The 56,786-nt window shown below is 69.1% G+C and carries 56 protein-coding genes and 1 riboswitch (2 of these 57 only partly in view); of the genes, 39 read left to right on the forward strand and 17 right to left on the reverse strand.

Features of this window, described 5'->3' with window-relative positions:
• Together H074_RS10205 and H074_RS40950 are read right to left on the reverse strand one after the other, a co-directional pair.
• Positions 1–435 carry the 5' portion of an acyl-CoA dehydrogenase family protein gene (locus H074_RS10205; protein WP_007029945.1) on the reverse strand. The gene continues 738 nt to the left of window position 1, outside the view, so 435 of the gene's 1,173 nt are visible here — the first part of the coding sequence; the start codon lies at positions 433–435; its stop codon lies beyond the left edge, outside the window.
• Positions 436–519: 84 nt separating this feature from the next.
• Positions 520–687, reverse strand: a complete 168-nt coding sequence (locus H074_RS40950; RefSeq protein ID WP_007029946.1) for a hypothetical protein — start codon at positions 685–687, stop codon at positions 520–522.
• Positions 688–822: 135 nt separating this feature from the next.
• Here H074_RS40950 and hisH point away from each other — a divergent pair, with 135 nt between their 5' ends.
• The 3 genes from hisH (at position 823) to H074_RS10220 (ending at position 2,621) form a co-directional block, all read left to right on the forward strand.
• Positions 823–1,446, forward strand: coding sequence for an imidazole glycerol phosphate synthase subunit HisH (gene hisH, locus H074_RS10210; RefSeq protein ID WP_039922027.1), 624 nt, complete (start codon positions 823–825; stop codon positions 1,444–1,446).
• Positions 1,447–1,455: 9 nt separating this feature from the next.
• The gene (priA, locus tag H074_RS10215) at positions 1,456–2,193 is read left to right on the forward strand and encodes a bifunctional 1-(5-phosphoribosyl)-5-((5-phosphoribosylamino)methylideneamino)imidazole-4-carboxamide isomerase/phosphoribosylanthranilate isomerase PriA (RefSeq protein WP_007029948.1); all 738 of its coding nucleotides are present in this window, start codon (positions 1,456–1,458) and stop codon (positions 2,191–2,193) included.
• A gap of 80 nt (positions 2,194–2,273) precedes the next feature.
• Positions 2,274–2,621 (forward strand): DUF1330 domain-containing protein, encoded by a 348-nt coding sequence (locus H074_RS10220; protein ID WP_007029949.1) that lies wholly within the window; start codon positions 2,274–2,276, stop codon positions 2,619–2,621.
• 46 nt (positions 2,622–2,667) lie between these two features.
• Here H074_RS10220 and H074_RS10225 read toward each other — a convergent pair whose 3' ends face one another.
• From H074_RS10225 to H074_RS39165, 6 genes are all read right to left on the reverse strand, one after another.
• Complete coding sequence (locus H074_RS10225; RefSeq protein WP_007029950.1) at positions 2,668–3,054, reverse strand: PPOX class F420-dependent oxidoreductase; 387 nt, start codon at positions 3,052–3,054, stop codon at positions 2,668–2,670.
• A 63-nt stretch (positions 3,055–3,117) separates the two neighbouring features.
• Complete coding sequence (locus tag H074_RS42015) at positions 3,118–3,252, reverse strand: hypothetical protein (RefSeq protein WP_268744759.1); 135 nt, start codon at positions 3,250–3,252, stop codon at positions 3,118–3,120.
• Between the two features lie 209 nt (positions 3,253–3,461).
• Positions 3,462–4,463: a hypothetical protein gene (locus H074_RS10230; RefSeq protein WP_007029951.1), complete on the reverse strand. Its 1,002-nt coding sequence runs from the start codon at positions 4,461–4,463 to the stop codon at positions 3,462–3,464.
• Positions 4,460–4,969: an RNA polymerase sigma factor gene (locus H074_RS10235; RefSeq protein ID WP_007029952.1), complete on the reverse strand. Its 510-nt coding sequence runs from the start codon at positions 4,967–4,969 to the stop codon at positions 4,460–4,462. The genes H074_RS10230 and H074_RS10235 overlap by 4 nt, the downstream gene beginning before the upstream one ends.
• Before the next feature lie 27 nt (positions 4,970–4,996).
• The gene (locus H074_RS41465; RefSeq protein WP_007029953.1) at positions 4,997–5,254 is read right to left on the reverse strand and encodes a hypothetical protein; all 258 of its coding nucleotides are present in this window, start codon (positions 5,252–5,254) and stop codon (positions 4,997–4,999) included.
• Positions 5,211–5,396 (reverse strand): TetR family transcriptional regulator, encoded by a 186-nt coding sequence (locus tag H074_RS39165; protein ID WP_235096719.1) that lies wholly within the window; start codon positions 5,394–5,396, stop codon positions 5,211–5,213. The genes H074_RS41465 and H074_RS39165 overlap by 44 nt, the downstream gene beginning before the upstream one ends.
• A 38-nt stretch (positions 5,397–5,434) precedes the next feature.
• On the opposite strand from H074_RS39165, the gene hisF reads away from it, so the two are divergent.
• The 4 genes from hisF to H074_RS10260 are packed head-to-tail and all read left to right on the forward strand — an operon-like array spanning position 5,435 to position 7,305.
• Complete coding sequence (gene hisF, locus H074_RS10245; protein ID WP_007029954.1) at positions 5,435–6,208, forward strand: imidazole glycerol phosphate synthase subunit HisF; 774 nt, start codon at positions 5,435–5,437, stop codon at positions 6,206–6,208.
• Positions 6,205–6,594 carry a hypothetical protein gene (locus H074_RS10250; protein WP_007029955.1) on the forward strand — a complete coding sequence of 130 codons (390 nt, stop codon included), beginning with the start codon at positions 6,205–6,207 and terminating at the stop codon, positions 6,592–6,594. The genes hisF and H074_RS10250 overlap by 4 nt, the downstream gene beginning before the upstream one ends.
• The gene (gene hisI, locus H074_RS10255) at positions 6,584–6,946 is read left to right on the forward strand and encodes a phosphoribosyl-AMP cyclohydrolase (RefSeq protein WP_007029956.1); all 363 of its coding nucleotides are present in this window, start codon (positions 6,584–6,586) and stop codon (positions 6,944–6,946) included. The genes H074_RS10250 and hisI overlap by 11 nt, the downstream gene beginning before the upstream one ends.
• The gene (locus tag H074_RS10260; protein ID WP_007029957.1) at positions 6,943–7,305 is read left to right on the forward strand and encodes a DUF1304 domain-containing protein; all 363 of its coding nucleotides are present in this window, start codon (positions 6,943–6,945) and stop codon (positions 7,303–7,305) included. The genes hisI and H074_RS10260 overlap by 4 nt, the downstream gene beginning before the upstream one ends.
• 636 nt (positions 7,306–7,941) lie before the next feature.
• Here the strand turns inward: H074_RS10260 and H074_RS10265 are convergent.
• Positions 7,942–8,547 (reverse strand): TetR/AcrR family transcriptional regulator, encoded by a 606-nt coding sequence (locus H074_RS10265; RefSeq protein WP_007029958.1) that lies wholly within the window; start codon positions 8,545–8,547, stop codon positions 7,942–7,944.
• Between the two features lie 94 nt (positions 8,548–8,641).
• On the opposite strand from H074_RS10265, the gene H074_RS10270 reads away from it, so the two are divergent.
• The 5 genes from H074_RS10270 to trpA all read left to right on the forward strand — a co-directional run bounded on the left by H074_RS10270 (position 8,642) and on the right by trpA (position 13,788).
• A complete protein-coding gene (locus H074_RS10270; protein WP_007029959.1) occupies positions 8,642–10,204 on the forward strand; it encodes an anthranilate synthase component I in 1,563 nt (520 codons plus the stop codon).
• Positions 10,197–10,772, forward strand: a complete 576-nt coding sequence (locus tag H074_RS10275; protein ID WP_007029960.1) for a Trp biosynthesis-associated membrane protein — start codon at positions 10,197–10,199, stop codon at positions 10,770–10,772. Before H074_RS10270 ends, H074_RS10275 begins: the two co-directional genes overlap by 8 nt.
• 192 nt (positions 10,773–10,964) lie before the next feature.
• A complete protein-coding gene (trpC, locus tag H074_RS10280) occupies positions 10,965–11,774 on the forward strand; it encodes an indole-3-glycerol phosphate synthase TrpC (RefSeq protein WP_005155232.1) in 810 nt (269 codons plus the stop codon).
• The gene (trpB, locus tag H074_RS10285) at positions 11,771–13,000 is read left to right on the forward strand and encodes a tryptophan synthase subunit beta (protein WP_085940923.1); all 1,230 of its coding nucleotides are present in this window, start codon (positions 11,771–11,773) and stop codon (positions 12,998–13,000) included. Before trpC ends, trpB begins: the two co-directional genes overlap by 4 nt.
• Positions 12,997–13,788: a tryptophan synthase subunit alpha gene (gene trpA / locus H074_RS10290; protein ID WP_007029962.1), complete on the forward strand. Its 792-nt coding sequence runs from the start codon at positions 12,997–12,999 to the stop codon at positions 13,786–13,788. Before trpB ends, trpA begins: the two co-directional genes overlap by 4 nt.
• Before the next feature lie 96 nt (positions 13,789–13,884).
• Here trpA and H074_RS10295 read toward each other — a convergent pair whose 3' ends face one another.
• Positions 13,885–15,258, reverse strand: coding sequence for a glutamine synthetase family protein (locus H074_RS10295; RefSeq protein ID WP_007029963.1), 1,374 nt, complete (start codon positions 15,256–15,258; stop codon positions 13,885–13,887).
• A 96-nt stretch (positions 15,259–15,354) separates the two neighbouring features.
• On the opposite strand from H074_RS10295, the gene H074_RS10300 reads away from it, so the two are divergent.
• Genes H074_RS10300 through lgt form a run of 3 tightly spaced genes read left to right on the forward strand, consistent with a single transcriptional unit; the run spans position 15,355 to position 18,742 of the window.
• The gene (locus H074_RS10300) at positions 15,355–16,497 is read left to right on the forward strand and encodes an amidohydrolase family protein (protein ID WP_007029964.1); all 1,143 of its coding nucleotides are present in this window, start codon (positions 15,355–15,357) and stop codon (positions 16,495–16,497) included.
• Positions 16,494–17,663: a M20 metallopeptidase family protein gene (locus tag H074_RS10305; RefSeq protein ID WP_007029965.1), complete on the forward strand. Its 1,170-nt coding sequence runs from the start codon at positions 16,494–16,496 to the stop codon at positions 17,661–17,663. The genes H074_RS10300 and H074_RS10305 overlap by 4 nt, the downstream gene beginning before the upstream one ends.
• A 29-nt stretch (positions 17,664–17,692) precedes the next feature.
• The gene (gene lgt, locus H074_RS10310) at positions 17,693–18,742 is read left to right on the forward strand and encodes a prolipoprotein diacylglyceryl transferase (protein ID WP_007029966.1); all 1,050 of its coding nucleotides are present in this window, start codon (positions 17,693–17,695) and stop codon (positions 18,740–18,742) included.
• A 195-nt stretch (positions 18,743–18,937) separates the two neighbouring features.
• On the opposite strand, the gene H074_RS10315 is transcribed toward lgt, so the two are convergent.
• Both H074_RS10315 and H074_RS10320 read right to left on the reverse strand, forming a co-directional pair.
• Positions 18,938–20,002 carry an NAD(P)H-dependent amine dehydrogenase family protein gene (locus H074_RS10315; RefSeq protein ID WP_007029967.1) on the reverse strand — a complete coding sequence of 355 codons (1,065 nt, stop codon included), beginning with the start codon at positions 20,000–20,002 and terminating at the stop codon, positions 18,938–18,940.
• A gap of 12 nt (positions 20,003–20,014) precedes the next feature.
• Positions 20,015–20,800 carry an SDR family oxidoreductase gene (locus tag H074_RS10320; RefSeq protein WP_007029968.1) on the reverse strand — a complete coding sequence of 262 codons (786 nt, stop codon included), beginning with the start codon at positions 20,798–20,800 and terminating at the stop codon, positions 20,015–20,017.
• A gap of 324 nt (positions 20,801–21,124) precedes the next feature.
• On the opposite strand from H074_RS10320, the gene gltB reads away from it, so the two are divergent.
• From gltB to H074_RS10340, 4 genes are all read left to right on the forward strand, one after another.
• On the forward strand, positions 21,125–25,693 hold the full coding sequence (gene gltB, locus H074_RS10325) for a glutamate synthase large subunit (protein ID WP_007029969.1): 4,569 nt from the start codon (positions 21,125–21,127) through the stop codon (positions 25,691–25,693).
• Positions 25,686–27,194, forward strand: a complete 1,509-nt coding sequence (locus H074_RS10330) for a glutamate synthase subunit beta (RefSeq protein ID WP_007029970.1) — start codon at positions 25,686–25,688, stop codon at positions 27,192–27,194. The genes gltB and H074_RS10330 overlap by 8 nt, the downstream gene beginning before the upstream one ends.
• Positions 27,195–27,563: 369 nt before the next feature.
• Positions 27,564–28,496, forward strand: coding sequence for a trypsin-like serine peptidase (locus H074_RS10335; RefSeq protein ID WP_007029971.1), 933 nt, complete (start codon positions 27,564–27,566; stop codon positions 28,494–28,496).
• 80 nt (positions 28,497–28,576) lie between these two features.
• Entirely contained in the window at positions 28,577–29,968 is a 1,392-nt protein-coding gene (locus H074_RS10340) for a class II 3-deoxy-7-phosphoheptulonate synthase (RefSeq protein ID WP_007029972.1), read from the forward strand.
• A gap of 369 nt (positions 29,969–30,337) precedes the next feature.
• On the opposite strand, the gene H074_RS10345 is transcribed toward H074_RS10340, so the two are convergent.
• Positions 30,338–31,657: a wax ester/triacylglycerol synthase family O-acyltransferase gene (locus H074_RS10345; protein WP_007029973.1), complete on the reverse strand. Its 1,320-nt coding sequence runs from the start codon at positions 31,655–31,657 to the stop codon at positions 30,338–30,340.
• A 218-nt stretch (positions 31,658–31,875) separates the two neighbouring features.
• Between H074_RS10345 and H074_RS10350 the strand changes: the two genes are divergently transcribed.
• A complete protein-coding gene (locus H074_RS10350; protein WP_007029974.1) occupies positions 31,876–32,385 on the forward strand; it encodes a DinB family protein in 510 nt (169 codons plus the stop codon).
• Here the strand turns inward: H074_RS10350 and H074_RS10355 are convergent.
• A complete protein-coding gene (locus H074_RS10355; RefSeq protein WP_007029975.1) occupies positions 32,372–33,157 on the reverse strand; it encodes a DUF1295 domain-containing protein in 786 nt (261 codons plus the stop codon). The genes H074_RS10350 and H074_RS10355 overlap by 14 nt on opposite strands.
• Entirely contained in the window at positions 33,157–34,428 is a 1,272-nt protein-coding gene (locus tag H074_RS10360) for an SAM-dependent methyltransferase (RefSeq protein WP_039922032.1), read from the reverse strand. Before H074_RS10360 ends, H074_RS10355 begins: the two co-directional genes overlap by 1 nt.
• An 87-nt stretch (positions 34,429–34,515) precedes the next feature.
• Here H074_RS10360 and H074_RS10365 point away from each other — a divergent pair, with 87 nt between their 5' ends.
• From H074_RS10365 to H074_RS10415, 11 genes are all read left to right on the forward strand, one after another.
• A complete protein-coding gene (locus H074_RS10365) occupies positions 34,516–35,793 on the forward strand; it encodes an NAD(P)/FAD-dependent oxidoreductase (RefSeq protein ID WP_039922123.1) in 1,278 nt (425 codons plus the stop codon).
• Positions 35,787–36,527, forward strand: coding sequence for a DUF1365 domain-containing protein (locus H074_RS10370; protein WP_007029978.1), 741 nt, complete (start codon positions 35,787–35,789; stop codon positions 36,525–36,527). The genes H074_RS10365 and H074_RS10370 overlap by 7 nt, the downstream gene beginning before the upstream one ends.
• 19 nt (positions 36,528–36,546) lie before the next feature.
• Entirely contained in the window at positions 36,547–37,131 is a 585-nt protein-coding gene (sigK, locus tag H074_RS10375; protein WP_007029979.1) for an ECF RNA polymerase sigma factor SigK, read from the forward strand.
• Entirely contained in the window at positions 37,128–37,898 is a 771-nt protein-coding gene (locus tag H074_RS10380; RefSeq protein WP_007029980.1) for an anti-sigma factor, read from the forward strand. Before sigK ends, H074_RS10380 begins: the two co-directional genes overlap by 4 nt.
• Positions 37,899–38,148: 250 nt before the next feature.
• On the forward strand, positions 38,149–39,471 hold the full coding sequence (gene ftsZ / locus H074_RS10385; RefSeq protein ID WP_007029981.1) for a cell division protein FtsZ: 1,323 nt from the start codon (positions 38,149–38,151) through the stop codon (positions 39,469–39,471).
• Positions 39,472–39,545: 74 nt separating this feature from the next.
• Positions 39,546–40,253 (forward strand): peptidoglycan editing factor PgeF, encoded by a 708-nt coding sequence (gene pgeF, locus H074_RS10390; protein ID WP_007029982.1) that lies wholly within the window; start codon positions 39,546–39,548, stop codon positions 40,251–40,253.
• Between the two features lie 34 nt (positions 40,254–40,287).
• Positions 40,288–41,019, forward strand: coding sequence for a YggS family pyridoxal phosphate-dependent enzyme (locus tag H074_RS10395; protein WP_007029983.1), 732 nt, complete (start codon positions 40,288–40,290; stop codon positions 41,017–41,019).
• 82 nt (positions 41,020–41,101) lie between these two features.
• Positions 41,102–41,701 carry a cell division protein SepF gene (locus H074_RS10400; protein ID WP_007029984.1) on the forward strand — a complete coding sequence of 200 codons (600 nt, stop codon included), beginning with the start codon at positions 41,102–41,104 and terminating at the stop codon, positions 41,699–41,701.
• A gap of 114 nt (positions 41,702–41,815) precedes the next feature.
• Positions 41,816–42,091 carry a YggT family protein gene (locus tag H074_RS10405; RefSeq protein WP_005155180.1) on the forward strand — a complete coding sequence of 92 codons (276 nt, stop codon included), beginning with the start codon at positions 41,816–41,818 and terminating at the stop codon, positions 42,089–42,091.
• 54 nt (positions 42,092–42,145) lie between these two features.
• Positions 42,146–43,003, forward strand: a complete 858-nt coding sequence (wag31, locus tag H074_RS10410; RefSeq protein ID WP_007029985.1) for a DivIVA-like cell division protein Wag31 — start codon at positions 42,146–42,148, stop codon at positions 43,001–43,003.
• A gap of 94 nt (positions 43,004–43,097) precedes the next feature.
• Entirely contained in the window at positions 43,098–43,679 is a 582-nt protein-coding gene (locus H074_RS10415) for a hypothetical protein (RefSeq protein WP_007029986.1), read from the forward strand.
• On the opposite strand, the gene H074_RS10420 is transcribed toward H074_RS10415, so the two are convergent.
• Positions 43,676–45,493, reverse strand: a complete 1,818-nt coding sequence (locus H074_RS10420; RefSeq protein ID WP_007029987.1) for an FUSC family protein — start codon at positions 45,491–45,493, stop codon at positions 43,676–43,678. The two genes, H074_RS10415 and H074_RS10420, sit on opposite strands and share 4 nt — an antisense overlap.
• A gap of 210 nt (positions 45,494–45,703) precedes the next feature.
• Between H074_RS10420 and H074_RS39170 the strand changes: the two genes are divergently transcribed.
• Entirely contained in the window at positions 45,704–46,102 is a 399-nt protein-coding gene (locus H074_RS39170; RefSeq protein ID WP_007029988.1) for a hypothetical protein, read from the forward strand.
• Positions 46,103–46,370: 268 nt separating this feature from the next.
• A complete protein-coding gene (locus H074_RS39175; RefSeq protein ID WP_083920398.1) occupies positions 46,371–46,574 on the forward strand; it encodes an HNH endonuclease in 204 nt (67 codons plus the stop codon).
• Between the two features lie 41 nt (positions 46,575–46,615).
• Here H074_RS39175 and H074_RS41260 read toward each other — a convergent pair whose 3' ends face one another.
• On the reverse strand, positions 46,616–46,804 hold the full coding sequence (locus H074_RS41260) for a hypothetical protein (protein WP_200865761.1): 189 nt from the start codon (positions 46,802–46,804) through the stop codon (positions 46,616–46,618).
• A gap of 747 nt (positions 46,805–47,551) precedes the next feature.
• Between H074_RS41260 and ileS the strand changes: the two genes are divergently transcribed.
• The 6 genes from ileS to H074_RS10460 all read left to right on the forward strand — a co-directional run.
• Entirely contained in the window at positions 47,552–50,713 is a 3,162-nt protein-coding gene (ileS, locus tag H074_RS10435) for an isoleucine--tRNA ligase (protein WP_007029990.1), read from the forward strand.
• A 210-nt stretch (positions 50,714–50,923) separates the two neighbouring features.
• Positions 50,924–52,531 (forward strand): penicillin-binding transpeptidase domain-containing protein, encoded by a 1,608-nt coding sequence (locus H074_RS10440; RefSeq protein WP_039922127.1) that lies wholly within the window; start codon positions 50,924–50,926, stop codon positions 52,529–52,531.
• A gap of 44 nt (positions 52,532–52,575) precedes the next feature.
• Positions 52,576–53,259 carry an ArsR/SmtB family transcription factor gene (locus H074_RS10445; RefSeq protein WP_039922128.1) on the forward strand — a complete coding sequence of 228 codons (684 nt, stop codon included), beginning with the start codon at positions 52,576–52,578 and terminating at the stop codon, positions 53,257–53,259.
• A gap of 112 nt (positions 53,260–53,371) precedes the next feature.
• Positions 53,372–54,850, forward strand: coding sequence for a potassium/proton antiporter (locus H074_RS10450; protein ID WP_007029993.1), 1,479 nt, complete (start codon positions 53,372–53,374; stop codon positions 54,848–54,850).
• 132 nt (positions 54,851–54,982) lie between these two features.
• Positions 54,983–55,666, forward strand: coding sequence for a M23 family metallopeptidase (locus tag H074_RS10455; RefSeq protein ID WP_007029994.1), 684 nt, complete (start codon positions 54,983–54,985; stop codon positions 55,664–55,666).
• A 128-nt stretch (positions 55,667–55,794) separates the two neighbouring features.
• A riboswitch (SAM riboswitch) is annotated at positions 55,795–55,909 on the forward strand.
• A 32-nt stretch (positions 55,910–55,941) separates the two neighbouring features.
• Positions 55,942–56,786, forward strand: the 5' portion of a protein-coding gene (locus H074_RS10460; protein WP_007029995.1) for an aminotransferase class V-fold PLP-dependent enzyme. 520 nt of this gene lie beyond the right edge of the window; 845 of the gene's 1,365 nt are visible here — the first part of the coding sequence; its start codon is at positions 55,942–55,944; its stop codon lies beyond the right edge, outside the window.

The raw sequence follows: 56,786 nt of genomic DNA on the forward strand, positions 1-56,786 counted from the left end.
GTCACTGCCGGCGTCCGGTTCGGTCAGGCCGAAGCAGCCGAGCGCCTCACCGGCGGCCATCCGCGGCAGCCACTCCTGCTTCTGCTCCTCGGTGCCCCATTCGTGGATCGCGTACATCGCCAGCGAGCCCTGCACCGAGACGAAGCTGCGCAGCCCGGAGTCGACGGCCTCCAGTTCACGGCAGGCGATGCCGTAGGCGACGGCGCTGGTCCCGGCGCAGCCGTAGCCCTCCAGATGCATGCCGAGGAGTCCGAGCTGCCCGAAGCCCTTGGCGAGCTCGGCGGCGGGCAGGGCGCCCGTTTCGTACCATTCGGCGACGTTCGGCAGGAGCTGGTCGTGCGCGTAGGAGCGCACGGCGTCACGCATGGCCCGGTCCTCGGCGGAGAGCTCGGCGTCGAGATCGAGGAAGTCGCGCGGATCCGGGCTGCTGCTCATGCGGTCACTCCTGGTCGGCTAGGTGGGGCACCTTCCCAAGAAGAAAACCACACACACGACCGGAGTCGGGTGTCAGCGATCGCGTCATCCGGTGGTCTTCGTCACCTGAACCGATGCCGTGGCCGTTTGCGCGGGGGCGGACCGCCGCTTCTGCGCCGGGATCAGCAGCTCCGTGAAAGTAGGGAAAGGCACGCTTTCGATGTCTTCGCGCCAGGCGCTGAGCAGGCGGGTCAGGTCGTCGGCGTCCTGCATCGTTCCTCCATAAGTGCAGGGCGGTCCTGCGCCGGCCTTTCACTCGGAGTCGTTATTACCCAGACGAGTGAAGGACGAAACAGGGAATCCGCGGAAAATCCGGTCCGCTAACCTGGGCGCGTGGCTACTCCTCGCGTGGTGATCCTGGACTACGGGTCCGGCAACCTCCGGTCCGCCGAACGCGCTGTTCAGCGTGTCGGCGCCGACGTCGAGGTCACGGCCGACCCGCATGCCGCGCTCGAGGCCGACGGCCTGGTCGTCCCCGGTGTCGGTGCCTTCTCCGCCTGCATGGAGGGCCTGCGGTCGGTGTCGGGGGAGAAGATCATCGGCAAGCGCCTCGCCGGCGGCCGTCCCGTGCTCGGCATCTGCGTCGGCATGCAGATCCTGTTCGAACGCGGTGTCGAGCACGGCGTGGAGACCGAGGGCACCGGTGAGTGGCCGGGCACGGTCGACAGGCTGGAGGCCGACGTCCTGCCCCACATGGGCTGGAACACCGTCCGCGCCCCGGAGGACTCGCGGCTGTTCGCCGGGCTCGACGCGGACACGCGGTTCTACTTCGTGCACTCCTACGCCGTGCGGACCTGGGAACTGGACTCCGGCCTCGCCGGGCAGCAGCCCAAGGTGACCTGGGCGAATCACGGCCAGGACTTCGTCGCCGCCGTCGAGAACGGGCCGCTGTGGGCGACCCAGTTCCACCCGGAGAAGTCCGGTGACGCGGGGGCGCACCTGCTGCGCAACTGGCTCCAGACCCTCGCCTAGAGTGGGCGCGTGACTTTCACGCTCCTTCCCGCCGTTGATGTGGCCGATGGCCAGGCCGTGCGACTCGTCCAGGGCGAGGCCGGCACCGAAACCTCCTATGGCAGCCCGCTGGAGGCGGCACTCGCCTGGCAGCGTGACGGGGCGGAGTGGATCCATCTGGTGGACCTCGACGCCGCGTTCGGCAAGGGCTCCAACCGTGAACTGCTGGCCGACGTCGTGGCGAAGCTGGACGTCCAGGTGGAGCTGTCCGGTGGCATCCGCGACGACGCCTCACTGGAGGCCGCGCTGGCCACCGGTGCCCGCCGGGTCAACCTCGGCACCGCGGCGCTGGAGGACCCGGAGTGGACCGCGAAGGTCGTCTCCTCCTACGGCGACCGCGTCGCCATCGGGCTGGACGTGCGGATCACCGAAGCCGGGCACCGGCTGTCCGCCCGGGGCTGGACGCAGGACGGCGGTGACCTCTGGGAGGTCCTCGACCGGCTCGACCGCGACGGCGCGCAGCGCTACGTCGTCACCGATGTGAGCAAGGACGGCACCCTCCAGGGCCCGAACATCGACCTGCTCCGCGAGGTCGCCGCCCGCACCGACGCGCCGGTCATCGCCTCCGGCGGCGTGTCCAGTGTGGACGATCTCCGCGCGCTGGCCGCGCTGGCCCGCGACGGTGTGGAGGGCTCCATCGTCGGTAAGGCGCTCTACGCCGGCGCGTTCACCCTGCCCGAGGCTCTCGCCGCCGTCGCGGAGTTCTGAGCTTTACCTCCCGGGTAATCGACGCCACTCGCCGGTTCGGTCAGGATCCCTTCCAGGACAACGAAACCTGGAGGGACACCATGACCGCCTACGGGCTCGCCCACCTTCGCCCCGCCGCCGTGCTGGCGGAAGAGGTCTTCGAGTACATGGAACGGATCCAGGCCACGCTCGATCCCTTCGGCGGCAGGTTCCTCGTGCACGGAGCCGGGGTTCAGGTCGTCGAGGGGGAGTGGCCGGGGGCGCTGGTGCTCATCGAGTTCCCGAGCCTCGATGCCGCGCGGGAGTGGTACGACTCGCCCGCGTACCAGGAGATCCTGCACCTGCGGGCGGACCACATCCCCGGCGACCTGATCCTGGTGGAGGGATGCGGGCCGGACCACGACTCGGCGGCGCTGGCGGCCGGGCTGCGGGCACTTCAGGCCTCGTGAGCGGTGAGGACGGTTAGAACCGTCCTCACCGCTCACGAGACCGAGGTCATTCCGCCAGCTTGATCGCGATTCCCACCGTCCGGTCCTTCGGCCCCCGCAGCCTGCTGAAGAACATCGTGACCCGCCCGGTGATCCCGTACTTCCGCGCGATCACCTTGCGCACGCGTTCGGTTCCGTCGAGGTCCAGCAGCCGCGCCTCACCCGCGACGACGTCGCCATGGGTCTTGCCGCCGCGGAAGTCGCAGGCCTGGACCTCGACCCGGCCGCTGTTGCGGATGCGCTTGACCTTGCCCGCCTTCCGCTCGGACCAGAGCACCAGTTCGCCGCCGTCGCCCGCCGCCCAGACCGGCGTCGGCACCGGGGTGCCGTTCTTGCGGAAGGTGGTCAGGACGACATACTTCTCGGCGGCGATCCGCTCGAACTCCGATCCCATGTGGAGAGTCTAGGGCGTCCGGCGCCGCAACGTCGCCGCGCCGAGGACCAGCGCGGCCAGGGCTCAGGCTTCGACGGCGCAGGAAAGCGGCATCACGTGCGAAAGCCAGTTCAGGAGCCGGCTCATCTCCCCGCGCGGCACGAACAGTCCGTGATCGGCGAGCCCGACCTCGCCGATCACGCTGTCCACATCGGACACCGGCGCGTGATCCGGCCGCGCGGCGTCTCGAACCCGATGTCCCCGACGACTTCGCGGCCGCCGCGGACGACCCGCGGGCCCGTCACGGAGATCGCCGAATTAGCCATACGTTCAATTCTGTGCCCGTTGAGAAGCGCGAGCCAAGAGGACATGTTCCAGGACAGCCGGACGGCGATGCCCGGGTAGCGGTGACGAGCAAGCGCCCGTCACTATTCCGGCGGCTTCCCGAACCAGCTGTAGTCGCCGGGGACGATCTGCAGGCCTTCGGCGATGCCGAGCAAGGTGGCCTGGTCACGTTTGCCCGACACGGTGAGCCATCGGCCGCCTTCGAGCTGGACGGAGACCGCTCCGTACTGATGGCCGAACCGCCCATCCCGTTCGGGGAGGTAGCTGCCGTCGAGGCCCCTGACCTTGAGGGACACCGGTTCCGCGCCGTCCGCTTCCGGCCGGTCGCCACCGAGCGACGCCGTGACGGCCGCTGCCGCGGCGGGTTGCCCGGGCTGAGTGGCCTCCAGCTCGGTCACGCCCCCGCTGACCTTCATGAACGTCCGCACCCCCGACGACTCCAGATCCGCGGGCAGCTGTCCGAACCGCAGTTCACCCGAGACCCGGGCGCGGTTGTCCGGAACCATCTCTCCGGCGATCCGCTCGCCGACCGCGCGCGGGTCCTTGACGTCGACCAGCCGCATGGTCAGCAGGTAGACGTCATCGGGGGACCAGGTCAGCATCATCCCCTGGCCGGAGACCTCGACGGCCATGCCGACCTTGCCGTGCACGATGATCTGGTTCGGCGCCGGCGCGATCGTCCACGGCCCGGAGCGTTCGTCGCTCAGCGGTGTGCTGGTCAGCTGGATCTGGCCGAGCTCGCCACCGCTCCACTCCCTCGTTTGCGGTGCGGGGTAGGGCTTCGCGCTCCGGGCCGTTTCCCGGAAACCGTCGGGCAGCCAGCCGGGCTTGTACGGCAGCACCGCCCAGTCGGCGTTGCGCTGCGAAGCCGGTGGAACCGCGGTGAAGGCCCGCAGACCCAGCGGGACGCCGAGCACGATGATCGCGACCGCCGCCGCGACCAGCGCCAAAGCCATCTTCGGACGGCTACGCGACCGTTGGACCAGCGCGTCACGGATCTCGGCCCCGTCGGGCGCCCGCGTCGCCAGGTGTTCGAGGCTTTCCCGGATCAGGTCCTCGGTGCGATCTTCACTCAGTCGGGTCATGTGCGGGCTCCCGTGGGCTGAACTGACGGGGACGGCCCGGTTTCCCGCAGCGTCGCGAGCGCACGCGAGATCTGACTGCGCACGGTCGACGTCGCGCAGCGGAGCACCGCGCCGATCTCCTCGTCGGAGTAGTTCTCGTAGTAGCGGAGCACGATCGCGGCGCGTTGTTTGCGCGGGAGCTTCGCGAGCCGGTCCAGCATCGCGTCGCGTTCGTCGTACTCGATGGCGTGATCGGAGACCGGCGGGCTCACCAGGTCGAGTACTTCCGGCGACGACGGCGTCACCCGGCGGACCGCCAGGCGCCTTCGCCACGAGAGGTACTCGTTGGTCACCATCCGGCGGACGTACGTCGGTGGCGAGTCGATCTTCGGCCAGCGTTGCTGAGCGCGCAGCAGCACCTCCTGCACGATGTCCTGCGCCAGGTACGGGTCGTCGGTCAGGACGGTCGCGTAGCGCAGGAGCCCGTCCAGGCGATCCGCGACGAACTCGTCGAAGGTCGCAGGCACGTGTCCCCCTCAGCCGGTGGTCTCGCTCTAGTGACGCGCGAGACCGCCCGGCTGATGCATCGGGAACGGAACTTTCTCAGTGAACGCGGTCACCGCACGGCCGTCTCCTGCGCGGCGCCCGGCGTCGAGCACGGAACCTTCCAGCCGCGGCCGCTCGTCCGGTTTGTCGACAAGTCGCGAGAGCGCCATCCGGGTCTCGTGCCGGCGGGTCACCGCGACCCAGCGCGCGCCGGTGCGCGGATCACGCCCGGTGGTGAGACCGGACGCCGTCCGCTGTTCGTCCACTTCGTCGGCGTTCGCCGGGGTCGGCCGCGATGCCGCGCACGGTCGCCCCGTCGTAGCCCGGTTCGGCGAACCTGCGGCTCGCCGCGTCGAGGATCCCCTCCCGCGTCTCGGTCTGCCCCGGCCGCCGCCCCGCCTGTGCCATTCCGCGAGCTTGGAACGCCCTTGACTACGCTTGTCCCCATGTCAGTCGCAGTCAGGGTCATCCCGTGTCTCGACGTCGACGCGGGCCGTGTGGTGAAGGGCGTGAACTTCGCCGACCTGCGCGACGCCGGCGACCCCGTCGAACTCGCCCGCCTGTACGACGCAGAGGGCGCGGACGAGCTCACGTTCCTCGACGTCACAGCGTCCTCCGGGGACCGTGAGACCACCTTCGACGTCGTCCGCCGGACCGCGGAGCAGGTGTTCATCCCGCTCACCGTCGGTGGCGGCGTGCGCACGAACGATGACGTCAACCGGTTGCTGCGCACCGGCGCGGACAAGGTGAGCATCAACACCGCCGCCATCGCGCGGCCGGAGTTCCTTCGCGAGGCGTCCCGCCGGTTCGGCGCGCAGTGCGTCGTGCTGTCGGTGGACGCGCGCCGGGTCCCCGAGGGGACCGAACCGACACCGTCCGGGTTCGAGGTGACCACGCACGGCGGGCGCCGCGGCACCGGGATCGACGCCGTCGAGTGGGCCGCGCGCGGTGAGGAACTCGGCGTCGGTGAGATCCTGCTCAACTCGATGGACGCCGACGGCACCAAGAACGGGTTCGACCTCGAACTCCTCACCCAGGTCCGCCGGGCGGTCCGCGTCCCGGTGATCGCCAGCGGCGGCGCCGGCGCGCTCGAGCACTTCCTGCCCGCCGTCGAGGCGGGCGCGGACGCGGTGCTCGCGGCCAGCGTGTTCCACTTCGGACAGTTGAAGATCGGCGAGGTCAAGAGCGCCCTGCGCGCCGGGGGAGTCGTGGTCCGGTGATCCCGAACAAGTGGAAGGCCGCCACCGAGGTCAAGGTCGTCTGCGCGCTGCTGCTCGGGCTCGCCCTCGCCTATGTCGCGATGGCCGGGGTCCTCATGTTCGCGCCGTACGCCTCGGCGCGGACGTTCCTGCTGCCGGGGACGTCGCTGGTCCTCGGCGGTCTCGTCGTGGCGGGACTGGTCTTGAGGATGTCGTCCGCGCGGTTCGCCGGGTTCGGCGTCAGCTTCCTGTTCGCGTTGCTGCACGCGCTGTCCATGCTGGCGGCGGAACTCTTCTGGGTGAAGATCGTCTCCGGGCTCCTCTTCGCCGGATATATCTACACGGCGGTCCTGCTCAACTCGATGCCGGTGAAACGACACCTTCTCGGAGCCACGAATGACGCTTGACCCCGCGTGGGCGGATCGCTTGAAGCGCAACGCCGACGGGCTGATCGCCGCCGTCGTCGTCGAACACTCCACATCGGACGTCCTGATGATGGCGTGGATGGACGACGAGGCCCTCGAACGCACCCTCACGACGCGGCGCGGCACCTACTACTCGCGCAGCCGCAAGGAACTGTGGGTCAAGGGCGAGACCTCCGGCCATGTCCAGCACGTGCGCGAGGTGCGGATCGACTGCGACGGCGATACCGTCCTGCTGCGCGTCGACCAGACCGGCCCGGCCTGTCACACCGGCACGCACACCTGTTTCGACACCGACGAACGGCTGCTGCTGGCCGACGAGAGCGAGAACCCGTGAATGTCGTCGCCAACGTGCTGGTCGGCATCGTCGCCCTGATCCACCTGTACATCGTCGTGCTCGAGATGTTCCTGTGGACGACCCCGCGCGCCCGCGCCTCCTTCGGCACCACCGAGGAGTTCGCGAAGGAGAGCTCCGCGCTCGCGGCGAATCAGGGGCTGTACAACGGTTTCCTCGCCGCCGCGCTGATCTGGGGCCTGATCGCGACCGGCGGCACCGCTTGGCAGTTCAAGATCTTCGGCCTCGCCTGCGTGATCGTGGCCGGGCTCTACGGGACGGCGACGGCGAGCAAGAAGATCTTCTTCGTGCAGGTGGTCCCTGGCACGCTGGCGCTGATCGCGGTGTTGCTGGCGGGCTGACGCCCCGTGAGTGGTGAGGACGGTTGGAACTCGAGATGGGCGCTGGTGCGCCCGCTCGCGGGTGGATGAGGATCGTTGTGGTGGGGCTGAAGGACGCTTTCGCCGCATGCGATGTGGGGAAAGTGTCCTTCGCCGCGTAAGGGGAGGGTCCCTTTCAGGAGAGCGGAGTTGCGGGAGGCGGACATCACCAGCCTCCGCGGGCACACCGGCCTCTGACGCAACGAGTCGTGAGTGATTTGGGTCGTTCCATTGAGGGGTAAGGCAAACATGGCGTGATCGAACCCCTGCCACACAGGCCGTCCTCACCGGCTCGCGATGAGATGGCCGTCCGGACAGCAGGATTCGGACTGACTCGCGGGGATGATCCCGGCGCAAAGTGTCCACGAGGGACACCTCGCGCCCATTGCGCGCCCGATTGATGTCATTATGTCCGATTCTCGCGGGGGTCGTGAGTGGTAAAGAGGGTTAGAGCGATCATTGCCACTCACGACCCCCGCAAGAAACAGGCAAAGCGGACATGTGGGGGAGTTTGGTGTCCCTTGTGGACGGTGAGATCGCGATCAGCCGGCCCCGGCACACAACACGCCATCTTTGCCCTACCCCTCAATAACAACCCTTATCACTCACGACAGCGAGTCAGTCGATGTCGCCGGTCAGATAACGCTGCACGGTCGGCGCGATCGCGGTCACCAGCGGCTCGATCTCGCTCGAAGCCATCGGTTCGAATTGGGCGACGTACCGGACCATCCCCATCCCGACGAGCTGGGAGGCGCACAGCGAGGTCCGCAGTTCGACCCGGTCCGAGCCGATGCCGCCGATCACCTTGGTGAAGAAGCTCTGGAAGAAGCTACGCAGGACCTGGGCCGCCTGCTCGTGCCCGGCGACACTGCGGACGAGTGCCTGGAACACGTGGCCGCCCGCGCCGTCCCACCGGGTCAGGAAGGTTCGCACGATCCGCTCGCCGAACTCGTCGTCGGGGCCGTCGGTCAGTTCGGCGAGGAGTTCGTGCGGTTCGAACGGCAGTTTCAGCACGGCTTGGGCGAACAGCCCTTCCTTGCTGCCGAACCAATGGTTGACCATCGCCGCGTCGACCCCGGCACGCGTCGCGATCGCGCGCACCGTCGCGCCGTCGAAGCCGCTCTCGCCGAACACGGCGCGTGCCGCTTCGATCAGAGCGGTGCGGGTGTCCTGTCCGCCTGGCCGCCGTCCCCGGCGCCGCGCGGTAGTGTCTTCACCAGCCATGGCGTCATCATGAACGGACGCGGCCCGAAATTCAACAACCTTTGAATTCATCCCCCGTCCCCGCCCGTCCGGCCGTTGCAGCACAATGAGCGACATGGTCAGCGCCGCAAACGCCAGCCCGTCGGGGCTCGGCTCGGTCAGCCCTTCGCGCGACGAGTTCCGCGCGCTCGCCGAGGGCCGTCGCGTCATCCCCGTTGTCCGTCGTGTGCTCGCCGACGGTGAGACCCCCATCGGGGTCTACCGCAAGCTCGCCGCCGACCGGCCGGGGACGTTCCTGTTCGAATCGGCGGAGAACGGCGCTTCCTGGAGCCGATGGTCGTTCATCGGCGTCGACAGCCCCGCCGCGTTGACCGTGCGTGACGGCGAGGCCGTGTGGACCGGCACCCCGCCGGTCGGCCTGCCGACCGAAGGCGACCCGCTCACCGTGCTGCGCGAGACCGTCGCCGCGCTCCACACCGAGCAGCTGCCCGGCATGCCACCGCTCACCGGCGGCATGGTCGGCTACATCGGCTACGACGCCGTCCGCTGGCTCGAGCGGCTCCCCGAACTCGCCGAGCGTGACCTCGACATCCCCGAGCTCACCATGCTCCTGGCGACCGACCTGGCCGCCTTCGACCACCACGAGGGCACCGTCACGCTGATCGCCAACGCGGTCAACTGGGACGACTCGGCCGAGCGTGTCGACGCCGCGTACGACGACGCCGTCGCGCGCCTGAACGCGATGACCAAGCAGCTGCACGTCGCGGCCCCGGCCACGGCGGCCGTCTTCGACCGTCCGGCGCCCGAATTCACCCGCCGCCGCTCCAAGCCGGACTTCCACGCGGCCGTCGAGAAGGCCGTCGAGGCGATCAAGGCGGGCGAAGCGTTCCAGATCGTGCCGTCGCAACGATTCGAGATCGAGACTCAGGCCGACGCGCTGGACGTCTATCGCGTGCTGCGCACCTCCAATCCGAGCCCGTACATGTACCTGCTGCGCCTGGACGGCTTCGACATCGTCGGGTCCAGCCCGGAGTCGCTGGTCACCGTGCGGGACGGCCGCGCGACCACGCATCCGATCGCGGGCACCCGCTGGCGCGGCGCCGATCCGGAAGAGGACGCGCAGCTGGCCAAGGACCTGCTCGCGGACGAGAAGGAGCGTGCCGAGCACCTGATGCTCGTCGACCTCGGCCGCAACGACCTCGGCAAGGTCTGCAAGCCCGGCACCGTGCGCGTCGTCGACTTCTTCGACGTCGAGCGCTACAGCCACGTCATGCACATCGTCTCCACGGTCACCGGCGAACTCCTCGACGACAAGACGGCCTTCGACGCTGTCGCCGCGTGTTTCCCGGCCGGGACGCTCTCGGGTGCGCCGAAGGTCCGCGCGATGCAGTTGATCGAGGAGCTGGAGCCGACCCGAAGGGCGCTCTACGGCGGCGTTGTCGGCTATCTCGACTTCGCCGGGGACGCCGACACGGCGATCGCGATCCGCACCGCGCTGATGAAGGACGGCGTCGCGTACGTCCAGGCGGGCGGGGGAGTCGTCGCGGACTCGGTGGCCGACTACGAGGACAACGAGTCGCTCAACAAGGCCCGCACCGTGCTGTCCGCCGTCGCGGCGGCGCAGACGATGATCGCGGCGGACGAACTCGACCCGGCGGGTGACAGCGCTCATGTCTGAGGCCCCGGAAGGCGCCGCCCCCTCGGCGAAGAAGGCCAAGCGTCCACTGTGGATCGCGGTGGGGGGCCTGTTGCTGGGTGCGGTCGCGCTGTGGGGCTCCTCGCAGCTGGTGTGGTTCGCGGAGTTCCGCGACGGCGGCGTGCGCGGCACCGTGCTGTACACGGAAACCGGTTCACAGCGTGCGGTCGCGTTGGTTCCCCTCGCGTTGCTGGCGCTCGCCGGCACGGCGGGGCTGATCGCCACCGGCGGCTGGCCACGCCGGGTGCTCGGGGTGGTACTCGCCGTGGCCGGTCTCGCCGCGGTGTGGATCGGCGTGGCGGGCGGCTCGCTCGGCGGATTCGCCGACGGCTTGCCCATCGCCCAGATGCTGGGAGCCCGCGGCCTCGCCATCCTCGGGGGAATTCTCGTGACCGCGGGTGGGTTGGCAGCCATCAAGGGCGCGGGCCGGATGCCGCGCCTCGGCGCGAAGTACTCGGCGCCGGCGGCGAAGAAGAAGGCCGCGAAGGATCCGGAGACCGAGCTGTGGGAGGCGCTTTCCGAAGGCGAAGATCCCACCGCCACCCGGTGACGACAACGGAATTCGCGGGTTTCGGGGATCTTTCGCGGCAAAGATGACACGGTTGGCATTCGGAGTAACGGACATACCCGGAACCAGGCCGGATCCGTGCGGGGGTTAGCATCGTTTCGGCGGGAAGGGGAAGGTTTTTGTGAGCGACCTTGCGAAGGAATCCGTGAGTACGACGGCCGGTGAGGGACTCCGGTGAGCGTGCTCGAAGACATCGTCGCCGGCGTCCGCGCCGATCTCGCCGAGCGCGAGGCGGCTCTGCCGTTCGACGAACTGAAGAAGCGCGCGACCCAGGTCGCGCCCCCTCGAGACGTGCTCGCGGCTCTGCGTGAGTCCGGTATCGGCGTCATCGCCGAGGTGAAGCGGCGCAGCCCCTCCAAGGGCGATCTGGCCGAGATCCCGGATCCGGCCGCGCTGGCGAAGGACTACGCCGACGGCGGCGCCAGGGTGATCAGCGTGCTGACCGAGCAGCGGCGGTTCGGCGGTTCGCTCGCCGACCTCGACGCGGTCCGCGCGGCGGTCGACATCCCGGTGCTGCGCAAGGACTTCATCGTCAGCCCGTACCAGGTCCACGAGGCGAGGCTGCACGGCGCGGACATGGTCCTGCTGATCGTGGCGGCGCTGGAGCAGAACGCCCTGATCGCGTTGCTGGACCGGGTCGAATCCCTCGGGATGACCGCGCTGGTCGAGATCCACAACGCCGAAGAGGCCGACAAGGCCCTCGAAGCCGGCGCGAAGGTGATCGGCGTCAACGCCCGCAACCTGCACACCCTCGAGGTCGACCGGGACGTCTTCTCGCGGCTGGCCCCCGGCCTGCCGATGGACGTCTTCAAGATCGCCGAGTCCGGTGTCCGCGGTCCCGGCGACCTGATGTCGTACGCGGGTCACGGCGCCGACGCCGTCCTCGTGGGCGAAGGGCTCGTCGCTTCGGGCGACCCGAAGGGCGCGCTGGTCAAGCTGGTCACCGCCGGTTCGCACCCCGCGTGCCCGAGGCCGTCCCGATGAGCGTCGAGTACACCGAAACACCGCACGGCGAGCACGACCCGGACGGCCGGGGCTACTACGGCCCGTACGGCGGCCGGTTCATGCCCGAGGCCCTGATCGGCGTCGTCGACGAGGTCGCGGCGGAATACGACAAGGCGAGGACCGACCCGGACTTCGTCAACGAGTTCCGGCGCCTGCTGCGTGAGTACGCGGGCCGTCCGTCACTGCTCACGGAGGCCAAGCGCTTCGGTGAGCACGCGGGCGGCGCCCGGATCTTCCTCAAGCGCGAGGATCTGAACCACACCGGTTCGCACAAGATCAACAACGTGCTCGGCCAGGCACTGCTCACCAAGCGGATGGGCAAGAAGCGGGTCATCGCCGAGACCGGGGCCGGGCAGCACGGCGTGGCCACCGCCACCGCCTGCGCGCTGCTGGACCTGGAATGCATCGTCTACATGGGCGAGGTCGACACCGAGCGGCAGGCGCTGAACGTCGCCCGCATGAAGCTGCTCGGCGCCGAAGTCGTGCCGGTGAAGACCGGTTCGCGCACGCTCAAGGACGCGATCAACGAGGCGCTGCGCGACTGGGTCACCAACGCCGAAACCACGCACTACCTGTTCGGCACCGCGGCGGGCCCGTACCCGTTCCCGATGATGGTGCGGAACTTCCACAAGATCATCGGCGAGGAGGCCCGCGCCCAGATCCTGGAGCAGGCCGGACGACTGCCGGACGCCGTCGCGGCCTGCGTCGGCGGCGGATCCAACGCGATCGGGATCTTCCACGGCTTCATCGACGATCCGGAAGTCCGCCTGGTCGGTCTCGAGCCGGGCGGCGAGGGCATCGAGGGCAACCGCCACGGTGCCACGCTGACCAAGGGCACCCCGGGCAACCTGCACGGCGCGATGACGTACCTGCTGCAGGACGAGGACGGCCAGACCGTCGAATCGCATTCGATCTCGGCGGGCCTCGACTACCCGGGCGTCGGCCCGGAGCACTCGTGGCTCAAGGACAGCGGCCGCGCCGAGTACCGGCCGGTGACCGACGCCGAAGCGATGGACGCGTTCAAGCTGCTTTCGCGCACCGAGGGCATCATCCCGGCGATCGAGTCGGCGCACGCGCTGGCCGGCGCGCTGGTGCTCGGCCGCGAACTCGGTCCCGAGGGGCTGATCATCGTGAACCTGTCCGGTCGTGGCGACAAGGACATGGACACCGCCGCGAAGTACTTCGGCCTGGTGGAGAACGCATGAGCGCGGTGGACGAGATCTTCGCGAAGACCCGCGCCGAGGGACGCGGAGCGCTGATCGGTTACCTCCCGGCGGGCTTCCCGACGGTCGACGGGTCCAAGGACCTGCTGGCCGCGGTGGTCGACGGCGGCGCCGACCTGGTCGAGGTGGGCGTGCCCTACTCGGACCCGGTCATGGACGGTCCGACCATCCAGGCCGCTTCGGTGAGCGCGCTGTCCGGCGGCTTCAAGCTCAAGAACCTGTTCGAGGTCGTCGAGTCGGTGTCGGCGCGTGGCGGCAAGGCCGTCGTGATGACGTACTGGAACCCGGTGCACCGCTACGGTGTCGACCGCTTCGCGCGGGACCTCGCCGCCGCGGGCGGGCTCGGCATGATCACCCCCGACCTGATCCCGGACGAGGCCGACGAGTGGATGGCCGCCTCCGAACAGCATGGTCTGGACCGGATCTTCCTGGTCGCGCCATCCTCCTCGGAGGAGCGGATCGCGAAGACCGTCGCGGCCGCTTCGGGTTTCGTGTACGCCACCGCCGTGATGGGCGTGACAGGAGCTCGTGACCAGGTCGGCGTGCACGCCGAGGATCTGGTCGAGCGGACTCGCGCGCACACGGAGCTGCCGATCGGCGTCGGCATCGGCGTCCGGTCCGGCGAGCAGGCGGCGCAGGTCGCCTCTTTCGCGGACGGCGTCATCGTCGGCTCGGCGCTGGTGACGGCCGCCGCGAGCGGCGTCGACGCGGTCCGCGAGCTGTCGGCCGAACTGGCCGCGGGGGTGCGGAAGACCGTCGCTCCCGCCTGATCTGACGTGGGCTGAAGGGGCCCTTCGCCGCATCGCATGCGGCGAAGGGCCCTTTCGTCGCGTCTGATGCGGGGAAAGTTCCCTTCAGCCCACGCGTCAGTGCCGCCACCGCTGCGCTTCGGTGATCTCCTCCGGGCTCGCGTGCGCGAACCGCTCGATCTCCGCCCGCCGCACGTCCACGATCGTCGTCGCCAGCGGCGCGCCGAACGCGGCCACCAGGTCCTTGTCCGCTTCGAACGCGACGACGGAGTCCGCCAGCGTCCTCGGCAGCCGCTCGATCCCGCGGGCGGCACGCACCTCGTCGGTCAAGGTCCCGGGGTCGACGTCCACCGGCTCCGGCAGTGACGCCTCCTCGTCGACGCCGGCCATCCCGGCGAGCAGCAGGGCGGCCGCCAGCAGGTACGGATTCGCGGTCAGGTCGAAGCATTTGACCTCGAGGTTCGCCGCCGAGTCACGATTCCCGGCGACACCGCGCACCAGCCGCAGTGGCGTCTCCCGGTTCTCCAGCCCCCACGCGGTGTACACCCCCGCCCAGTGGTGCGGCTCCAGCCGCAGATAGCTGACGACCGACGGCGCCCCGATCGCGAGCAGCGCGGGCAGCCGCTTCAGGATGCCCGCGCTGAACGACTCCGCGACCGGCGTCAGCCCGAAAGTCCTTTCCCCGCCGGAGAAAAGGTTCCGTGCGCCGTCCCAGACGCTCAGATGCACGTGTCCGCCGTTGCCGACGCCTGCCGGTGCGAACTTCGGGGTGAAGGACGCCTTGAGCCCGTGCCGGTGGCTGAGCGCGCGGATCGTTTCCTTCGTCAGCACGGCGACGTCGGCCGCGCGCACCGGATCGGCCGCGGCGACGGACAGTTCGAACTGGCCGTCGGCGTACTCGGGGTGGATCTGCTCCACCCCGGCCCCCTGCTGGTCCAAAGTGGACACCAGGGCGCGGAGATAGTCCGCGCGCTCGGAAAGCCTCGCGTAGCCGTATGCCGGGCCCGCGGTGGCCGACGTCGCATCGTCCGGGGCGTCGGCGCCGGTGATCACCCATTCGATTTCGAAGCTCATCCGCGCCCGGTGACCGCGGGCGGCGAGCCGGTCCACCGCCTTCGCCAGCAGGGCGCGCGGATCCTGCGGATGCGGCTCGCCCTCCTGGTCGAGTTTCGTCACCGGCGCCCAGGCCCAGCCGGGCTGCCCGGCGAGCACGGTCAGTGCGTCGAGGTCCGGATGCAGCCGCAGGTCACCGACCGGCCCGAGGGAATGCTCGCCATCGGTGATGGCGTCATCGGAGCCGAAGAAGTCGAAGGATTTCGAAGCACCGACACCCCACGCGGCCGCCGACGGCAGTTTCCGCAGCGGGACCGCCTTCACCCGCGCGATCCCGGCGTTGTCCACGAAGGTCAGCGCCACGAGTTCGACACCCCGTGACCGGAGCTCCCCGGTGAGGGCGGTCGCGCGGGCGGTCAGTGCTTCCCGGTTCACCATGGTTCCTCATCCTGGCCTCTTCCGAGGCACCTTGCCACGCCCGGATCCGGCCATAGGGTGAGGCCGCACTCGTCGATCACGAGAAGGGACGCGCTCATGCCGGGAACCCCGATCCTGCCGTTCGTGGCCCGGATGCGGCTGGTGGATCACCACTGCCACGGCGTCGTCACCGGCGACCTCGGCCGGATCGAGTTCGAGCAGATGCTCACCGAGGCCGACACCGTCTCGTCACTGGGCACGACCTTGTTCGACTCCCTGATCGGGCTCGCGGTCCGTGCCCGCTGCGCGCCGATGCTCGACCTGCCGCCGCACGTCCCGGCCGAGGTCTATCTGGCCCGTCGCGCCGAACTGGGAGCCACCGAGGTCAACGCGCGGTTCCTCCGCGCCACCGGCACGACCGAGTTCCTGCTCGACGGAGGCTTCCTGCCGGACACGCTGACCACGACCGGGCAGTTCGCGGCTTTGTCCGGCGCCCGAGCGCGGGACATCGTCCGGCTCGAACAGGTCGCCGAAGCGGTGATCGGATCGACCACCGCGGCCGGATTCGCCTCGGCCTTCGCCGGGGAACTGGCGAAACGCGCCACGACGGCGGTCGGCTTCAAGTCGATCGCCGCCTACCGGGTCGGCCTCGACCTGGCGGGGGAGCGGCCGACGGACGCCGAAGTCACCGAAGCGGCGGGCCGCTGGCTGGCGCGGATCGAGGCGGGCGAACCGGTCCGGCTCGCGGACCAGGTGCTGCACCGGTTCCTGATCTGGACCGGGATCGACCTGGCCCTGCCGATCCAGTTCCACGTCGGCTTCGGCGATTCCGACGTCGACCTGCACCGCTGCGATCCACTGCTGCTCACCGGGCTGCTGCGGGCCACCCGGTCACACGGAGTGCCGATCATGCTGCTGCACAACTATCCCTTCCACCGGAACGCCGCGTATCTGGCGCAGGTCTTCGAGCATGTGTTCATCGACGTGGGACTCGCGACGCACAACGCCGGTCATCGTGCGCCCGCGATCATCGCGGAGACAATGGAGATCGTGCCGTTCGGGAAGCTGCTGTTCTCCACGGACGCGTTCGGGCTGGCGGAGCTGTACCACCTCGGCACCGCGCTGTTCCGGCAGGGACTGTCGGATTTCCTGTACGCGGGGCTCACCTCGGACGTACTGTCCGAAGTGGACGCGCATCGGATAGCGGCGCTGGTGGGGCACCGCAACGCCGAACGGGTGTACGGGCTGGAGGGGACATGACGGAACTGGACGAACTGCAGGACCGGTGGGAGGCCGCCGTCGAGGCGGAGCTGCCGTTCGCGATCGAACTGCGGCACCGGGTGCACGCCGATCCCCGCGCGTCGGGGGACGAGGAGGACACCGCGCGGGTCGTCGTCGAGGCGCTGGGCGCGGACGAAGGGGTCCGGGTCGCCAAGACCGGGCGCGCCGTGCTGCTCCCCGGCACCGGGCCGGGACCGGCGGTGGCGCTGCGCACCGAACTGGACGCGCTGCCGGTCACCGAGCGCACCGGGGTGCCGTGGGCTTCGGAGACGCCGCTGATGCACGCGTGCGGGCACGACGTGCACATGGCCGCGCTCGTCGCCACCTGCCGCGCGGCGGCCGTCGTCGGGGTGCCGCGGCCGCTCCTCGCGCTCTTGCAGCCGCGTGAGGAGACGTCGCCGTCCGGCGCGCTGGACATCGTCGAGTCCGGCGTGCTCGCCGAGTACGGGGTCGAGGCGGTCATCGGCGCGCACGTCCAGCCCCGGCTCGCGGCGGGCGTGGTGTCGGCGGTGCCGGGACCGGTCAACGCCTCCACCGACGAGTTCGACGTCGTCGTCCGCGGTCAGGGCGGGCACGCCGGCTACCCGCATCTGTTGCGGGATCCGATCCTCGCGCTCAGCCAGATCGTGGTGAGCCTGCAGCAGCTCGCGAGCCGCCGGGTCGACCCGGTGTTCGGCGCGGTCTGCTCGGTCGGCCGGATCGAAGCCGGGACGACGGCGAACGTCGTGCCGAACGAGGCCCGCCTGTCCGGCTCGCTGCGGCTGATGCGCGCCGAGGACCGTGATCTCGCGCTGGAGGGGCTCGCCGAGGTCGTCCACGGCACCGCGAAGGCGCACGGCTGCCGGGCGCAACTGGAGATCAGCCCGTGTGAACCGGTGCTGCACAACGACGCCGGGCTCACCCAGCGCGCGCACCGGCGGCTCGTGCGGGCGGGGGCGGGCGTGGACACCGATTTCCGGTCGTTCGGCGCCGACGACTTCGCGCACTACTGCGGGATGGCGCGCGGGCTGATGATGTTCGTCGGCCTCGGCGACACCGCGGGCGCGCCGAGCCTGCACGACGAACTGTTCCTGCCGCCCGACACCGCCGTCGGGCACGTCGCGTCCGCGCTGATCGCGGGCTATTTGGCCGCCGTCGAGGGCTGACGGCCCCCAGAAGTGGATGAAGCGCTACGGTGGCCGACGTGAATACCGCCTCGGCAGCGTTCCTCGCGACCATCCCCAGTCCCGACCAGGGCGTCTGGCATATCGGGCCGGTCCCGATCCGCGCCTACGCGCTCTGCATCATCGCCGGCATCATCGTGGCGATCTGGCTGGGCGAGCGGCGCTGGGTGAACCGCGGCGGCACGAAGGGCACCGTCATCGACGTCGCCGTCTTCGCGGTGCCGTTCGGCCTGGTCGGCGGGCGGTTGTACCACGTCATCACCGACAATCAGCTGTACTTCGGCGAGGGCAAGAATCCGCTCAACGCGCTGAAGATCTGGGACGGCGGCCTCGGGATCTGGGGCGCCATCGCGCTCGGCGCCGTCGGCGCGCTGATCGCCTGCCGCCGCAGGGGGATCCCGCTGCCCGCGATGGCGGACGCGCTCGCGCCGGGGATCGTGATCGCGCAGGCGATCGGGCGGCTCGGCAACTACTTCAACCAGGAGCTCTACGGCGCGCACACCGACCTGCCGTGGGGGCTGGAGATCTACCAGCGCTACAACCCGACCAACCCGGACGACTTCCTGAACGGCGTCGCGATCGGGCACGTCCCGCTGCCGGACAGCCCGGTGCACCCGACGTTCCTCTACGAGCTGATCTGGAACCTCGGTGTCGCGTTGCTGGTCATCTGGGCGGACAAGAAGTTCCGCCTCGGCCACGGCCGCGTGTTCGCGCTGTACGTCGCCGGGTACACCGCGGGCCGGTTCTGGATCGAGTTGATGCGGACCGACACCGCGAACCACATCCTCGGCCTCCGGGTCAACGTGTGGACCTCGATCCTGTTGTTCGCCGCCGCGATCGCCTACTTCGTCCTGGCCGCCAAGCGGGGGCCGCGGGAAGCGCCGGAAACGCTGTGGAGCAAGGACGTGCCGCGGGAAGACGACGCCTCATCCGCCGAGCCTGCCGAGTCCGCTGAGTCCGCGGGCGAGACTCACGCGGAGGTCGCCGCGGCTCCGGACACCGTCCGGGACTCGGCCGCGGACAAGGCGACCGAGGACCCGAAGCCAGACTCCGAAAAGTAGCGCTCCGCTTCCCCCTCCGCTCGTGCACAGGCACGGATCTCGCGTGATCAGAGACGGAACTCGCGTGATCAGGCACGGAACATCCGAGTGCGGCGTCCAGTCACGTGAGTTCCGGCTTCAGTCACGCGTGTCCGGTCTCCAGTCACGCGTGTTCGCCGCTGGAGCACGCTCGACCCGACCCCGGCGCCCGGCACTTCAGGGAGCGACCAGACCCCGCCCCGTCACCAAAGGCAGGTCCAGCGCCGTCAGCAGCCCCGGCGGAGCCGCCACCACCGCCGGGATCGCGTTCACCAGCCGCATCGCGGTCGCCTTCAGCCCGGCCGTGTTGTGGTCGCCGTCGGTCCCGACGAGGCGCAGATCCAGCTCGTAGTCGGGCTCCCCGGTCACCTTGACGCGGTAGCAGCCCTGCCCGGTCGGCTGCGGCCAGTCCGGGCCGAGGTCGCCCCGCAGGCGCGTGATGTGCTCCAGCACGCACACCGCCCGTCCGCCGCGCATGCCGCGCACCTCGAACCGCAGCGCCGCCGCCGTGCCCTCTTTGATCGTTCCCGAGGCGATCTCGAACGTCTCAGGCGCCGAAAGCCGTTCGTAAACCTCCTCGACGGCATCGAGTTCGACGGCCAGGCCGGCCGCGAGCTGCCGCACGACGCTGCCCCAGGCCAGCGACAGCACACCGGGCTGCAGCAACAGCGGCAGGTCGTCCATCTCCCGGCCGAAGCCCATGATGTCGAACAGGACCTTGCCGTTGTCGTACGTGGAGTAATCGAGGATCTCCAGGCAGCGCACCTCGTCGATCCGTTCGCACACGCCGGTGAGCACCAGCGGCAGCCAGTCGTTGGCGAAGCCGGGGTCGACACCGTTGACCCACAGCGAAGCGCCGCCTTCGCGAGCCGCCTCCCGGATCGGCTCGATCATCTCAGGCGGGACGACACCTTCGGGGTACTGGAGGAACACCGGGCTGCTGGACACCACGTTGATCCCCGCGCGCAGGAAGCGTTTCAGGTCCTCGACGGCTTCGGGCAGCCGGTCGTCGGCCATCGCCGTGTAGAGCACGCAATCCGGCTGCAACGCGATGAGCGCGTCCGCGTCGGTCGTCGCGGACACCCCGAGCGGTCGCCCCAGCCCGGCCAACTCCCCGGCGTCCACGCCCGACTTGGCCTCGCTCGAGACCCACACCCCGGCGAGTTCGAGGTCGGGGCGCGCGGTTATCCCGGCCAGCGCGTGGCGGCCGACGTTCCCGGTACTCCACTGGACCACGCGCACGGCGTTCGCCTCCTACAGATCGGGCAGGCCCAGTTCGAGATTCGGGGCCTGCAGTCCACCGTCGACTTCGATGATCTTGCCGGTGACGTACCGGCCCGCGCCCGACGCGAGGAACACGACGGTGGCCGCGATGTCCTCGGCCTCGCCGATCCGGCGCAGGGGAGTGGCGGCCTCCATGCGGCCGCGCAGCTCGTCGTTGCCCACCACCACTTCGAGCGCGGACGTCGCCACGGAGCCGACCGAGATCGCGTTCACCCGCACCTTCGGCGCGAGGTCGGCCGCCGCGAGCCGGGTGTAGTGCGCCAGCGCGGCCTTCGCAGTCCCGTAAGCGGCGAAACCCCGCCCGGTGACGCGGCCCATGACCGACGAGATGTTGACGACCGACCCGCCAGACTCCAGTAAGGACGGTGCCGCCGCGACGGTCAGCGCGTGCGCGGTGGAGACGTTGAAGCGAAAGGCTTCTTCGAGGAAGTCGGCGGTGGTTTCCAGCAGCGGCCGGGGATAGGTGCCGCCGACGTTGTTGACCACCAGGTCCAGCCGCCCGAACTCCGCCTTCGCGATCCGCGCCAGCTCGCCCGCGGCGGCCGGGTCGCTCAGATCGGCGGGGACCACGTGGGCGCGCCTGCCGGTGGCGGCGACCTGGGCCGCCACCTCGGTGAGCTGGGTTTCGGTGCGGGATGAGATCACCACGTCGGCGCCGGCCTCGGCGAGCGCCACGGCCGTCGCCGCGCCGATCCCGCGTCCGGCGCCGGTGACCACGGCGACCTTGTCGGTGAGCCGGAAACGGTCCAGGATCATGCACGGAACTGTAACACGTTCTACTTGTGGGCCCCAGGATGTGAAGCGGGCCCGGAGTGACTAGAGTCGCCTTGCCGTGTCTCGTGACGTCCCGGAACAGGACATATACTTAGCGGAACGAACTACCGCGACCCCATCAGGAACTAAGTCGTTCCGGGCATCCAGATCGTTACCCATCGGCGGGCTTTCGCGCCCTCCGAACTGATGCCGACGTGTTTCACAGGTGTTAAAGTCGCGCTAACGAACGGGCCATCGTCGTCCCGTGCGCATTCCCCCGGCCGGCCCGTCCGGTCGCTGAGCACAGACGACGAAGGAGGTCCCTTCATGATCTTCTCCGCCATTCCAGGCAAACAGGGTCTTTACGATCCCGAATCCGAACAGGACTCCTGCGGTGTGGCCATGGTGGCCGACGTCCGCGGGCGGCGCTCGCACGGCATCGTCACCGACGGCCTGGCCGCGCTGACGAACCTCGACCATCGCGGTGCCGCCGGCGCGGAGCCGACCAGCGGTGACGGCGCGGGCATCCTGCTGCAGCTCCCCGACGAGCTGCTGCGTGCGGAAGTGGACTTCACTCTGCCCGAGGCGGACGCCGACGGCCACCAGACCTACGCGACCGGTATCGGTTTCCTGCCCTCGGACGTCGAGGAGCGGAACACGGCCATCGCCCTGATCGAGCGGATCGCCGGCGAAGAGGGCCTGGACGTCCTCGGCTGGCGTGAGGTCCCGGTCGACGCCGATCGCGCCGACATCGGCCCGACGGCGCGTTCGGTGATGCCGCATTTCGCGATGCTGTTCGTCGCGGGCGCCGAGACCGACGGGCGATGTCCCGCCGGGCTCGAATTGGACCGCCTGGCCTTCTGCTTGCGCAAGCGCGTCGAGAACGAGAGCGTGATCGCGGGCTGCGGCACCTACTTCCCGTCGCTGTCCTCGCGGACCATCGTCTACAAGGGAATGCTGACCCCCGAGCAGCTCCCGCTCTTCTTCGCCGACCTGACCGACACCCGGCTCACCAGCGCCATCGCGCTCGTGCACTCCCGGTTCTCCACCAACACCTTCCCGTCGTGGCCGCTGGCGCATCCGTTCCGGTTCGTCGCGCACAACGGCGAGATCAACACCATCCGGGGCAACCGCAACCGCATGCGCGCCCGTGAGGCGCTGCTCGAATCGGACCTCATCCCCGGCGACCTGACCCGGCTGTACCCGATCTGCTCGGCCGATGCGTCGGACTCCGCTTCCTTCGACGAGGTGCTGGAGCTGCTGCACCTCGGCGGGCGGTCGCTGCCGCACGCGGTGCTGATGATGATCCCCGAAGCGTGGGAGAACCACGCCGGGATGGACGCACAGCGTCGTGCGTTCTACCGGTTCCATGCCAGCCTCATGGAGCCGTGGGACGGCCCGGCCTGTGTCACCTTCACCGACGGCACGCTCGTCGGCGCGGTGCTGGACCGCAATGGTCTGCGTCCCGCCCGCTGGTGGCGTACCGCGGACGACCGTGTCGTGCTGGCCAGTGAAGCGGGCGTCCTCGACGTCGCCCCCGCGGACGTCGTGGCGAAGGGCCGCCTCAAGCCCGGCCGCATGTTCCTGGTGGACACCGAAGCGGGCCGGATCGTCGACGACGAAGAGGTCAAGTCGGCGCTGGCCAAGGAACTCCCGTACGAGGGCTGGCTGCACGCCGGTCTCCTGCAGATCGCGGACCTTCCCGACCGCGACCACATCGTGCAGAGCCACGATTCCGTGCTGCGGCGCCAGCTTTCCTTCGGCTACACCGAAGAAGAGCTGAAGATCCTCCTCGCGCCGATGGCGGTCAAGGCGGCAGAGCCGATCGGCTCGATGGGTTCCGACACCCCGCCCGCGGTGCTGTCGCAGCGTTCCCGGCTGCTCTACGACTACTTCAAGCAGAACTTCGCGCAGGTCACCAACCCGCCGCTGGACGCGATCCGCGAAGAGCTCGTCACGTCGATGAGCCGGATCATGGGACCCGAGCGGAACCTGCTCGCCCCCGGCCCGGCCTCCTGCCGCCACGTGCAGCTGCCGTATCCGGTGATCGACAACGACGAACTCGCCAAGCTGATCCACATCAACGACGACGGAGACCTTCCCGGCTTCGCGTGCAGTGTCCTTTCCGGACTGTACGAAGTGGACGGTGGCGCCGAAGCGCTGGCGTCCGCGATCGAGCGGGTCCGGCGTGAGGCCTCCGAGGCGATCGCGGCGGGCGCGCGCACGCTCGTGCTGTCCGATCGCGACTCCGACCACCGCATGGCGCCGATCCCGTCGCTGCTGCTGGTGTCCGCGGTGCACCACCATCTGGTGCGCACCAAGGAGCGGCTCCGCGTCGCGCTGGTCGTCGAGACCGGCGACGCCCGCGAGGTCCACCACATCGCGCTGCTGCTCGGCTACGGCGCCGCGGCGGTGAACCCGTACCTAGCCTTCGAGACCATCGAGGACATGATCTCGACCGGTGCGGTCACCGGCATCGAGCCCGTCACGGCGGTCCGCAACTACGTCAAGGCGCTCGTGAAGGGCGTCCTGAAGATCATGTCGAAGATGGGCATCTCGACCGTCGGCGCGTACACCGCGGCGCAGGTCTTCGAGTCCTTCGGGTTGAGCCAGGACCTGCTCGACGAGTACTTCACCGGGACGTCGTCGAAACTCGGCGGAGTCGGGCTGAGCGTGCTCGCCGAGGAGGTCGCCACGCGCCACCGCCGTGCGTACCCGGACAACCCGACCGATCGCGTCCACCGTGGACTCGAGACCGGCGGCGAGTACGCGTACCGCCGTGAGGGCGAACTGCACCTGTTCACCCCCGAGACCGTCTTCCTGTTGCAGCACGCGACGAAGACCGGCCGGGAAGAGGTGTACAGGAAGTACTCCGACGAGGTGCACCGCCTGTACCGCCAGGGCGGCGCGCTCCGCGGGCTGTTCTCCTTCCGCGAGGGCACTCGCGAGCCCGTCCCGCTGGACGAGGTCGAGCCCGTCGAGGCGATCTTCAAACGCTTCAACACCGGCGCGATGTCCTACGGTTCGATTTCGGCCGAGGCGCACGAAACGCTCGCCATCGCGATGAACCGCATCGGCGGCCGGTCCAACACCGGTGAGGGCGGGGAAGACCCCGAGCGGCTCTACGACCCGGCACGGCGCAGCGCGATCAAGCAGGTCGCCAGCGGACGGTTCGGTGTCACGAGCGAGTACCTGGTCAACGCCGACGACATCCAGATCAAGATGGCGCAGGGCGCGAAGCCGGGCGAGGGCGGGCAGTTGCCGCCGAACAAGGTCTACCCGTGGATCGCGCGCACGCGGCACTCCACACCGGGTGTCGGGCTCATCTCGCCGCCGCCGCACCACGACATCTACTCGATCGAGGATCTCGCCCAGCTGATCCACGACCTCAAGAACGCCAACGAGAACGCCCGCATCCACGTGAAGCTGGTGTCCTCGCTCGGCGTCGGTACGGTCGCGGCCGGCGTGTCCAAGGCGCACGCGGACGTCGTGCTGATCTCCGGCCACGACGGCGGCACCGGCGCCTCCCCGATGAACTCGCTCAAGCACGCGGGCACACCGTGGGAGATCGGGCTCGCCGAGACACAGCAGACGTTGCTGCTCAACGGTTTGCGCGACCGGATCACCGTGCAGGTCGACGGCGCGATGAAGACCGGCAAGGACGTCGTCATCGCCGCGCTGCTCGGCGCGGAGGAGTACGGGTTCGCGACGGCGCCGCTCATCGTCGAGGGCTGCGTCATGATGCGCGTCTGCCACCTCGACACCTGCCCGGTCGGCGTCGCGACCCAGAGCCCGGACCTGCGCAAGCGGTACACCGGCCAGGCCGACCACGTCGTCAACTACTTCCGGTTCGTCGCCGAAGAGGTCCGGGAAACGTTGGCGGCACTCGGTTTCCGCACCCTCGACGAGGCCATCGGGCACGCCGAGGTGCTGAACACCGACGAGGCGATCGAGCACTGGAAGGCCTCCGGCCTCGACCTCGCGCCGATCTTCGAGATGCCGGCCGACACCCCGTACGGCGGGGCGAAGCGACGCACGCGGACACAGGACCACGGCCTGGAGCACGCGCTCGACCGGACGCTGATCCAGCTCGCCGAGGCGGCGCTGGAAGACGCGCACCCGGTTCGGCTGGAACTGCCGGTGCGGAACGTGAACCGGACCGTCGGCACGCTGCTCGGTTCCGAGATCACCCGCCGCTACGGCGGCGAGGGGTTGCCCGAGGACACGATCCACGTGCTGCTGACCGGTTCCGCCGGGCAGTCGCTCGGGGCGTTCCTGCCGCGCGGCATCACGCTCGACATGGTCGGCGACGCGAACGACTACGTCGGCAAGGGCCTCTCGGGCGGGCGGATCATCGTGCGCCCGCATCCGGACGCGAAGTTCGCCGCGGAAGGCCAGACCATCGCCGGGAACACGCTCGCCTATGGCGCCACCGGCGGCGAGATGTTCCTGCGCGGCCAGGTCGGTGAACGGTTCTGCGTGCGCAACTCCGGCGCGGTGGTCGTCGCCGAGGGCGTCGGCGATCACGCCTTCGAGTACATGACCGGCGGGCAGGCCGTGGTGCTGGGCCCGACCGGGCGCAACCTCGCGGCGGGTATGTCCGGCGGCGAGGCCTATGTGCTCGACCTCGATCCCGAGCTGGTCAACGAGGAGATGGTGAACCTCCAGACTCCGTCGGCCGAGGACCTGGCCTGGCTCAAGAAGACCGTGCAGAAGCACTACGACCTCACACGTTCGGCCGTGGCCGCGTCGCTGCTCGGCGACTGGCCGCGTCGCTCGGCGGCGTTCACCAAGGTGATGCCCCGCGACTACCAGCGTGTCCTTGACGCGGCGAAGGCGGCGCGTGCCGCGGGCCGCGACGTCGACGAAGCGATCATGGAGGCCGCTCGTGGCTGATCCGACGGGTTTCCTGAAGTACGACCGTGAAGAGCCGAAGAAGAAGTCCAAAGAGGAACGTCTCGCCACCTGGGGCGAGGTCTACGCCGACGTGGAACCCGGCGAGCGCGACGAACAGGTGCGCAAGCAGGCGTCGCGGTGCATGGACTGCGGCATCCCGTTCTGTCATTCCAGTGGTTCCGGCTGCCCGCTGGGCAACCTGATCCCGGAGTGGAACGACCTGGTGCGCCGCGGCGACTGGGCCGCGGCGAGCGACCGGCTCCACGCGACCAACAACTTCCCCGAGTTCACCGGGAAGCTGTGCCCCGCGCCGTGCGAGGCGGGCTGTGTCCTGTCGGTCTCGCCGCTGTCCGGCGGCCCGGTGGCGATCAAGCGGGTCGAGCAGACGATCGCCGACCAGTCCTGGGAAGCGGGCTACGTACAGCCGCAGGTCTCGGCGGTTTCGTCAGGGCAGCGGGTCGCGGTCGTCGGCTCCGGCCCCGCCGGGCTCGCCGCCGCGCAGCAGCTGACCCGCGCCGGCCACGAAGTCACCGTCTACGAGCGGGACGACCGGCTCGGCGGCCTGCTGCGGTACGGCATCCCCGAGTTCAAAATGGAGAAGAAGGTCCTCGACCGGCGGCTCGCGCAACTCCGCAAGGAGGGCACGAAGTTCGTCACCGGCTGCGAGGTCGGCGTCGACCTGACCGTCGAGGAACTGCGGGAAGGCTACGACGCGGTGGTCCTCGCCGTGGGCGCGCTGCGCGGCCGTGACGACAAGACCACGCCCGGACGTGAGCTGTCCGGGATCCACCTGGCGATGGAACATCTGGTCCCGGCCAACAAGTACGTCGAGGGCGACGGCCCGTCGCCGATCGACGCGGCGGGCAAGCACGTCGTCATCATCGGCGGCGGTGACACCGGGGCCGACTCCTACGGCACCGCGACCCGGCAGGGCGCGCTTTCGGTGACACAGCTGGACCAGTACCCGACGCCACCGTCCACAAGGGACGACGAGCGGTCGCCGTGGCCCACCTGGCCGTACATCCTGCGCACCTACCCGGCGCACGAGGAGGCGGGCGAGCGCAAGTTCGCCGTCGCGGTCACCCGGTTCATCGGTGACGACGAGGGCGACGTGCGCGCCGTCGAACTCCGTCAGGTCCGCGTGGTCAAGGACCCCGAGACCGGCCAGCGCATGGTGACCCCGGTCAACGACGAGGTCGAGGAACTGCCCGCCGACCTCGTGCTGCTCGCGATCGGGTTCGAGGGCGTCGAGCACATGCCGTTGCTGGACGGGCTCGGGCTCTCGCTGACCAAGCGCGGCACGCTCTCGTGCGGCTCTGACTGGCAGACCTCTTCGCCCGGCGTGTTCGTCTGCGGTGACGCGCACCGCGGTGCCTCGCTGGTCGTGTGGGCGATCGCCGAGGGACGCTCGGTGGCGAGCGCGGTGGACGCCTACCTCACCGGTGCTTCGGATCTGCCCGCTCCGGTGCACCCGACGGCGCTGCCGCTCGCGGTCGTCTAGGTCCGGACAGCGTTGGGTCTCGTGAGTGGTTAGGACGGTTCTAACCGTCCTAACCACTCACGAGACCCAAGCCGGGCACATCACTCCCTGCGCGTTCTGACCGGTCGAGCGCCGTGAGCCGCCTGTGCGGATCCCCGACCGCGGACCGTCGACCATCCTGCTGGTGCAGATCTCCGCGACCAGGCGACGCCACGGCCTGCTCTCACCGCGCGTAAGGCAAGCGGGATCACTCGACGGCTGGGCCGAACGGACCATACACCGCCACGGATGCGGCCGAACGGTCGCTTGTACGCCTGGTAGCAGGACAAATACTTTCGAAATGTAGTGCGAGTAATACGGCAATTCACCGGTGGCGAAAGGTGGTACGCCATGAAGAGGACGGCTTCCCGGACGGGGATCCTGGCGGCGCTCGTGGGGTTGGCGGTGACGGCGCTGACGGCGGTCGCGAATCCGGCTCACGCCGGCCCCGTCCACCATGAGGCGGCGGTCGACGCGCAGGCGGTGGCGGCCTACTGGACGCCCGAGCGGATGCGGTCGGCGGTGCCGATCGAACAGCTGGTCCAGGCGCCCGCCTTCACCCCGAAGGATGTCGCGAAGGGTGAGAGCACGATCATCCAGAGCGTCACCAACGGCGGGGGCGTGTGGACGGGGGCGGGCAAGGTCGGGCAGACCGCCGGCCGGGTGTTCTTCACCATGGGCGGGCGGAACGCTTCGTGCTCCGGTGACGCGGTCACCAGCGCGAACGGCAGCGTCGTGATCACCGCCGGGCACTGCGTGAAGTACCAGGGTGCCTGGCACACCAACTGGACCTTCGCGCCCGGCTACAACAACGGCAACACGCCTTATGGCACCTGGGCCGCGAAGAGCACGCTGACCACTCCGCAGTGGGAAGCGAGCGAGGACATGAACTACGACATCGGCGCGGCCGTGGTCAACCCGCTCAACGGGCAGAAGCTGACCGACGTCGTCGGCGCGCAGGGGATCGCGTTCAACCAGGCGCGCAACCAGTCGATGTACACGTTCGGGTATCCGGCGGCGGCACCGTATGACGGCACGAAGCTGATCTACTGCAGCGGGAGCACCTTCACCGACTTCCTGCTCACCCAGGACCACGGGATGAACTGCGACATGACCGGCGGTTCGAGCGGTGGCCCCTGGTTCCTCGGCTTCAGCGAGGCGACCGGCGCGGGCGTCCAGGCCTCGGTGAACAGCTTCGGCTACAACTTCCTGCCCGGCTACATGTTCGGTCCGTACTTCGGCACGGACGCGCAGAACCTCTACAACAAGGCGCAGGCCGCCTGATCTCCTCCGCCGCCCGTCCACGATTTGGGACTTTCGTCCCGGTGGGCGGGCGGCTTTCGGCGCGGCATATCCTGGTGCGTGTGAACTGGACAGTGGACGTTCCCGTCGACACGCTCCCCGAACTGCCACCCCTGCCTCCCGAGCTGCGTGACAGGCTCGACGACGCGCTTTCCCGGCCCGCCGCGCAGCAGCCCGAGTGGCCGGACGCCGAGCTGACGAAACGCGTCCGCGGCGTGCTGGAGAGCGTGCCGCCGATCACCGTCCCCGCCGAGATCGACCGGCTTTCCGATCGGCTCGCCATGGTCGCCCGCGGCGAGGCGTTCCTGCTGCAGGGCGGTGACTGCGCGGAGACGTTCGAGTCGAACACCGAGCCGCACATCCGCGCCAACCTGCGCACCCTGTTGCAGATGGCCGTCGTCCTCACCTACGGCGCGAGCCTGCCGGTGGTGAAGGTCGGCCGGATCGCGGGCCAGTACGCGAAGCCGCGTTCGGCGTCCACCGACGCGCTCGGCCTGCCGGTGTACCGCGGCGACATCATCAACTCGCTCGTCGCCAAGCCCGAGCTTCGCGTGCCCGACCCGGGCCGGATGATCCGCGCCTACGCCAACGCGGGCGCCGCGATGAACCTCGTCCGCGCGCTCACCGGCGCCGGCATGGCGGACCTGCACCAGGTGCACGACTGGAACAAGGACTTCGTGAAGTCCTCGCCCGCCAGCGAGCGCTACGAGGCGCTGGCCTCGGAGATCGACCGCGGCCTGCGGTTCATGTCGGCCTGCGGCGTCACCGACACCTCGCTCCAGTCCACCGAGATCTTCGCCAGCCACGAGGCCCTGCTGCTCGACTACGAGCGCTCCATGCTGCGGATGGACCGCGCGGACGCGGCGAACCCCAAGCTGTACAACCTGTCCTCGCACTTCCTGTGGGTGGGCGAGCGGACCAGGCAGCTCGACGGCGCGCACATCGCCTTCGCCGAACTGCTGGCCAACCCGATCGGCCTCAAGATCGGTCCGACGACCACGCCCGAGCAGGCCGTCGAGTACGTCCGGCGGCTCGACCCGCGCAACGAGCCCGGCCGTCTGACGCTGATCGCCCGGATGGGCAACGCCAAGGTCCGCGAGGTGCTGCCCGCGATCGTCGAGAAGGTCGAGGCGTCCGGGCACAAGGTCATCTGGCAGTGCGACCCGATGCACGGCAACACGCACGAGTCGTCGACGGGCTACAAGACCCGGCACTTCGACCGCATCGTGGACGAGGTGCAGGGGTTCTTCGAGGTGCACCGCAAGCTCGGCACCTACCCCGGCGGCATCCACGTCGAACTGACCGGCGAGGACGTCACCGAATGCCTCGGCGGCGCGCAGGAGATCTCGGACCTGGATCTTTCAGGCCGGTACGAGACCGCGTGCGACCCGCGCCTGAACACGCAGCAGTCACTGGAGCTGGCGTTCCTGGTCGCGGAGATGCTGCGCGGCTGATCGTCCTCGTGAGTGGTAAGGACGGTTCTGGTGAACCGGTATTCGCTTACCTGCTGGTCCTGACCTCGTCTTGGTGCAGCGGTGGGGCTGGTGCGGGTGGGCGGGGTGTCGGCCGCCGGGTTTGGGTGGCACAGCCTTGATCAACGGAGGGTTGGGGACGTTGAGTGTCCCGGATCTTCCGTTGATCGTGGTCCGGGACGGGGTCACCTCGTGTCTATGAAGGAATCGGGACGTTGAGTGTCCTGATTCCTTCATAGACGGTCTCGATACCCGCTGGGGCCTGCACGTACTGGCCGACCTGAGCGGCGGAACGTGGTGGCCTCGTGAGTGGTAAGGACGGTTCTAACCGTCCTTACCACTCACGAGGCTCTAAGCGGTGTCGAGCAACCGGGCCGCGGACTTGAGCACGCCGTCCCGCAGCGAACCCACGTCCGAGACCGCCGCCCCGTTCGCCTGCAGTCCGATGTGGACCGAGTCGCGGTAGGTCGCCACCGCGATCCCGACCGCCTGCCGCGGCGCCAGCGGCACGAACGGGTACACACCGGCGACTTTCGTCCCGTCCAGGGTGAGCCGGCTGGGTGGCACCGGCACCGTCGTCACCACGAGGTCGAACAGCAGCGGCGCGGCCAGCCCGGCGGCCTTGCTGCCGAGCCGGTGCAGCACCGGCGGCATCCGGTCGGCGAGCAGCGGGAACGCGCCCGCGCCCCGGGCCGGGCCCGCGGCCTTGTTCCGGCTCATCTCGCGCTGGACGGCCGAGAGCCGCGCATGCGGATCATCGAGGCCGACCGGCAGATCGCAGAGATAGCCGGACAGCTTGTTCCCGCCGAGTTGCTCGGCGGACCGCCCGCGCACGCTGACCGGGATGAGCGCCCGCAGTGTCCGGTCGTCGGCGCGCTGGCCGCGGTTGATCATCCATTCGCGCAGCGCGCCGCTGAGGATCGCCAGCACGACGTCGTTGGCGGTCCCGCCGTGCGCCCGGCGGATCCGCCGGATCTCGGCGGTGTCCAGCCGGACGAGGCCGAGGCGTCGTTCGGTCGAGGGCGGCGCGCTGATCGGGGAGAGTGGCGAACGCGCCGCGCGGACGACCGACGAGGCGATCCCGGCCGATTCCCCGGCCTGGGCCAGCGTGGAGCCGAGGGCGTACTTGACAGCGTCCACAGGGGACCGAGGCGGGGGCGGCACGGCGCCGCCGTGCGCACGCCGGGCGGGGCGAGGGAACTCGTCGAGCAGGCCCGCGGCGACGGCGTACGCGCCGGCGCCGTCGGTGAGCGCGTGGTGCAGTTTCAGCAGCAACGCGAACTCGCCGTCCGGCAGGCCGGTGACGAGATGCAAGTCCCACAAGGGTTTTCCGGTGTCGAGTGGCCGTCCCATCCAGCGCGACGCGTAGGCGGAGAGCGGGTCCGGTTCGTACAGCGAGCTCAGGTGGTGATGTGAAATATGTTCACTGGCAACGAAATCCGGGTCCTCGGCCCAGATGGCGGCGCCGGGCGGGAACAGCGCGGTGCGAGGGCGCTGACGCAACTTGGGGAGCCGTGCCGCCCGCTCGGCGAGCAGCGTGGTCAGCTTGCGCGCGTGCACCTGCCCGTGCGGACGGAAGGTGACCACCGCGCCCATGTGCATGGGCGTCGTTTCGCTTTCCAGGCAAAGGAAAGCGACATCGAGTGCGCTCAGCTGCAGGCCTGACATCATCCGCCTTTCGTTGACGCTCCGGCTAGGGCACAACTGCACCAGCCTGACATGACGGGCGGGTGGTCGTCATGTTTCCTCGGCGCTAACTACCGCCGGTTTCACTCGAACGATGGGATCGCGTTCGGACATGGACCACGGCTCTGCGACAGATGGTCGACAGTGCGCGCGGGGATAACTCGTTAGCGGATCATCGGAGGAAACCGGCAGACTGCACCACCATGACCGACGAACCGAAGCGCCCCGAACCGCCGCTCACCGGCGACGAGCGCACCCAGCTGAACGGCTTCCTCGACTTCCTCCGCGCCACCGTCGTGTGGAAGTGCTCCGGCCTCACCGACGAGCAGGCCCGGCGGCCGCTCGTCCCCAGCGAACTGACCACCGTCGCCGGTCTGCTCGGGCACCTGACCCTCGTCGAGCAGTACTGGTTCAACGTGGTGCTCAACGGACAGGAGGACGTCTGGAAGGAGGCGCTGGAGGTCGATCCGGACGCCGAGTTCCGGGTCGCCATGAAAACCCCGATCGAGCAGCTGATCGCCGCCTACGAGGCCGAGTGCGAGCGGAGCCGCAAGATCGTCGCCGGCATGGGCCTGGACGACGAGGTCCCCTTCCGCGGCGACCGCAAGGTCAACGTCCGGTTCGTGATCGCGCACATGATCGAGGAGACCGGCAGGCACGCCGGCCACCTCGACCTGTTGCGCGAGCTGACCGACGGTCTCACCGGGGAGTGAGGCGGCGAGGGGGCAGCGGGAAGAACCCGCTGGTCCGCTCGACGTACGTCGCGTATCCCGGCCGGGAACGCTGCAAACCCTTCTCCAGCAAAGGTTTTCCGGTTCCCTTCGCCAGCGTGTACGTCATCGCGATCGGCGACAGCACGGTCGCCGCCCCCACCCAGCTCGAACACGCCAGCAGGTACAGGCCCCACCACACGCACGCGTCCCCGAAGTAGTTCGGATGCCGGGTGTAGCGCCACAGCCCGCTGTCGAGCACCTTCCCCTTGTTGCCCGGGTCGGCCTTGAAACGGCGCAGCTGCTCGTCGCCGACCGTCTCGAACCCGAAGCCGACCAGCCACACCGCGACACCGAGCCACGCCGTCACGCCGAAGGAGTCGCCGTACATCGCGAACTGGACCGGCAGCGAGACGAACCAGAGCACCACGGCCTGGAGCAGGTACACACGGACGAAGAGCTTGAGTGCCGGATTCTCCCCGGCGCTCTCCGCCATCCGCACGTAGCGCGGGTCCTCGGGCAGCTTGTGGTTGCGCAGGTGGAGGTGGACGCCGAGGCGCACACCCCAGACCGCGGTCAGCAGCGCGGTGACCACGCGCAGCGCCACCGACCCGTCCCCGAGCGGGGCCGCGACCAGCGCGACGAGTGCGAAGCCCGGCCCCCACAGCGTGTCGACGGTGTCGTAGCGCTTGCGCCACCGCGCGATCCCGAAGGTGACGACGAAGGCCACGAGGGTCGCGCCCGCCGTGACCGCGAGTGTCCAGCCAAGGGGCATCAGGACCACTCCCGGGTGGCGGGCAGCGCGCTCAAGCCCTCGTCCGACGAACGGACCGCGAGGATCTGGTCCACACCCATCCGGTTCTCCTCGAACGCGAGCGCCCCGCCGACCAGGTAAAGTCGCCAGACCCGCGCGCCGGGTTCACCGATGAGCGCCACGACGTCGTCCCAGTTGTCCTCGAGCGTTTTCTCCCATGCCCGGACCGTACGCACGTAGTGCTCGCGCAGCGCGTGGACGTCTCGGATCTCGAACCCGGCGGTCTCCAGATGCCCGAGCGTGCGGCTCAGCGGCCGCATCGTCATGTCGGGTGCGATGTAGCGCTCGATGAACGCGCCGCCACCGGGGGCCACCGCGCCGCGGGACATCTGCTGCAGGACCAGCCGTCCGGTGGGCTTGAGCATCCGGTACAGCGTCCGCGTGTACTCGGGGTAGTTCTCCTCGCCGACGTGTTCGCCCATCTCGATGGAGGCGACCGCGTCGAACGGCTCGTCGGTCAGCTCGCGATAGTCCTGGCGGCGGACCTCGACGCGATCCTCCAGGTCGTGCTGGGCGAGACGGCCGCGGATGTGCTGCAGCTGTTCCGCCGAGAGCGTGATGCCGACGGCCTGGACGCCGTGGTGCTTCGCCGCGTGCACCAGGAGCGAACCCCAGCCGCAGCCGACGTCGAGCAGCCGCATCCCGGGCCGGAGACCGAGCTTGCGGCAGATCAGTTCGAGTTTGTCCCACTGGGCCTGTTCGAGGTCGTAGCCGTCTTCTTCGGACGTCCAGTACGCCGACGAGTAGGCCATCGATTCGTCCATCAACAGCTGGTAGAACGCGTTGCTGAGGTCGTAGTGATGCGCGATCGCCGACTTGTCGCGAAGCAGGGTGTGCAGTTTCCCGGACAGCCGGGCCTCCTCGGCGGGCGGTTCGGGCGGCGGCCCGACGATGCCCAGGCGCACCGCGATCCGCAGCGTCTCGGCCCATTCGCGCGGGCCGAGCTTCGCCCGGCGCAGGGCGCCCGACCGGGTCAGCGCCCAGATCCGGCGGAATCCGTCGGCGAGGTCGCCTTCGACATCGAGGTCACCGGATACATAGGCCCTGGCCAGGCCCAATTCGCCGGGTGCGTAAAGGAGACGGCGCAGGGCACGCCGGTTGTGGAGGACCACGGTCGGGGCATCCGGCGGACCGGCGCGGACGCCATCCCAGGTACGGAGACCGACCGGGAGGGAGCCACCGAGGAGCCGCTCTACGAACGGGACTAGGCGAGACGCTGGACTGTTCGGCATAGCCGTCATTCGCTCCCGGGCCGGAAAGGGATGGGTCGGATGCCGCACCGGTTCACGCGATCCAATCCTCGCTCGATCCGGCTCCGAATGCCTCACGTGCACACCAAGGGTCAACGCATCGGAGTCATCGGCAGCGGTGTGGCCGGCCTCACGGCCGCCTACCTGCTGCAACGCCGCCACGAAGTACTGCTGTTCGAAGCCGACGACAGGCTGGGCGGCCACGCGCACACGCACGACGTCCCGAGCGCGCACGGCGGCACCGTCGGCGTCGACTCCGGGTTCATCGTGCACAACGAACGCACCTACCCGAACCTGCTCCGCCTGTTCGCCGAACTGGGCGTCGCCACCCGCGACACCGAGATGTCGATGAGCATCCGCTGCGACGGCTGCGGTCTCCAGTACGCCGGCGCCAAGGGCCTGAAGGGCCTGTTCGCCCAGCCGCGCAACGTCACCCGCGGGCGCTACCTGCGGATGCTCGCCGACATCAAGCGCTTCCATCGGCACGCGAAGCGCGTCCTCGACGCGCCCGAGGCCGGAGACGTCACCCTCGGCGCGTTCCTCGCGATCGGCGGGTACACGAAGTACTTCGTCGACCACTTCATGCTCCCGGTCGTCTCGACGGTCTGGTCCGCCGACCGGACCGACACGCTCAGGTACCCCGCGCGCTACCTGTTCGAGTTCCTGCGCAACCACGGGATGCTGTCGGTCGGCGGGTCCCCGAAGTGGCGCACCGTCGTCGGCGGCTCCCGCGAGTACGTCGAACGCGCCGCCAAGCAGCTGACGGCCGTGCACCTGTCGACGCCGGTCCGCTCGGTCGAGCGCACCGCGCGAGGGGTCGAGATCCGCGACGACGCCGACACCCGGCACAGGCTCGACAAGGTCGTCCTGGCCACGCACGCGGACCAGGCCCTGAAGCTGCTCGCGTCGCCGACCCAGGCCGAGCGCGACGTCCTCGGCTCGTTCCGGTACTCCAGCAACGAGGCGTGGCTGCACACCGACACCGGTGTCCTCCCGACGGCGGAATCGGCGCGGGCGGGCTGGAACTACGCCACCCCGTTCTGCGGCGCGCACCAGGGCGCGGTCCAGGTGTCCTACGACATGAACCGCCTGATGCGGCTCGACGAGCCGACCGGTTACGTCGTCACGCTGAACCCTGGCGCCGCGCCCGACGACGCTTCCGTGCTGGCCAAGATGACCTACGAACACCCCGTCTACACGCCGGAATCCGTCGCCGCCCAGCGCCGTCTGCCCGAGCTCGACGACGACGTGGTCGCTTTCGCGGGCGCGTACCACGGTTGGGGGTTCCACGAGGACGGCTGCGCGTCCGGGGTCCGCGCGGCCGAGAACTTCGGAGTGCGATGGTGACCGTCATGGCCGTGCTCTACGACGCCACGGTGGCGCATGTCCGGCGCAACGATCCGCCGATCTCGTTCGCCCACCGCGTCTATCTGTGGTTCATCGATCTCGACAGGCCGCCGAAACCGCCGTGGTGGCTGCGCCCCTTCGCCCGCTTCGACCCGCGAGACCACTTCGCGCCCGACGACACCTCCAGCATCCGGTCCAAATTGGATCGCTGGCTCGCGGCTCGCGGCGTCGACCTCCGGGGTGGCCGGGTGCTGATGCTGGCCGGCGCGCGGATGCTGGGCCACAACTTCAACCCGATCACGCTCTACTGGTGCCACCGGCCCGACGGCGCGCTCGAATGCGTCGTCGCCGAGGTCCACAACACCTACGGCGGCAGGCACGCGTACCTCCTGCGGCCCGACGCGGACGGGAACGCCTTCGCAGACAAGGAGTTCTACGTCTCGCCGTTCCAAACGATGGACGGCGGGTACCGGATGGAAGTGCCGAGGCCGGAGTCGCTGCTCTCGGTCAAGATCGCCCTCCGCCAGGACGGGAAGACACCGCTGACCGCGTCGCTGCGCGGCGTGCGACGGCCGGCCACCGCCAAGTGGCTGGCGCATATGCTGCTCACCCGTCCGCTCATGCCACACCGGGTCTCCGCGCTGATCCGGCGGCATGGGGTCAGACTGTGGTTGAAGAAGGCGCCGATGACCACGCGGACGCCGCAGACGGCCGGAGGCAGACTTGATCGATGAAACGGCACGTCCGCGCCACATGGCGCCGGTTCCCGAAGGTGACGGCGAACCGGCCGGTCCGACGGCCGAGGACCTGCTCGTCCGGGTCGCGAAGGGTGACGAGCGCGCCTTCGACGCCTTGTACGACCGGCTCGCCGGTCCGATCTTCGGCCTCGTGCGGCGGATCCTCCGTGACGCCGCGCAATCCGAAGAAGTCACTCAGGAGGTCATGGTGGAGTTGTGGCGCACGGCCTCGCGCTACTCCCCGGAGCGGGGGAGCGCGCTGAACTGGGCCATGACGCTCGCGCACCGCCGTGCCGTCGACCGTGTCCGCTCGGCGCGGGCCAGTTCGGACCGTGAGGTCAAGGCGACCTTCGAGGCCGCCCGTGCCCGCCCCTTCGACGAGGTGGCCGAGGCCGTCGCGGCCCGCTGGGAGCGTTCGCAGGTGCGCCGCTGCCTGACCACTCTCACCGAGCTGCAACGGGAATCCGTACTGCTCGCCTATTACCAGGGCTATACCTATCGCGAGGTCTCAGAGGTGCTGCAGACCCCGCACGGAACGATCAAGACACGGCTCCGGGACGGCCTGATCAGGCTCCGGGACTGTTTGGGGGTGACGTCATGACCATGCCCGAAATGCACACGCTCACCGGGGCCTACGCCGTCGACGCGCTGTCCGAAGTGGAGCGTGCCCAGTTCCAGCGGCACCTCGCCGAGTGCGCTTCGTGCGCTCAAGAGGTCCTCGAACTGCAGATGACCGCGACCCGCCTCGGTGCGGCTCTGGCCGAAGACCCGCCGCCCGAGCTCAAGCACCGCGTGCTCGCCGAGGCGATGGCGACCAGGCAGCAGCCGCCGAAGACGCGCTTCGGCACCGGGGAGCGCGTCAAGGATCGACGCCGTGCCCCGCGCTGGGCGATCGCCGCGGTCGCGGCGGCGGTCGTCGGACTGGCGGGCACCGCCGTGTTCGGCGGAATCGCCTACGACAACCACTCGCAGCTGACCGCCGCGCGGGAGCGCGCGGCGGTGTACGCGGACCGGTACGCCCCGGTCGCCGACGTCCTTGCGGCCGCCGACCTCCGGACCGGGCACGCCGAGACCTCCGCCGGGGGCGGCGGGACCGTGATGATGTCGCGAGCGAAGGACCGGCTCGTCTTCATGGCGGCGCAGCTGCCGAAGAACGAGCCGGGCCGGACGTACCAGGCTTGGCTGATGTACCCGGGGACCGCACCCAAGCCCGCCGGGCTCATTTCCGGTGGTCAGGACGGTGCGCTGCTGGTCGCCGACGGACTCGGCGGTGCCGAGAAGTTCGCGCTCAGCGTCGAACAGGCCGGCGGATCACCGACCGGATCGCCTTCGAAGGATGTCGTCATGGTCATGTCCATGCCCACCTGATCTCCGCCCTTACCAGGCCGCCGTTCGCCGCCGCGACCGGGTCTCGCTCTTGCGCCCGCGAACATGTTGTGGCAAAACACCTTTGCGACACACGGCGTGGCTACTGGATTCGAGCCTGCCTGGTGCATACCGTCCTGCTTCAACGTCGGCAGTTGACATAACTCTCAATCTGAACTTCAGCTCGAGGGTTCGGCACAGGCTCAGCGACCGGCGGGCAGCACGAGCACACACGATCAGGAAGGCGGCTCCGATGACGCCCCCGCACAACTACCTTGCGGTGATCAAGGTCGTCGGTATCGGCGGCGGCGGAGTTAACGCCGTGAACCGCATGATCGAGGTCGGCCTCAAAGGTGTCGAGTTCATCGCGGTGAACACCGACGCTCAGGCACTGCTCATGTCCGACGCCGACGTCAAGCTCGACATCGGCCGGGAACTGACCCGCGGCCTCGGTGCCGGCGCCGCCCCCGAGGTGGGGCAGAAGGCCGCCGAGGACCACCGCGAAGAGATCGAAGAGGTCATCAAGGGCGCCGACATGGTGTTCGTGACCGCGGGTGAGGGCGGCGGCACCGGCACCGGTGGCGCGCCCGTCGTCGCCCAGATCGCCCGCAAACTCGGCGCGCTGACCATCGGCGTCGTCACCCGCCCGTTCACCTTCGAGGGCAAGCGCCGCAGCAAGCAGGCCGAAGAGGGCATCCAGCAGCTGCGCAACGAATGCGACACCCTCATCGTCATCCCGAACGACCGGCTGCTGCAGCTGGGCGACATCGGCGTCTCGCTGATGGACGCCTTCCGCTCGGCCGACGAGGTGCTGCTTTCGGGTGTCCAGGGCATCACCGACCTGATCACCACGCCGGGTCTGATCAACCTGGACTTCGCCGACGTCAAGAGCGTCATGTCCGGCGCGGGCTCCGCGCTGATGGGCATCGGCTCGGCGCGCGGTGAGGGCCGGGCGATCCAGGCGGCGGAGAAGGCGATCAACTCGCCGCTGCTGGAAGCGTCGATGGACGGGGCGCACGGCGCGCTGCTGTCGATCGCGGGCGGATCGGATCTCGGGTTGTTCGAGATCAACGAAGCCGCGTCGCTGGTGCAGGAGTCCGCGCACCCCGACGCCAACATCATCTTCGGGACGATCATCGACGACTCGCTCGGCGACGAGGTCCGGGTCACGGTGATCGCGGCCGGTTTCGACGCCGGCACCCCGACCCACAAGAAGCTCGACCCGCCGGCGTTCGGCTCTCGGTCGAACTCGACCGCGTCCGCCCAGGCGGGCCAGGTCAACGGCGGCGGGGCGACTCCGGTGCAGAGCCCGCCTTCGGGCGCCACGCCGGTACCGTCGACCGGTTCGAACGGCTACCCGGTCGCGCCGCCGCGCACGCACACGCCGATGCCGTCCACCCGTAACGAGGGCAACGGCTCGATGACCGGCGGGCTCCCGCAGCCCGGCGGCGGTTCGCGCGGCTACTCGCCGATCGGGTCGAACACGAACCACGGCAGCCTGCCCGGCCGCGCCACGCCGGTGCACGACGACCCGTCGGACGACGAGGTCGACGTGCCCCCGTTCATGCGGCGGTAGCTCGCCAGTACGTTCCGTGAAGGCCTCCTTGACTACAGTCGAGGGGGCCTTCACTCAGGTCTAGGAGGAAACGCGTGCGGGTACGGCGGGTTGTCACGACAAGGGCGGGCGGGGCTTCCCGTGCCCCTTACGACACCTTCAACCTCGGTGATCACGTCGGTGACGACGCGGGCGACGTCTACGCCAACCGCAAACGCCTCGCCGCCGAACTCGGCCTCGCCGAGGACAGGCTGGCGTGGATGGAGCAGGTCCACGGTCGCACCGCCACCGTCGTCGACGGTTCCGAGACCTCCGCCGCCGAAGCGACCGACGCGCTCGTGACGGCCGAGCCCGGCCTCGCGCTCGTCGTGCTCGTCGCCGACTGCGTTCCTCTTCTACTGGCCGACGTCGAAGCCGGTGTCGCCGCCGCCGTCCACGCGGGCCGCGTCGGCGCCAGGGTCGGTGTCGTCCCCGCCGCGATCGAGGCGATGCGTTCGCTCGGCGCCGAACCGGGCCGGACCGAAGCGCTGCTCGGTCCCGCGATCTGCGGCGACTGCTACGAAGTCCCCGCCGACATGGCCGCCGACGTCGAGAAGCACGTGCCGGGCAGCGCCTGCAAAACCCGCAAGGGTACGCCGGGGCTCGACCTGCGCGCCGGTCTCTGGCGGCAACTGGCCGACCTCGGCGTCGGCAAGATCGGCGTCGATCCGCGCTGTACCAACGAAGACAAGACCCTGTTCAGCTTCCGCCGCGACGGCACCACCGGCCGGATCGCCGGAATCACGTGGCTGGACGCGTCGTGAGCACCGCCGACGTACTTTCTCCCGCGGAGGCGGCATGAACACGGCCCGCAAGGGGGAACTGGCCGCCTCCCTCGCCGAAGTGGAAGAACGGATCGTCGCCGCGTGCGAGGCGGCGGGCCGGGCCCGCGACGAGGTCAAGTTGCTCGCGGTCACCAAGACCTTCCCGGCGCTCGACGCCGCGCTGCTCGCCGACCTCGGCGCACTCGACCTCGCCGAGAACCGCGATCAGGAAGCGGCCGCGAAGGCCGAAGAGGTCGCCGCTCTGCGTCCGGACGCCCGCATCCGCTGGCATATGGTCGGCAGTTTGCAGCGGAACAAGGCCAAATCGGTCGTGCGCTGGGCGGACGAAGTCCAGTCCGTCGACTCCGAGCGTCTCGCCGACGCACTCGCGAAGGCGACCAAGTCGGCGCTCGATTCCGGGCAACGTGATCACCCGTTGGACGTCCTCATTCAAGTAAGTCTCGATGACGATCCGAAGCGCGGGGGCATTCGGTTGAGCGAAGTGGGCCATTTGGCGGCGCGGATAGCCTATGTGGGTGATATTCGCCTCCGAGGGCTTATGGCGGTGGCTCCGCTGGGTACTGACCCCGCAGAGGCGTTCGAGAAGCTCGCTCGTGCGTCGGAGCGTCTACGGGAAGATCACCCAAATGCCCGTGAGATCTCCGCCGGAATGAGCAATGATCTCGAGCAGGCGATCGCGCACGGCTCGACCTGTGTGCGTGTCGGAACCGCGTTGCTCGGTGGACGCGGTTTAGCCTCGCCCTAGGGAATACCGTCTCGTCGTTACGGGGAGTGGCGGCGAGGGCGGGGGAGCACGGTGCGGGACGCGGCTAAGGCTAGGGAGAGGCATGAGCGCGCTGCAGAAGCTGAAGGCCTACTTCGGGATGGTGCCCGCGGACGAAGACGGCTATGACGTCGAGGACGACTACCGGCGAGGCTACGCCGAAGACGAATATGACTACGACGACGAGCCGCAGGCCCGGTCACGGGGTGGACGTTACCGGGATGTCGACGACACTTATGACGAGCCGGCGCCCCGGCCTCGGTCACGCTCCGTGGCCAGTCCGGAGCCTGCCGTCCACGGAGCGCTGGCGATCGACCGCCAGCCGGAGCCGGTCGCGCGGCTGCGGCCGGTCACCGAGCCGGTCCGCCCTGCGGTGCGTGACCCGTTGAGCCGGATCACGACGCTGCACCCGACGAGTTACGCGGAGGCGCGCGCGATCGGGGAGCACTACCGGGAAGGCATCCCGGTGATCATGAACCTCACGGAGATGGAGAACGCGGACGCGAAGCGTCTCGTCGACTTCGCCGCGGGACTCGCCTTCGCGTTGCGCGGGTCGATGGACAAGGTCACCAACAAGGTGTTCCTTCTCTCACCGCCCGATGTGGATGTCACCGCGGAGGACCGTCGGCGGATTGCCGAAGGCGGATTATTCCTGCGCGGCTGATCACCCGGTGACCGCTGAGCGCAGCCGGATGTGATTTTGTCGACTCATCGGCATCTCTGGCCCCTCGACCGCGTCTTTTGACGCGGGGCATGGCAGAGTGGTTACGTGAATGCTGTGTTGCTGGTCGTCTGGTACGTGCTGTTCGCCTTCTGGCTCCTGCTGACGGCACGGATCGTCGTCGAGCTCGTGCGTGCTTTCGCTCGCGAGTGGCGTCCTGCCGGAGGGGTTGCGGTAACGCTCGAGACCATCTACACAGTGACCGACCCACCGGTTCGTCTGTTCAGACGAATCATCCCGACCGTACGAATCGGCGGCGTCGGACTGGACTTATCGATTATGGTGCTGCTGTTGGTTGTGTTCTTCGCGATGCAGCTGGCAACGCCAGGGTGATTTTCGGGGAAGCCCCGGTGGACCTGCAGGCCATGGAGTGCGTGAGGTGATCTGATGTCGTTGACCCCCGCTGACGTGCATAACGTCGCGTTCAGCAAGCCGCCCATTGGCAAAAGGGGCTACAACGAGGACGAGGTGGACGCGTTCCTCGACCTGGTGGAGACCGAGCTTGCCCGGTTGATCGAGGACAACAACGAGCTGCGGCAGCAGGTCGAGCAGCTCGACAACGAGCTCGAGACCACCCGTGGTGAGCTCGAGAACGCCAAGGCCGGCGCCGTCGGCCCGCCGCCGCAGGTACGCGACGAGCCGTCGCGTCGCCTGACGCCGGTGCCGCCGCAGTCGGCGATGGAGCAGACCCAGGCCCACTCGATGGTGCCGGACAACGGGGAGCCCAACGTCCAGGCCGCGAAGGTGCTCGGGCTGGCGCAGGAAATGGCCGACAGGCTCACCGCCGAGGCCAAGACCGAGTCGGACGGCATGCTCGCCGAAGCCCGGACCAAGTCCGAGCAGCTGCTGTCGGACGCGCGGTCCAAGTCGGACTCGATGGTGAACGAGGCGCGCACCCGCGCCGAGACCATGCTGAACGACGCGCGGACCCGTGCCGAGACCTTGGAGCGCCAGGCGCGCGACAAGGCGACGACCATGGAGCGCGAGGCTCAGCGCAAGTACACCGAGACCATGAACAACATGAACGCGGAGAAGGGCTCGCTGGGCAAGAAGATCGAAGAGCTGCGCACGATCGAGCGGGAGTACCGCACGAGGCTGCGCGGATTCCTCGAGTCCCAGCTGCGTGAGCTCGACGACCGCGGTTCGGCCGCTCCCGCCTCGGCGTCCTCGTCGAACTCGGGGCAGTCGTCGTCCTCCGGTAGCGGACAGGGCTACTCGTTCGGCCCCCGGGCCGAAGCGGGCTGATCTCCACCCCGCCTGATTTCTACCCAGTGGAACGGCCTCGGCACTCTCCGGAGGGTCGGGGCCGTTTCGCTTGGCCCTCGTGTTGTAATTCACCGTGCTCTACATCGTCCTGGTACTGGTACTGGCGGCTCTGGGGCTGCTCGTCGCGGCGCTCATCACCGCGAACTCCCTGTGGGCCTGGATCTCCATCGGTCTCTCCGTCGTAGCCGGGTTGCTGCTCGTCTTCGACTGGCTGCACCGCCGGAAGAAGCGCGCGACCGACGAGGCCGGCGCCGACTCCGAAGAGACCGAAGACCCGGTTGAGGCCGACGATTCGACCGACGTCGAAGAGAGCGACGCGGACGAGGAGAAGAAACCCGAGGACGTCGAGCAGACCGTCTTGATGCCCGCCGCCGGTGAGCTGGGCGACGCGGACGAGACCCCGGAGCCTCAGCGCGACGGAGACCCCGGCGAGGAGAAGAGCGACGCCGCGGATGTCGCGGTCGTCTCCGAACTCGAGGTCGAGGTCGTCGTCGTCGACGAGTACCCGCGCTATCACGTGACTTCGTGCGCGTGGCTCGAATCCCGGGACACGATCCCGCTCGGCATCGGGGAGGCGCGGCAGCTCGGGTTCACCCCGTGCGCGCTGTGCACGCCCGACGCCGAGATCGCCGGACAACACCGCGAGAAGGCCTAGGCCCCTTTGAGCGTCTGAGCCGCTTCGCCGACCGCCACCACGTCGGCGGCGATCGTGTCGAGCACCAGACGCTGTTCCTCGTCCGCGTCCCGCGGCACCGGGATCTCCGCTGCCTCATCGGTGCCGAGCGTGCGTGCCGCCTCGTCGAGGGCGTCCGCCGCTCCGGCCGATCCGGGCCGCAGCAAAAGCGACGACGCCGTGACGGACAGACCGCGCAAGGCTTCGGCGGCGTTCTCCAGCGCGTCCCGCTGGCCGGGCGAGGGTTCCTTGGTACCCGGTTCCGCGGCGAGCAGGCCGTGGTGAGCGACGGCGGCGGCACGGAACTCGAGCCCGAGCGTCCGCGGGTCGACGTCCTCGCCGCGCAGTTTCCGCCCCACCGAGCCGAGCAGCGCACGGGAGGCGCCGACAGCGCTCTCGAACCGTTCCCCCGGACCGGGTTTCGGCACGCCGGGAATCGCGGCGAAACCGAACAGCAGGGCGATGGCGCCGGCGAGGACCATGAGGAGCAGGTACTCGACGAGCACGTAACGCGGGTCGAGATGCCTGGTGGTCGCGTTCATGCCGACCGACATCAGGACCATGCAGCCGTTGAACACCGCCGGACGCGTCCGCATGAACGAGAACCCGCCGAGCAGTGCGACCAGCCCGATCGGCAGCAGAAACCCTTGCGGCAGAAGCCAAAGAACGAGGGTGAGTACGACAGCGCCGCCAAGTGAGCCGGCGATCCGTTGCCAGGCCTTGCCGAGGCTGTCCCGCCATTCCGGTTGCATGATGGCGAAAGTGCCGAGCAGGAAGGACACGGTGAGCGGGTCGCCGGGCCGGAAACTCGCGACCACGAGCGCCAGCCCGACGCCGAGCCCGCAGCGAAGCGCGTGTCGGAACTGGGCCGACTGCCAGGAAAACGCGCCGCTCAGCTCGATCCGGCGTAGCTCCTTCCGAAGTCCTTTCGGAACGTCCACACGCGACTCATCGCGTTCGATCGCCGCGGTCCGGATGGTTTCGAGGGCCTCCCAGAGCGCGGTGACGAGCCTTGCCGTGGCGCCGGGAAGTCCGGAGGGTTCCCTGCGCCGCAACGGTTCGATTTCGTCCGGTGCCGTCGGGCTTCGGACGGCCTCGGCGAGCCTGGCGGCTTCTTCCTTGGCCGCGTCGAGCGTTTCACCGATTTCGGGGCTGTCCAGCCGTTTCCGGCGGATCTCGAGCAACCCGGTCGCCGCGCGATACCGGAACATGCCGCCGAGGACCCTGCCGGTCCAGCGACGGGGCCGGTCCGCGAGCCAAAGCCGCGCCGCGCGCTCCTGCGTTTCAGACGACCCCGACTCGAGCGCGCCGGCCAGCGCGTCACGGGTCGGTTCGGCCGGATCCTTCACGCCCATCAACGCTCGCAACAGGATCACGACCCCCACCGCGAGCGCGGGCGCGCCCAGGACCTGCCCCGCCGACGCCGTCCCGGTCACTTGGAAGCCGTAACCGAACAGCGATGCCATCCCGAGCCCCAGCCCGACCGTGACGAACCGTGCCCCGAGCACGGGCAACAACCCGGCGACGACCACGATCACCACCAGCAGCCCGATCGCCGCCCACTGCGACACCGCCCCCAGTAACCGCGGCACACCGACCGCGAGGATCAGCGCGGGCGCGAACCACGCCAGCAACCGCAGATCCGCCCAAAGCGGCCCGCCGACCGCCGCGATGAGACAGAAGAGCGCGGTGAGGGCCGCCAGGACGGCCGCGTTGCCCAGTCCCAGGAGGAACCCGAGCCCGCTGACGCCGCCGAGAACCACCAGCAGGACGATGAGGAGTCCGGGCCCTTTCATCGGGCCCCGTAGATCGACATACCCGTCAACCTAGAGGCGGTGGCGGGGACGGCAACTCGAGCCCGGTCGTATCACCAAGGTCCGCGGCTTACGACGTCCTGAATCTTCCCCGCGGGCGCCATGACGAGGTCAGATCCAGGCGATCCACGTATTTCCCAGGTTGCCTCGCCGGTCTCTGTAGCCTGAATATGCGATAGCACAAGACCCGAGATGACGCGCACCGAGTGGTGGCGTGTCGATACGGCGACGCTGCATGCCCGGAAGCAGGAATTGGCAGTGCTGAAGCGTCAGATGAATGCGGAGCAGAATGCGATCCTGGCGGAAATCAATGCGCGCGGGGTTCGTGCCTGCAGCGGTCATTCGACGTTGGCGGTGTTGATTTTCGAGGATTTCCAGGTGACCGATAAGGAAGCCGGTGCCCGTGCCGACCGGGTGCTGGCGTTGCATCCCGGTGTGGGGGTGGGTGGCGGTGTCGTTCCACCATTGGCTCCTCTGACGGCTGAAGCCGCGGCCGAGGGCGCGATCGGCGGTTCGCAGATCGACGCGATCGGCTGTGACATGCCAGTGCCGCGTTGTACCGCCCGCCACATCGCAATGCCAGGAACTTAAGCGGCAGTGCCTGAGGTTTCTCAGATCGTCCATAAAGGACGTCCACTGCGTCGAATTGTCCGATTGGGCATCATTTGCTCGTGTTCTCAAGTCCGTGAAGGCCTCCTTGAGGGACTCAGAGTCCCTCAAGGAGGCCTTCACGGACTCCACCAACCCTCGCCGGCGAACCATTAGCGCCTGAACGGGCGGTATTTACTGGAGTCGGACCGCCCGACCTGGGCGAACATGCCTGAAACGCGACCGCCCCACTGGCCTTAAGTTCCCGGCATTGCACCACATCGTCTTCTGGCGCCACCACGGCGAAACAAAAATCGACAACCTGGTGTTGTTGTGCACTCGGCATCACCGGTTGATCCACCACGGCGAATGGAAAGTCCGCATCACCCAAGACGGACTCCCCGAATTCAGCCCGCCCGCCTACCTCGACCCCACCGGAACACCAAGACGCAACACCATGCACCTCCGGACATAGGCCGACCTGATGCGTGTATAACGTCCTATACCTTCGCGCTTTCAACAGTCCGCGCGGCGGACTTGTCGCGTCGTGCTCCAGGGGACACGCTCGACAGCAACGAGGTCGGTGAAGGCGAGGACCGATTCGTCGGTTCGTTGGAAGATCAACCCGCCCTCGTGCGTCTCCTCCAGTTCGCCCGCGACCAGCGCCAGCGGCCGTGTTCCGATCCGGAGGTGGACTTCGGCCAAGAAGTGCCTGGTCGAGGAAGACGGCCACATGCTCGGCCGAACCGGCAGGCAACTCGGGAAAGGACCTCCAACGATAGATCCCGTTCCACCGACCGTCGTCGTACGACTTGTCCGACGAGTGGCCGCAGAGGCCGAATCCATCGTCATCCTGATAGGTGCCGATCTCCACCGCGCTGCCATCGTCCAGCCACGCCTGAAGCCAGTACAGCTGAAGGCAAGGAATTTCGGGGTCGGCGAACTGCGGGCCGGTTCCCGCCACGTCTTCCCGTAGAGCCATCTCGATACCGGTCCACTTGTCGACCCGCCTGCCGCGCAGTGCGGTGAAGTTCCGGGCTTGTCCGGCCAGCCAGTCGTCTCGCTGCATATCCGGCAGTATCGCCGAAACCGTCGGTCCCTCACCGCGCATTACTCCCGGCCGTTCCGCGATCCGGAGTCGTCAGTAGCCAAGGCGAACCCGCGTGGTCGGGTTTCCACCCACCCCGGGCAACTCGGTTGCCCTCGCGCGCTACCCTTGAACCAACTGGCACCGATCCGGCCATCACCGGGGAGCCTCCGGAAGAACAGGGCAAGCGCCCTCAGTAGAACCGGACGGGTACGGCCCGTCACAGCCGTCGAATGAGCGGCCCAGCCGGAACACCACCGGCCGGGCAAGCGGGGTGGTACCGCGGAACGCGCCGGAAACGGCCGTCTCGTCCCCGTGTGGGTGAAAGCCCGTACGAGAGAGACGAACCGCGAGGAGCACCGAAGATGTATCCCAAGGCACAGATGGACGGCGAGACCGGCGTCCCGTCCCAGCCTTCGTTCCCCGAGTCGGAAAAGCGCGTCCTCGCGTACTGGGAATCCGATCGGACCTTCCAGGCCTCCATCGACGCCCGCGACCCCGGCGTCAACGGTTCGAACGAGTACGTCTTCTACGACGGCCCGCCGTTCGCCAACGGTCTCCCGCACTACGGTCACTTGCTCACCGGGTACGTGAAGGACCTGGTGCCGCGTTACCAGACCATGAAGGGCAAGCGCGTCGAGCGCCGCTTCGGCTGGGACACCCACGGACTGCCCGCCGAACTCGAGGCCATGCGCCAGCTCGGGATCACCGAGAAGTCCGAGATCGACGCGATGGGCATCGACGTCTTCAACGAGGCCTGCCGCGAGTCCGTGCTGCGCTACACCGGCGAATGGCAGGACTACGTCACCCGCCAGGCCCGCTGGGTCGACTTCGACAACGACTACAAGACGCTCGACCTGTCCTACATGGAGTCGGTCATCTGGGCGTTCAAGCAGCTGTGGGACAAGGGCCTGGTCTACGAGGGCTACCGCGTCCTGCCTTACTGCTGGCGCGACGAGACCCCGCTGTCCAACCACGAGCTGCGCATGGACGACGACGTCTACGCCAGCCGCCAGGACCCGGCCGTCACGGTCGGTTTCCGCTTGGAGGGCAACGACAACGAGCTCGACGGCACCTATCTGCTGATCTGGACCACGACCCCGTGGACGCTGCCGTCCAACCTCGCGACCGCGGTGCACCCCGACGTGCGTTACGTCGTGGTGGAATCCGACGGCAAGCGGTTTCTGCTCGCCGAAGCGCGTGTCGCCTCGTACGCTCGCGAGCTCGGTGAAGAGCCGACGGTCGTCGGGCACTACACCGGGACCGAGCTGCTCGGGACCCGTTACGCCCCGCCGTTCCCGTATTTCACCGGACACGAGAACGCGCACCGCGTGCTGTCCGCGGACTACGTGACCACCGAGGACGGCACCGGTGTCGTCCACATCGCGCCCGCCTACGGTGAAGAGGACAAGGTCGTCACCGACGCGGCGGGCATCGTCCCGGTCACCCCTGTCGACGCGCAGGGCAAGTTCGACGCGACCGTCTCGGACTACGCGGGCCAGCAGGTGTTCGACGCCAACCCGAACATCATCAAGGATCTCAAGAACGGCACCGGTTCCGCCGGTCGTCAGGGCGCGGTGCTGTTGCGCCACGAGACCTACGAGCACCCGTACCCGCACTGCTGGCGCTGCCGGAACCCGCTGATCTACCGCGCCGTCTCGTCGTGGTTCGTCGCGGTGACCGAGTTCAAGGACCGGATGGTCGAGCTGAACCAGCAGATCACCTGGTATCCGGAGAACGTCAAGGACGGCCAGTTCGGCAAGTGGCTGGAGAACGCCCGCGACTGGTCGGTCTCCCGCAACCGGTACTTCGGCACGCCGATCCCGGTGTGGCAGTCGGACGACCCGGCGTACCCGCGCACGGACGTCTACGGCTCCCTCGACGAGCTCGAGCGCGACTTCGGTGTCCGGCTGGAGAACCTGCACCGGCCCTTCATCGACGAGCTGACCCGGCCCAACCCGGACGACCCGACCGGGAAGTCCACCATGCGCCGGATCGAGGACGTGTTCGACGTCTGGTTCGACTCGGGTTCGATGCCCTACGCGCAGGTGCACTACCCGTTCGAGAACACCGAGTGGTTCGAGCACCACTACCCGGGCGACTTCATCGTCGAGTACATCGGGCAGACCCGCGGCTGGTTCTACCTGCTGCACGTGCTGGCGACCGCGCTGTTCGACCGGCCGGCGTTCCGCACCTGCGTCTCGCACGGGATCGTGCTCGGCTCGGACGGTCAGAAGATGTCCAAGTCGCTGCGCAACTACCCGGACGTCAACGAGGTCTTCGACCGCGACGGCTCCGACGCGATGCGCTGGTACCTGATGGCGAGCCCGATCCTGCGCGGCGGGAACCTGATCGTCACCGACAAGGGCATCCGCGACGCCGTCCGCCAGGCCGTGCTTCCGCTGTGGAACTCGTACTACTTCCTCGCGCTCTACGCGAACGCCGAGGGAGTGGAAGGCCAGTGGCGCACGGATTCGAAGCACATCCTCGACCGGTACGTGCTGGCGAAGACGCACGAACTGGTGACCGACGTCGAGCACGCGCTCGACACCTACGACGTCGCCGGTGCCTGCTCGACCATCCGCGACTTCCTGGAAGTGCTGACGAACTGGTACGTGCGCCGGTCGCGCGACCGGTTCTGGGCGGGGGAGCAGGACGCGATCGACACCCTGCACACCGTGCTGGAGGTGACGTCGCGGGTGGTGGCGCCGCTGCTGCCGCTGACCACCGAGGTCGTCTGGCGCGGGCTGACCGGCGGACGTTCGGTGCACCTGACCGACTGGCCGAACGCGCTCGACCTGCCCGCGGACGCGGCTTTGGTGACGGCGATGGACCGGGTGCGCCAGGTGGCTTCCTCGGCGCTTTCGCTGCGGAAGTCGAACAAGCTGCGGGTGCGGCTGCCGCTGGCCAAGCTGGTCGTCGCCGCGGACGAGGCCGACTCGCTGCGCGAGTTCACCGACATCCTGCGCGACGAGGTCAACGTCAAGTCCGTCGAGCTGACCACGGACGTCGCCGCGCACGGCGGGTTCGAGGTCGCGGTGAACGCCCGCGCCGCCGGACCGCGGCTGGGCAAGGACGTCCAGACGGTGATCAAGGCCGTCAAGGCGGGCGAGTGGACGACGTCGGAGAGCGGTGCCGTCGTGGCCGCCGGGATCGAGCTCGTCGAAGGCGAGTACGACCGGCGTCTGGTCGCCAAGGGCGGTGGCGCTGCCGCGGAACTGCCCGGAGGTGCCGGACTGGTGCTGCTCGACACCGAGGTGACCGACGAGCTGTCGGCCGAGGGCCTGGCCCGTGACCTGGTCCGTGTCGTCCAGCAGGCCCGCCGTGATGCCGGGCTCGACGTCGCCGACCGGATCGCGCTGACGGTCGACGCGCCGGAAGACGTGGTCACGGCCGCGAAGACGCACGAGGAGTTCATCGCTTCGGAGACGCTGGCGACTTCGGTGGCCTACGGCGCCGTCGCCGAGGGCTCGGCCGGGACGGTCGGGGAGGGCACCAAGGTGACCGTGGCGGTCGCCAAGGCCTGACCCCCCGCAAGTGACAGGAAAGGCCCCTTCATCGCGAAATTCGCGATGAAGGGGCCTTTCATCGCATCCACGAGGTCCTGATCACCGGGATCACGAAACGGATTCGGAACCGTCGCTTTCTCGCCGACCGCCCGCCTTGCGCGGGGGAAATCGGCAGGCTGGCGCCCGGGGGCGCGCGAAGGTACGCGCCGTATGGGGGAGAGCGAATCCATGAGTCCTGCCCGGAAAAGAGGGATCCTGATCGGCGCCGCGCTGGCGGTCGTCGCCATCGTGGTGGCCGCGGTGGTGCTGCTGGTCAAGGAGGACCGGGCGCCCGCGGCCTCCGGAGGTGGACCGGGGGAGTCCACCGAGAGCGCGCAGGAAAGCCCGGCGCAGGTCGCCGCCCGGTTCCTGAGGCTGTTCGACATGGGTGACCTGACCACCGCCCCGGTCGACGATCCGGCGGCGGCCACGACCGCGTGGGCGGGGGCGCGCGGCGCGCTCCACGGGGCGTCGGTCAAGACCGCCCTCGGCGAGGTCCCGACGACGCCTGGCGACGCGACCACGACTTCGGCGACCTTCCACGCCGCGTGGACCTTCGCGGGCAACAGCGTCTGGAAGTACGAAGGCAAGCTGGATCTGGTGCGCAACGCCGGGAAATGGGTGGTCCGCTGGGCGATGTCGGTGATCCACCCGAAGCTCGAAGCCGGGCAGCGGCTTTCCGTCGCGCCCGTTTCGGCCAAGCCGGTCGTGGCCGACCGTGACGGCAAGGCCCTCGTCGGCGGTGACGCGGCAGGTGTCGCGCCGATCCTGCAAGGGGCGTTGTCCAAGGTCGCCGCCGAGCAGAACGGCGGCAGCGGAACCCCGGCCACCGTCACCGTGTCGCGCGTCGACGTCTCCGGAAAACCGGTCGAAACGCTCTTCGGGCAGGCCACCGAGACCGACAAACCGCTGGTTTCGACCTTGAGCGTGGCATCCCAGACGGCCGCGCAGAAAGCCGTCGATGGCTTTCAGGGGCCGGCGATCCTCGTCGCGATGAAGACCTCGGGCGAACTCCTGGCCGTCGCGCAGAACGGTGCCGCCGGGAATCAGCCGACGGCGCTCAACGGCTTGTACTCGCCGGGTTCGGCCTTCAAGATCGCCACGGCGACCGCGGCGTTGCAGCAGGGCGGGGTCACCGCCGACTCCCCGCTGGCCTGCCCGGGCAGTGAGCAGATCGGGACCCGCACGCTCAAGAACGACAACGGGTTCGACCTGGGGACCGTTTCGCTGAAGACGGCGTTCGCCGCGTCGTGCAACACGACCTTTGGCCGGCTCGCAGGGCAGCTGCCAGCGGACGGTCTGGCGAAGGCGGCCACCCAGTTCGGCCTCAACGCGGACTTCGAGATCCCGGGACTGGCCACCGAGACCGGGAAGGTGGAGCCGTCGAGCAGCGGTGACGAGCAGGTCGAGGCCGGGATCGGACAGGGCAGGGTGCAGGTCAGCCCGCTGGGCGCGGCGCTCATGGCCGCGACCGTCGCCACGGGGAAACCGGTGGTGCCGAAGCTGTGGCAGGGGCTGGAGACCAAGGTCAACGCCGGATATCAGGCCCCGCCCGCCGGTGTGCTGAACCAGGTCCGAGCGATGATGCGCGAGGTCTGCACGACGGGGACCGCGAAGGCGTTGAAGAGCAGCGGAGCCGTCTTCGGCAAGACAGGGACGGCGCAGTTCGGCTCGGGCGCGGACGCCAATGGCTGGTTCGTCGGCTACCGCGGGGACGTCGCTTTCGCCGTCATGCTCGAAGGCTCCAACGACTCCAAGCCCGCTGTCCAGCTGGCGGCGAAGTTCCTGGCGGGTTGAGGAGTTCGGCCGTCGCCGAACCGTGGGTCTTCTACGGTGGGCGCATGGAGACGATCGCCCTGGCCGAGGTCGCGGCCGTGCTCGCCGATCCGAGCCGCGCGTCGATGTGCCTCGCGCTGCTCGACGGGCGGGCCTGGACGGTGACCGAACTGGCGGGCGCGGCCGAGGTGGCGACGTCGACGGCGAGCGAGCACGTGACGAAGCTGACCGAGGCCGGGTTCGTCGTGCGGGTGAAACAGGGGCGGCACAGCTACGTCCGGATCGCCGACCCCCGGGTGGCGGAGCTGATCGAGCATTTGGCGCAACACGCCGAACACCGGCCGGTGAAGGGGTTGCGGTCGTCGCTCCGGGTGAAACGGCTCGAGTTCGCCCGGACCTGCTACGACCACCTCGCCGGGACGGTCGGCGTCGCGCTGCGGGACGGGATGCTCGCCACCGGGCTGATCGACGCGGCCGACGGCCTGACGTTGACCGGTCGCGGGCGCGAGGTGCTCGGCGCGCTCGGGGTGAAGATCGCCGGCGGCCGCCGCCCGATGCTGCGCGACTGTCTGGATTGGACAGTGCGCCGTGATCATTTGGCGGGCAAGGTCCCCGCGGCGTTACTGTCTCACGGGGCGAGTGCCGGCTGGTTGTCCCGTGAGGGCGACCGCGCGGTGAAAGTCCTGTCCGCGGCTGAAAAACCGTTCGCGGAACTCGGTGTCGACCTGGCCGCCCTGCGCGGTCTGTAAAGGACAGTCCGTAACACAGGCTATCCGGACGGTTTTCGACCGGTACACGAACGAGTGACGACCACCGCCTCACTATTCTGGAGCCCTCACGGCGACCGGAACGGGAGGCGACATGGAGCAGCTCCCGCTCATCCTCGGCACCGGCGGTGCCGTGCTGCTCGTCGCCGTGATCGCCGTCCGGGTGTCGATCCGGGTCGGCCTTCCTTCGCTCCTGCTGTACCTGGGGATGGGGGTCCTCCTCGGCGAAGCCGGGTTCGGTATCCAGTACGACAACCCCGAGCTCACGCAGTCGCTCGGCCTCGCCGCGTTGGTGATGATCCTGTCCGAAGGTGGCCTCACCACCCGGTGGACGGCCGTGAAACCCTCGCTGGGCATCGGAATCGCACTGTCCACAGTGGCCGTCGCGGTGAGTATCGCGGTCACCGGCGCGGCCCTGCACTGGTTGCTGGGCCTGGACTGGCGGATGGCGTTGCTGTGGGGCGCGGTACTGGCCTCGACCGACGCCGCCGCGGTCTTCTCGGTCCTGAGATCGGCGGGGATCGGGAAGAGGCTCGTCGGCGCGCTGGAGATCGAGTCGGGGATCAACGACGCCCCGGCCTACATCGCCGTCGTCGTCCTCGCCGAGGGCGCGACCGTCGACTGGTCGCTGCCGCTGCTGGTGGTCTACGAACTCGCCGCCGGTCTGGTGATCGGCCTGGCCTTCGGCTGGGGTGGCGCGCAGGCGCTGCGACGGGCTGCCCTCCCGGCGACCGGCCTGTACCCGCTGGCCACGGTCGCGGTGTGCGTCGTGGCGTACTCGAGCGGGCAGCTCGCCCACGCCTCGGGCCTGCTCGCCACCTATGTCGCGGCCCTGGTGCTGGGGAACTCGAAGCTGCCGCACCGGTCGGACACGCTGTCCTTCGCCGAAGGGCTCGGCTGGCTCGCGCAAATCGGGCTGTTCGTGCTGCTCGGCCTGTTCGCCTCGCCGGGCAGGATCTTCGAAAGCCTGGTCCAAGGCCTGGTCGCGGGCGCGGTCGTGCTGTTGCTCGCCCGCCCGCTGTCGGTGCTGCTGTCGGCGCTGCCGTTCAAGATCCCCTGGCGAGAACAGGTGTTCCTGTCCTGGGCCGGGCTGCGCGGAGCGGTCCCGATCGTGCTCGCGCTGATCCCGCTGTCGTCCGGGGTGCCGGGTGCACAGGGGCTGGTCGACGCGGTGTTCGTGCTGGTCATCGTGCTGACGCTGCTTCAAGGGGCGACGCTGACTCCGCTCGCGCGGGTGCTCGGGCTGGCCCAGCACGCCGAAGCGCACGAGATCGACGTCGACTCCGCGCCACTCGACGAGATGGGCGCGGAACTCCTGCAGGTCCGGATCAACACCGGATCGAAGATGCACGGCGTCTACCTGGCCGAACTGCGGTTGCCGGTGGGGGCGACGATCAGCCTCCTCGTCCGCGACGGCGCCGGGTTCACGCCGAACAAGAACACCCGGCTCCAGGAACGCGATCAGTTACTCGTCGTGACCACCGCTGAAGCCCGTGACGCGGCCGAACGACGCCTGCGGGCCGTCGACCGCGCCGGCCGTCTCGCCAGGTGGAAGGGCGAATCCGGCCAGTAGGTCACGAACCGGCACCAGCCTGCTCGTCGGTTGATCTCAGAAAATTCTTCCCTTTTGTACTCCTTTTGGATTACTTTCCCCGCAATCGACTCCATCGAATGGGTGAGTGTCACGGGGTAAGGAGTACGCAAAGTGACGAAACTTCCTCTGCGGTTCGCCGGCCTGGGGGCCGCCGCCGCACTCGTCGGAGTGGTTCTCGCCGCCCCGACGGCGACGGCAGCCGGCGCCTTTCCCGCCTTCGGGCTGCCCTTCGACACGGGCCAGTCGGTCTACTCGGCGGGGATCCACTCGGACAACGGGACCTCCGGAGTGAAGAACGCCATCGACTTCAGCCCCGGTGACAGGACCGTTCGCGCCCCACTGGCCGGCACGGTCCGGATCCAGCACTGCGCCGGTGGCGACTGGGTGACCGTCGACCACGATGGCGGCTGGCGGACCGGGTACTACCACATGGAGCGCATTTCCGTCACCGATGGGCAAAAGGTCGCCCCGGGTGACGCCCTCGGCCGGACCGGCAACGCGCTGCCCTGCGGTGGCAGCAGCACCGGTGCCCACGTGCACTTCACCCTGTGGACCCTGCCCACGGCCGCCGCGCAGGGCGGCGACTCGCGCGATTTCGGAGTCGGTGCGGGCAACTGGAACGGCATGTCCTACAACGAGGTCTCGACCAAGGTCGCCGAGGCCTACGGCGAAGCCGTCGACGGCAAGACCTTCGGCGGCTGGCAGTTCACCGCGGGCACCGATCAATACTCGGGTACCGCGACCGAAACCTCTTCGCGCGCGACCGTCCCCCTGCCCGGCCGGTTCCGGGTCTGACCCGCCGCTGCCCGGCGCGGCGCGGCGCCGGGCAGCGGTTCTTTTCGCTCGCGGAACACGTGAGCGGCGTCTCAAGATGCGGACAAGGGCTGGCTCGATCGCCCGCCCATCCGCTAACTTCGTCCGTAGGTCACGAGTGTCAGCGTCAAGCCCCGGCTAGCTGACCGGCAACCCTCCTTCCGCGGTGGGGTGCCCCGGGTGAGGACCTGGCTCGTCGCGAGGTGCGACGGGCAAGCGCGGGATCCTCGCCGGGTCCCCTGGCCCGGAGGATGACGATGACTCTCGCTCTCGAACGCACGAACACTCACGCCGCTGTCGCGGAAACCGTTGCCACACACGAAATCCCGACGGTCGCGTGCGCCGATCTGCGGGTTCCGCTGGTCACCGGCGGCGACATCGGGTACGCCAATCTCGATCACGCGGCGAGCGCCCCCTGTCTGGACAAGGTGCGCGACGCTGTCGACGAGTTCCTGCCCTGGTATGCCAGCGTGCACCGCGGCGCCGGGTTCGCCTCGCAGGTCTCCACCAGGCTCTACGAGCGCACGCGCGGAATCCTGCGTGACTTCGTCGACGCGCGGTCGACCGACACCGTCGTGTTCACCCGCAACACCACCGATTCCTTCAACCTGCTCGCGCGCAGCCTGCCGAAGCACACGTCGGTCGTCGTGTTCGACACCGAACATCACGCCGCGCTGCTTCCGTGGAAGGGGCCGAACGTCCGCCGGATCGAGACACCGCGCACCCGCCTCGCCGCGGTGTCCGCTGTGGACGAAGCGCTCGCGGACTGCCCGCAGGGCCCGCGGCTGGTCGTCATCACCGGTGCGTCCAACGTGACCGGAGAACTGTTGCCGGTCAAGGAGGTCGCCGCTGTCGCGCGACGGCACGGCGCCCGGATCGCGCTCGACGCGGCGCAGCTCGCACCGCACCGCAGGATCTCCGTGCGTGAACTGGACGTCGACTACGTCGCGCTGTCGGGGCACAAGCTGTACGCGCCCTTCGGAGCGGGTGCCCTGATCGGCCGCGCCGACTGGCTGCGCGCGGCTCAGCCGTACCTCGCCGGTGGCGGCGCCACGAAACTCGTCATCCGTGACTCCGAAAACCTCGGCGTGGTCTGGAATTC

It is taken from the genome of Amycolatopsis decaplanina DSM 44594, from assembly GCF_000342005.1.
GTDB classification, from domain to species: Bacteria; Actinomycetota; Actinomycetes; order Mycobacteriales; family Pseudonocardiaceae; genus Amycolatopsis; species Amycolatopsis decaplanina.

Bases quoted from the DNA above. Each gene is read 5' to 3' on its own strand.
- H074_RS40950 (WP_007029946.1), bottom strand. From the start codon at position 687: ATGCAGGACGCCGACGACCTGACCCGCCTGCTCAGCGCCTGGCGCGAA.
- H074_RS10220 (WP_007029949.1), top strand. From the start codon at position 2,274: ATGACCGCCTACGGGCTCGCCCACCTTCGCCCCGCCGCCGTGCTGGCG.
- H074_RS10225 (WP_007029950.1), bottom strand. From the start codon at position 3,054: ATGGGATCGGAGTTCGAGCGGATCGCCGCCGAGAAGTATGTCGTCCTG.
- H074_RS10230 (WP_007029951.1), bottom strand. From the start codon at position 4,463: ATGACCCGACTGAGTGAAGATCGCACCGAGGACCTGATCCGGGAAAGC.
- H074_RS39165 (WP_235096719.1), bottom strand. From the start codon at position 5,396: ATGGCACAGGCGGGGCGGCGGCCGGGGCAGACCGAGACGCGGGAGGGG.
- hisF (WP_007029954.1), top strand. From the start codon at position 5,435: ATGTCAGTCGCAGTCAGGGTCATCCCGTGTCTCGACGTCGACGCGGGC.
- hisI (WP_007029956.1), top strand. From the start codon at position 6,584: ATGACGCTTGACCCCGCGTGGGCGGATCGCTTGAAGCGCAACGCCGAC.
- H074_RS10265 (WP_007029958.1), bottom strand. From the start codon at position 8,547: ATGGCTGGTGAAGACACTACCGCGCGGCGCCGGGGACGGCGGCCAGGC.
- H074_RS10270 (WP_007029959.1), top strand. From the start codon at position 8,642: ATGGTCAGCGCCGCAAACGCCAGCCCGTCGGGGCTCGGCTCGGTCAGC.
- H074_RS10275 (WP_007029960.1), top strand. From the start codon at position 10,197: ATGTCTGAGGCCCCGGAAGGCGCCGCCCCCTCGGCGAAGAAGGCCAAG.
- trpB (WP_085940923.1), top strand. From the start codon at position 11,771: ATGAGCGTCGAGTACACCGAAACACCGCACGGCGAGCACGACCCGGAC.
- trpA (WP_007029962.1), top strand. From the start codon at position 12,997: ATGAGCGCGGTGGACGAGATCTTCGCGAAGACCCGCGCCGAGGGACGC.
- H074_RS10295 (WP_007029963.1), bottom strand. From the start codon at position 15,258: ATGGTGAACCGGGAAGCACTGACCGCCCGCGCGACCGCCCTCACCGGG.
- H074_RS10300 (WP_007029964.1), top strand. From the start codon at position 15,355: ATGCCGGGAACCCCGATCCTGCCGTTCGTGGCCCGGATGCGGCTGGTG.
- H074_RS10305 (WP_007029965.1), top strand. From the start codon at position 16,494: ATGACGGAACTGGACGAACTGCAGGACCGGTGGGAGGCCGCCGTCGAG.
- H074_RS10320 (WP_007029968.1), bottom strand. From the start codon at position 20,800: ATGATCCTGGACCGTTTCCGGCTCACCGACAAGGTCGCCGTGGTCACC.
- gltB (WP_007029969.1), top strand. From the start codon at position 21,125: ATGATCTTCTCCGCCATTCCAGGCAAACAGGGTCTTTACGATCCCGAA.
- H074_RS10335 (WP_007029971.1), top strand. From the start codon at position 27,564: ATGAAGAGGACGGCTTCCCGGACGGGGATCCTGGCGGCGCTCGTGGGG.
- H074_RS10345 (WP_007029973.1), bottom strand. From the start codon at position 31,657: ATGATGTCAGGCCTGCAGCTGAGCGCACTCGATGTCGCTTTCCTTTGC.
- H074_RS10350 (WP_007029974.1), top strand. From the start codon at position 31,876: ATGACCGACGAACCGAAGCGCCCCGAACCGCCGCTCACCGGCGACGAG.
- H074_RS10355 (WP_007029975.1), bottom strand. From the start codon at position 33,157: ATGCCCCTTGGCTGGACACTCGCGGTCACGGCGGGCGCGACCCTCGTG.
- H074_RS10360 (WP_039922032.1), bottom strand. From the start codon at position 34,428: ATGCCGAACAGTCCAGCGTCTCGCCTAGTCCCGTTCGTAGAGCGGCTC.
- H074_RS10365 (WP_039922123.1), top strand. From the start codon at position 34,516: ATGCCTCACGTGCACACCAAGGGTCAACGCATCGGAGTCATCGGCAGC.
- H074_RS10370 (WP_007029978.1), top strand. From the start codon at position 35,787: ATGGTGACCGTCATGGCCGTGCTCTACGACGCCACGGTGGCGCATGTC.
- sigK (WP_007029979.1), top strand. From the start codon at position 36,547: ATGGCGCCGGTTCCCGAAGGTGACGGCGAACCGGCCGGTCCGACGGCC.
- H074_RS10380 (WP_007029980.1), top strand. From the start codon at position 37,128: ATGACCATGCCCGAAATGCACACGCTCACCGGGGCCTACGCCGTCGAC.
- ftsZ (WP_007029981.1), top strand. From the start codon at position 38,149: ATGACGCCCCCGCACAACTACCTTGCGGTGATCAAGGTCGTCGGTATC.
- H074_RS10395 (WP_007029983.1), top strand. From the start codon at position 40,288: ATGAACACGGCCCGCAAGGGGGAACTGGCCGCCTCCCTCGCCGAAGTG.
- H074_RS10400 (WP_007029984.1), top strand. From the start codon at position 41,102: ATGAGCGCGCTGCAGAAGCTGAAGGCCTACTTCGGGATGGTGCCCGCG.
- wag31 (WP_007029985.1), top strand. From the start codon at position 42,146: ATGTCGTTGACCCCCGCTGACGTGCATAACGTCGCGTTCAGCAAGCCG.
- H074_RS10420 (WP_007029987.1), bottom strand. From the start codon at position 45,493: ATGAAAGGGCCCGGACTCCTCATCGTCCTGCTGGTGGTTCTCGGCGGC.
- H074_RS39170 (WP_007029988.1), top strand. From the start codon at position 45,704: ATGACGCGCACCGAGTGGTGGCGTGTCGATACGGCGACGCTGCATGCC.
- ileS (WP_007029990.1), top strand. From the start codon at position 47,552: ATGTATCCCAAGGCACAGATGGACGGCGAGACCGGCGTCCCGTCCCAG.
- H074_RS10440 (WP_039922127.1), top strand. From the start codon at position 50,924: ATGAGTCCTGCCCGGAAAAGAGGGATCCTGATCGGCGCCGCGCTGGCG.
- H074_RS10445 (WP_039922128.1), top strand. From the start codon at position 52,576: ATGGAGACGATCGCCCTGGCCGAGGTCGCGGCCGTGCTCGCCGATCCG.
- H074_RS10450 (WP_007029993.1), top strand. From the start codon at position 53,372: ATGGAGCAGCTCCCGCTCATCCTCGGCACCGGCGGTGCCGTGCTGCTC.